The sequence below is a fragment of the uncultured Eubacterium sp. genome, from assembly GCF_937958975.1.
Taxonomy (GTDB): domain Bacteria; phylum Bacillota; class Clostridia; order Lachnospirales; family Lachnospiraceae; genus Eubacterium_G.
Genome location: NZ_CALGRE010000002.1, coordinates 1 through 57,671, shown reverse-complemented (window position 1 = coordinate 57,671; position 57,671 = coordinate 1). Strand labels below are relative to the sequence as shown.

The 57,671-nt window shown below is 34.2% G+C and carries 65 protein-coding genes (1 of these 65 running past the window's edge); 60 read left to right on the top strand and 5 right to left on the bottom strand.

Annotation, left to right across the window (positions count from 1 at the left end; genetic code table 11):
* On the bottom strand, positions 1 to 158 hold the start of the coding sequence (locus Q5O86_RS00360; protein ID WP_302625169.1) for a hypothetical protein. Its footprint begins 442 nt before the window's first position; the window shows 158 of its 600 coding nt (coding positions 1–158); its start codon is at positions 156 to 158; its stop codon lies off the left edge, out of view.
* A 196-nt stretch (positions 159 to 354) separates the two neighbouring features.
* Here Q5O86_RS00360 and Q5O86_RS10870 point away from each other — a divergent pair, with 196 nt between their 5' ends.
* The 11 genes from Q5O86_RS10870 to Q5O86_RS00300 all read left to right on the top strand — a co-directional run bounded on the left by Q5O86_RS10870 (position 355) and on the right by Q5O86_RS00300 (position 8,219).
* Entirely contained in the window at positions 355 to 1,155 is an 801-nt protein-coding gene (locus tag Q5O86_RS10870) for a transporter substrate-binding domain-containing protein (RefSeq protein WP_368074708.1), read from the top strand.
* Positions 1,156 to 1,244: 89 nt separating this feature from the next.
* Positions 1,245 to 1,901, top strand: coding sequence for an amino acid ABC transporter permease (locus Q5O86_RS00345; protein ID WP_302625168.1), 657 nt, complete (start codon positions 1,245 to 1,247; stop codon positions 1,899 to 1,901).
* Positions 1,902 to 1,915: 14 nt separating this feature from the next.
* The gene (locus tag Q5O86_RS00340; RefSeq protein WP_302625167.1) at positions 1,916 to 2,701 is read left to right on the top strand and encodes an amino acid ABC transporter ATP-binding protein; all 786 of its coding nucleotides are present in this window, start codon (positions 1,916 to 1,918) and stop codon (positions 2,699 to 2,701) included.
* 96 nt (positions 2,702 to 2,797) lie between these two features.
* Positions 2,798 to 3,184, top strand: a complete 387-nt coding sequence (locus Q5O86_RS00335) for a hypothetical protein (RefSeq protein ID WP_302625166.1) — start codon at positions 2,798 to 2,800, stop codon at positions 3,182 to 3,184.
* A complete protein-coding gene (locus Q5O86_RS00330; protein WP_302625165.1) occupies positions 3,150 to 3,584 on the top strand; it encodes a hypothetical protein in 435 nt (144 codons plus the stop codon). The genes Q5O86_RS00335 and Q5O86_RS00330 overlap by 35 nt, the downstream gene beginning before the upstream one ends.
* A gap of 52 nt (positions 3,585 to 3,636) precedes the next feature.
* Positions 3,637 to 4,116, top strand: a complete 480-nt coding sequence (rlmH, locus tag Q5O86_RS00325) for a 23S rRNA (pseudouridine(1915)-N(3))-methyltransferase RlmH (RefSeq protein WP_302625164.1) — start codon at positions 3,637 to 3,639, stop codon at positions 4,114 to 4,116.
* A gap of 258 nt (positions 4,117 to 4,374) precedes the next feature.
* A complete protein-coding gene (locus Q5O86_RS00320; protein ID WP_302625163.1) occupies positions 4,375 to 5,046 on the top strand; it encodes a DUF3990 domain-containing protein in 672 nt (223 codons plus the stop codon).
* Entirely contained in the window at positions 5,027 to 5,668 is a 642-nt protein-coding gene (locus Q5O86_RS00315; protein WP_302625162.1) for a helix-turn-helix domain-containing protein, read from the top strand. The genes Q5O86_RS00320 and Q5O86_RS00315 overlap by 20 nt, the downstream gene beginning before the upstream one ends.
* Before the next feature lie 208 nt (positions 5,669 to 5,876).
* A complete protein-coding gene (locus tag Q5O86_RS00310; protein WP_302625161.1) occupies positions 5,877 to 6,647 on the top strand; it encodes a transporter substrate-binding domain-containing protein in 771 nt (256 codons plus the stop codon).
* 101 nt (positions 6,648 to 6,748) lie between these two features.
* On the top strand, positions 6,749 to 7,480 hold the full coding sequence (locus tag Q5O86_RS00305) for an amino acid ABC transporter permease (RefSeq protein ID WP_368074710.1): 732 nt from the start codon (positions 6,749 to 6,751) through the stop codon (positions 7,478 to 7,480).
* Entirely contained in the window at positions 7,470 to 8,219 is a 750-nt protein-coding gene (locus Q5O86_RS00300) for an amino acid ABC transporter ATP-binding protein (RefSeq protein WP_302625189.1), read from the top strand. Before Q5O86_RS00305 ends, Q5O86_RS00300 begins: the two co-directional genes overlap by 11 nt.
* A 70-nt stretch (positions 8,220 to 8,289) precedes the next feature.
* On the opposite strand, the gene Q5O86_RS00295 is transcribed toward Q5O86_RS00300, so the two are convergent.
* On the bottom strand, positions 8,290 to 9,588 hold the full coding sequence (locus Q5O86_RS00295; protein WP_302625159.1) for a polysaccharide deacetylase family protein: 1,299 nt from the start codon (positions 9,586 to 9,588) through the stop codon (positions 8,290 to 8,292).
* 112 nt (positions 9,589 to 9,700) lie between these two features.
* On the opposite strand from Q5O86_RS00295, the gene Q5O86_RS00290 reads away from it, so the two are divergent.
* The 8 genes from Q5O86_RS00290 to Q5O86_RS00255 are packed head-to-tail and all read left to right on the top strand — an operon-like array spanning position 9,701 to position 14,349.
* Positions 9,701 to 10,546, top strand: coding sequence for an ATPase, T2SS/T4P/T4SS family (locus tag Q5O86_RS00290; protein WP_302625158.1), 846 nt, complete (start codon positions 9,701 to 9,703; stop codon positions 10,544 to 10,546).
* On the top strand, positions 10,537 to 11,058 hold the full coding sequence (locus tag Q5O86_RS00285) for a stage III sporulation protein AB (RefSeq protein ID WP_302625157.1): 522 nt from the start codon (positions 10,537 to 10,539) through the stop codon (positions 11,056 to 11,058). The genes Q5O86_RS00290 and Q5O86_RS00285 overlap by 10 nt, the downstream gene beginning before the upstream one ends.
* A gap of 24 nt (positions 11,059 to 11,082) precedes the next feature.
* Positions 11,083 to 11,277 carry a stage III sporulation protein AC gene (gene spoIIIAC / locus Q5O86_RS00280; RefSeq protein ID WP_302625156.1) on the top strand — a complete coding sequence of 65 codons (195 nt, stop codon included), beginning with the start codon at positions 11,083 to 11,085 and terminating at the stop codon, positions 11,275 to 11,277.
* Positions 11,278 to 11,297: 20 nt separating this feature from the next.
* Positions 11,298 to 11,678, top strand: coding sequence for a SpoIIIAC/SpoIIIAD family protein (locus tag Q5O86_RS00275; RefSeq protein ID WP_302625155.1), 381 nt, complete (start codon positions 11,298 to 11,300; stop codon positions 11,676 to 11,678).
* Between the two features lie 17 nt (positions 11,679 to 11,695).
* Entirely contained in the window at positions 11,696 to 12,841 is a 1,146-nt protein-coding gene (locus Q5O86_RS00270; protein WP_302625154.1) for a stage III sporulation protein AE, read from the top strand.
* Between the two features lie 16 nt (positions 12,842 to 12,857).
* Entirely contained in the window at positions 12,858 to 13,181 is a 324-nt protein-coding gene (locus Q5O86_RS00265) for a stage III sporulation protein AF (protein ID WP_302625153.1), read from the top strand.
* Positions 13,138 to 13,692: a hypothetical protein gene (locus Q5O86_RS00260; RefSeq protein ID WP_302625152.1), complete on the top strand. Its 555-nt coding sequence runs from the start codon at positions 13,138 to 13,140 to the stop codon at positions 13,690 to 13,692. The genes Q5O86_RS00265 and Q5O86_RS00260 overlap by 44 nt, the downstream gene beginning before the upstream one ends.
* A 15-nt stretch (positions 13,693 to 13,707) precedes the next feature.
* The gene (locus Q5O86_RS00255) at positions 13,708 to 14,349 is read left to right on the top strand and encodes a SpoIIIAH-like family protein (RefSeq protein ID WP_302625151.1); all 642 of its coding nucleotides are present in this window, start codon (positions 13,708 to 13,710) and stop codon (positions 14,347 to 14,349) included.
* A gap of 35 nt (positions 14,350 to 14,384) precedes the next feature.
* Here the strand turns inward: Q5O86_RS00255 and Q5O86_RS00250 are convergent, their stop codons facing one another.
* Positions 14,385 to 14,747 (bottom strand): metal-dependent transcriptional regulator, encoded by a 363-nt coding sequence (locus tag Q5O86_RS00250; protein WP_302625150.1) that lies wholly within the window; start codon positions 14,745 to 14,747, stop codon positions 14,385 to 14,387.
* Positions 14,748 to 14,979: 232 nt separating this feature from the next.
* Between Q5O86_RS00250 and Q5O86_RS00245 the strand changes: the two genes are divergently transcribed.
* The 6 genes from Q5O86_RS00245 to Q5O86_RS00220 all read left to right on the top strand — a co-directional run bounded on the left by Q5O86_RS00245 (position 14,980) and on the right by Q5O86_RS00220 (position 21,043).
* Entirely contained in the window at positions 14,980 to 15,192 is a 213-nt protein-coding gene (locus tag Q5O86_RS00245; RefSeq protein ID WP_302625149.1) for a FeoA family protein, read from the top strand.
* Between the two features lie 18 nt (positions 15,193 to 15,210).
* Positions 15,211 to 15,432 (top strand): ferrous iron transport protein A, encoded by a 222-nt coding sequence (locus Q5O86_RS00240; protein ID WP_302625188.1) that lies wholly within the window; start codon positions 15,211 to 15,213, stop codon positions 15,430 to 15,432.
* 88 nt (positions 15,433 to 15,520) lie between these two features.
* Positions 15,521 to 17,680: a ferrous iron transport protein B gene (feoB, locus tag Q5O86_RS00235; RefSeq protein WP_302625148.1), complete on the top strand. Its 2,160-nt coding sequence runs from the start codon at positions 15,521 to 15,523 to the stop codon at positions 17,678 to 17,680.
* 106 nt (positions 17,681 to 17,786) lie between these two features.
* Positions 17,787 to 17,936 (top strand): FeoB-associated Cys-rich membrane protein, encoded by a 150-nt coding sequence (locus Q5O86_RS00230; protein ID WP_368074707.1) that lies wholly within the window; start codon positions 17,787 to 17,789, stop codon positions 17,934 to 17,936.
* A gap of 142 nt (positions 17,937 to 18,078) precedes the next feature.
* The gene (locus Q5O86_RS00225) at positions 18,079 to 18,777 is read left to right on the top strand and encodes an ABC transporter ATP-binding protein (protein ID WP_302625147.1); all 699 of its coding nucleotides are present in this window, start codon (positions 18,079 to 18,081) and stop codon (positions 18,775 to 18,777) included.
* A gap of 13 nt (positions 18,778 to 18,790) precedes the next feature.
* Positions 18,791 to 21,043: an ABC transporter permease gene (locus tag Q5O86_RS00220; RefSeq protein ID WP_302625146.1), complete on the top strand. Its 2,253-nt coding sequence runs from the start codon at positions 18,791 to 18,793 to the stop codon at positions 21,041 to 21,043.
* 65 nt (positions 21,044 to 21,108) lie between these two features.
* On the opposite strand, the gene Q5O86_RS00215 is transcribed toward Q5O86_RS00220, so the two are convergent.
* Positions 21,109 to 22,701, bottom strand: coding sequence for an Ig-like domain-containing protein (locus Q5O86_RS00215; RefSeq protein WP_302625145.1), 1,593 nt, complete (start codon positions 22,699 to 22,701; stop codon positions 21,109 to 21,111).
* Between the two features lie 159 nt (positions 22,702 to 22,860).
* On the opposite strand from Q5O86_RS00215, the gene Q5O86_RS00210 reads away from it, so the two are divergent.
* The 21 genes from Q5O86_RS00210 (at position 22,861) to glgA (ending at position 43,693) form a co-directional block, all read left to right on the top strand.
* Positions 22,861 to 23,841, top strand: coding sequence for an ABC transporter substrate-binding protein (locus Q5O86_RS00210; protein WP_302625144.1), 981 nt, complete (start codon positions 22,861 to 22,863; stop codon positions 23,839 to 23,841).
* A gap of 17 nt (positions 23,842 to 23,858) precedes the next feature.
* Positions 23,859 to 24,635, top strand: coding sequence for an ABC transporter permease (locus tag Q5O86_RS00205; protein WP_302625143.1), 777 nt, complete (start codon positions 23,859 to 23,861; stop codon positions 24,633 to 24,635).
* Entirely contained in the window at positions 24,632 to 25,435 is an 804-nt protein-coding gene (locus tag Q5O86_RS00200) for an ABC transporter ATP-binding protein (RefSeq protein ID WP_302625142.1), read from the top strand. Before Q5O86_RS00205 ends, Q5O86_RS00200 begins: the two co-directional genes overlap by 4 nt.
* Positions 25,416 to 26,486 carry a hypothetical protein gene (locus Q5O86_RS00195; protein ID WP_302625141.1) on the top strand — a complete coding sequence of 357 codons (1,071 nt, stop codon included), beginning with the start codon at positions 25,416 to 25,418 and terminating at the stop codon, positions 26,484 to 26,486. Before Q5O86_RS00200 ends, Q5O86_RS00195 begins: the two co-directional genes overlap by 20 nt.
* Before the next feature lie 20 nt (positions 26,487 to 26,506).
* Positions 26,507 to 28,102, top strand: a complete 1,596-nt coding sequence (locus Q5O86_RS00190; protein ID WP_302625140.1) for an MBOAT family protein — start codon at positions 26,507 to 26,509, stop codon at positions 28,100 to 28,102.
* Between the two features lie 55 nt (positions 28,103 to 28,157).
* Entirely contained in the window at positions 28,158 to 29,648 is a 1,491-nt protein-coding gene (locus tag Q5O86_RS00185; RefSeq protein ID WP_302625139.1) for a class I adenylate-forming enzyme family protein, read from the top strand.
* Positions 29,649 to 29,740: 92 nt separating this feature from the next.
* Complete coding sequence (locus Q5O86_RS00180; RefSeq protein WP_302625138.1) at positions 29,741 to 29,962, top strand: acyl carrier protein; 222 nt, start codon at positions 29,741 to 29,743, stop codon at positions 29,960 to 29,962.
* Positions 29,963 to 30,028: 66 nt separating this feature from the next.
* Entirely contained in the window at positions 30,029 to 30,400 is a 372-nt protein-coding gene (locus Q5O86_RS00175; RefSeq protein WP_302625137.1) for an Asp23/Gls24 family envelope stress response protein, read from the top strand.
* Positions 30,401 to 30,496: 96 nt separating this feature from the next.
* Positions 30,497 to 30,883 carry a transcription antitermination factor NusB gene (gene nusB, locus Q5O86_RS00170; protein ID WP_368074706.1) on the top strand — a complete coding sequence of 129 codons (387 nt, stop codon included), beginning with the start codon at positions 30,497 to 30,499 and terminating at the stop codon, positions 30,881 to 30,883.
* Between the two features lie 23 nt (positions 30,884 to 30,906).
* Positions 30,907 to 32,118 (top strand): exodeoxyribonuclease VII large subunit, encoded by a 1,212-nt coding sequence (gene xseA, locus Q5O86_RS00165; RefSeq protein WP_302625135.1) that lies wholly within the window; start codon positions 30,907 to 30,909, stop codon positions 32,116 to 32,118.
* Positions 32,118 to 32,333 (top strand): exodeoxyribonuclease VII small subunit, encoded by a 216-nt coding sequence (gene xseB / locus Q5O86_RS00160; RefSeq protein WP_302625134.1) that lies wholly within the window; start codon positions 32,118 to 32,120, stop codon positions 32,331 to 32,333. The genes xseA and xseB overlap by 1 nt, the downstream gene beginning before the upstream one ends.
* Positions 32,326 to 33,216, top strand: coding sequence for a polyprenyl synthetase family protein (locus Q5O86_RS00155; RefSeq protein WP_302625133.1), 891 nt, complete (start codon positions 32,326 to 32,328; stop codon positions 33,214 to 33,216). Before xseB ends, Q5O86_RS00155 begins: the two co-directional genes overlap by 8 nt.
* A gap of 26 nt (positions 33,217 to 33,242) precedes the next feature.
* Entirely contained in the window at positions 33,243 to 35,117 is a 1,875-nt protein-coding gene (dxs, locus tag Q5O86_RS00150; protein ID WP_302625132.1) for a 1-deoxy-D-xylulose-5-phosphate synthase, read from the top strand.
* Positions 35,114 to 35,923: a TlyA family RNA methyltransferase gene (locus Q5O86_RS00145; RefSeq protein ID WP_302625131.1), complete on the top strand. Its 810-nt coding sequence runs from the start codon at positions 35,114 to 35,116 to the stop codon at positions 35,921 to 35,923. Before dxs ends, Q5O86_RS00145 begins: the two co-directional genes overlap by 4 nt.
* A gap of 11 nt (positions 35,924 to 35,934) precedes the next feature.
* A complete protein-coding gene (locus Q5O86_RS00140) occupies positions 35,935 to 36,789 on the top strand; it encodes an NAD(+)/NADH kinase (RefSeq protein WP_302625130.1) in 855 nt (284 codons plus the stop codon).
* Positions 36,790 to 36,799: 10 nt separating this feature from the next.
* On the top strand, positions 36,800 to 37,249 hold the full coding sequence (gene argR / locus Q5O86_RS00135; protein WP_302625129.1) for an arginine repressor: 450 nt from the start codon (positions 36,800 to 36,802) through the stop codon (positions 37,247 to 37,249).
* Between the two features lie 33 nt (positions 37,250 to 37,282).
* Positions 37,283 to 38,971, top strand: coding sequence for a DNA repair protein RecN (recN, locus tag Q5O86_RS00130; protein WP_302625128.1), 1,689 nt, complete (start codon positions 37,283 to 37,285; stop codon positions 38,969 to 38,971).
* Positions 38,972 to 39,068: 97 nt separating this feature from the next.
* The gene (gene spoIVB / locus Q5O86_RS00125; protein WP_302625127.1) at positions 39,069 to 40,289 is read left to right on the top strand and encodes a SpoIVB peptidase; all 1,221 of its coding nucleotides are present in this window, start codon (positions 39,069 to 39,071) and stop codon (positions 40,287 to 40,289) included.
* 66 nt (positions 40,290 to 40,355) lie between these two features.
* The gene (locus tag Q5O86_RS00120; RefSeq protein WP_302625126.1) at positions 40,356 to 41,099 is read left to right on the top strand and encodes an FHA domain-containing protein; all 744 of its coding nucleotides are present in this window, start codon (positions 40,356 to 40,358) and stop codon (positions 41,097 to 41,099) included.
* 220 nt (positions 41,100 to 41,319) lie between these two features.
* Positions 41,320 to 42,183, top strand: a complete 864-nt coding sequence (gene spo0A, locus Q5O86_RS00115; protein WP_302625125.1) for a sporulation transcription factor Spo0A — start codon at positions 41,320 to 41,322, stop codon at positions 42,181 to 42,183.
* Between the two features lie 70 nt (positions 42,184 to 42,253).
* On the top strand, positions 42,254 to 43,693 hold the full coding sequence (gene glgA / locus Q5O86_RS00110) for a glycogen synthase GlgA (RefSeq protein ID WP_302625124.1): 1,440 nt from the start codon (positions 42,254 to 42,256) through the stop codon (positions 43,691 to 43,693).
* A gap of 61 nt (positions 43,694 to 43,754) precedes the next feature.
* On the opposite strand, the gene Q5O86_RS00105 is transcribed toward glgA, so the two are convergent.
* Complete coding sequence (locus tag Q5O86_RS00105) at positions 43,755 to 45,503, bottom strand: NFACT family protein (protein ID WP_302625123.1); 1,749 nt, start codon at positions 45,501 to 45,503, stop codon at positions 43,755 to 43,757.
* 139 nt (positions 45,504 to 45,642) lie between these two features.
* Between Q5O86_RS00105 and Q5O86_RS00100 the strand changes: the two genes are divergently transcribed.
* From Q5O86_RS00100 to Q5O86_RS00035, 14 genes are all read left to right on the top strand, one after another.
* Positions 45,643 to 46,521 carry a YicC/YloC family endoribonuclease gene (locus Q5O86_RS00100; RefSeq protein WP_302625122.1) on the top strand — a complete coding sequence of 293 codons (879 nt, stop codon included), beginning with the start codon at positions 45,643 to 45,645 and terminating at the stop codon, positions 46,519 to 46,521.
* 12 nt (positions 46,522 to 46,533) lie between these two features.
* Complete coding sequence (gene gmk, locus Q5O86_RS00095) at positions 46,534 to 47,160, top strand: guanylate kinase (RefSeq protein ID WP_302625121.1); 627 nt, start codon at positions 46,534 to 46,536, stop codon at positions 47,158 to 47,160.
* A gap of 1 nt (position 47,161) precedes the next feature.
* Entirely contained in the window at positions 47,162 to 47,407 is a 246-nt protein-coding gene (rpoZ, locus tag Q5O86_RS00090; protein ID WP_302625120.1) for a DNA-directed RNA polymerase subunit omega, read from the top strand.
* A 45-nt stretch (positions 47,408 to 47,452) separates the two neighbouring features.
* Positions 47,453 to 48,781 (top strand): 30S ribosomal protein S12 methylthiotransferase RimO, encoded by a 1,329-nt coding sequence (gene rimO, locus Q5O86_RS00085; RefSeq protein WP_302625119.1) that lies wholly within the window; start codon positions 47,453 to 47,455, stop codon positions 48,779 to 48,781.
* 19 nt (positions 48,782 to 48,800) lie between these two features.
* Positions 48,801 to 49,331, top strand: coding sequence for a CDP-diacylglycerol--glycerol-3-phosphate 3-phosphatidyltransferase (gene pgsA / locus Q5O86_RS00080; RefSeq protein ID WP_302625118.1), 531 nt, complete (start codon positions 48,801 to 48,803; stop codon positions 49,329 to 49,331).
* Positions 49,332 to 49,364: 33 nt separating this feature from the next.
* The gene (locus tag Q5O86_RS00075; protein WP_302625117.1) at positions 49,365 to 50,654 is read left to right on the top strand and encodes an aminotransferase class I/II-fold pyridoxal phosphate-dependent enzyme; all 1,290 of its coding nucleotides are present in this window, start codon (positions 49,365 to 49,367) and stop codon (positions 50,652 to 50,654) included.
* A 227-nt stretch (positions 50,655 to 50,881) separates the two neighbouring features.
* Positions 50,882 to 51,925 carry a recombinase RecA gene (recA, locus tag Q5O86_RS00070; RefSeq protein WP_302625116.1) on the top strand — a complete coding sequence of 348 codons (1,044 nt, stop codon included), beginning with the start codon at positions 50,882 to 50,884 and terminating at the stop codon, positions 51,923 to 51,925.
* 1 nt (position 51,926) lies between these two features.
* Positions 51,927 to 52,535: a regulatory protein RecX gene (locus tag Q5O86_RS00065; protein ID WP_302625115.1), complete on the top strand. Its 609-nt coding sequence runs from the start codon at positions 51,927 to 51,929 to the stop codon at positions 52,533 to 52,535.
* Positions 52,536 to 52,687: 152 nt separating this feature from the next.
* Positions 52,688 to 54,241, top strand: a complete 1,554-nt coding sequence (rny, locus tag Q5O86_RS00060; protein ID WP_302625114.1) for a ribonuclease Y — start codon at positions 52,688 to 52,690, stop codon at positions 54,239 to 54,241.
* Between the two features lie 136 nt (positions 54,242 to 54,377).
* Positions 54,378 to 55,115: a hypothetical protein gene (locus Q5O86_RS00055; RefSeq protein WP_302625113.1), complete on the top strand. Its 738-nt coding sequence runs from the start codon at positions 54,378 to 54,380 to the stop codon at positions 55,113 to 55,115.
* Between the two features lie 45 nt (positions 55,116 to 55,160).
* Positions 55,161 to 55,955 (top strand): pyrroline-5-carboxylate reductase, encoded by a 795-nt coding sequence (proC, locus tag Q5O86_RS00050; protein WP_302625112.1) that lies wholly within the window; start codon positions 55,161 to 55,163, stop codon positions 55,953 to 55,955.
* Between the two features lie 16 nt (positions 55,956 to 55,971).
* The gene (locus Q5O86_RS00045; protein WP_302625111.1) at positions 55,972 to 56,508 is read left to right on the top strand and encodes an NUDIX domain-containing protein; all 537 of its coding nucleotides are present in this window, start codon (positions 55,972 to 55,974) and stop codon (positions 56,506 to 56,508) included.
* 72 nt (positions 56,509 to 56,580) lie between these two features.
* Complete coding sequence (locus Q5O86_RS00040) at positions 56,581 to 57,036, top strand: hypothetical protein (protein WP_302625110.1); 456 nt, start codon at positions 56,581 to 56,583, stop codon at positions 57,034 to 57,036.
* A 172-nt stretch (positions 57,037 to 57,208) separates the two neighbouring features.
* Positions 57,209 to 57,671 (top strand): site-specific integrase (locus Q5O86_RS00035; RefSeq protein ID WP_302625109.1); only part of this gene is annotated, 463 nt, incomplete at its 3' end.

The following is a 57,671-nucleotide window of genomic DNA, read 5'->3' as shown; positions in this document are numbered from 1 at the left end:
TATTTATCAGATAAACGTACAAAAGATGGAACGTCATTGTCTATGAAATCATATAAATGGTCTGTAGAAGTTTTTTCGTCCATTTCTTCCACCTCAATATTATTTGTCATAGCATTTTCGGGTGATGTGTCGGTTTTAACATTTGTGTTTTCTTCCATAAGCATACTCCTTTCAATATACTATTTTATATAATTATATAACAATAAGCACGTTATCACAAGTAACTTCTCGTTTTAAAACGGTATAGCAGATTCCTTCGAGAGTTTGACATTGTGGTGTGATTATGGTATATTTTGCTTAGTTTAGTGTGGTAAAGTGGCAGTACACTATATTTAATAAAAAAGGAGAGAAAAAATGAAGAAGAAAATTGCTTTATTGTTATCAGTTGCTATGGCAGCAACTTTATGCTTAGCCGGATGCGGAAGTAAATCAGGAGATGCATCTAAGGAAGAAAAGAAAGTTTATGCTGTAGAGTCGGGTTCAGCCGGAGAAAAAGTTGCTAAGGAAAAGAAATGGAAGATTAATTCTGTGACTTCACAGGCAGATGCTCTGATGGAAGTAAAATCCGGTACATCAGATGCGGCTATTATTGATTTACTTATGGCTGGAGCTATGATTGGGGAAGGAACAAGTTATCCTGACCTGAAATATACGGACCAGCTTACAACAGAGGAATATGGTATTGGATGTAGAAAAGGTTCAGATTTAGTATCATATATTAATGCTTTTTTGGCAGATACATATAGTACCGGAGAAATGAAAAAGGTTGCAGAAAAGTATGGAGTACAGGAAGCATTAGTGGAGCAGAAGGAATGTCAGTATGAGGCAGCAAAAAGTGACAGTGATGTAGAGTATATCAAAGAAAAAGGTGATTTAGTTGTAGGTATTACAGAATTTGAGCCAATGGATTATCAGGACAAAGATAAGAATTGGATTGGATTTGATGCAGATATGGCTTCACTTCTAGCAGAAAAGTTAGGAGTAAAAGTTAAATTTGTAGTAATTGATTGGGATACAAAGGCAATGGAATTAGATTCCAAGAATCTTGATGTTGTCTGGAATGGTATGACATTAACGGATGAAGTAAAGAATGCAATGGATTGTACAAATGCTTATTGTAACAATGCACAGGTTGTCGTTGTTCCATCTAAGTAATAATAAAAGAATTAAATAGTAAGTAAAGGCAGAGGGTTCAAAGCTCTCTGCCTTATGTTGCTAAAAAGAACTGGTAAGGGAGAAATCATATGTTTTGGGAAGTAACGCAGTTACTATTAAGTGGACTTGGGACGACGATAGAAATTTTTGTCCTGACTCTTTTGTTCGCATTGCCGCTTGGTTTATTGATTGCCTTTGGTGCGATGAGCAAACTGAAAGTAATAAGATATTTTGTACAGGTGTTTGTATGGATTATCAGAGGAACACCGCTTATGTTACAGCTCATTATTATTTTTTATGGACCGGGACTCTGGCTTGGACATAATATATGGAGTGGAGATGAGTCAGGGCGAATTATGGCTACTGTTGTAGCATTCGCAATAAATTATTCCTGTTATTTTTCAGTAATCTATAGAGGCGGAATTGAAGGGGTTCCGGCTGGTCAGAGAGAAGCTGGGCAGGTGCTTGGAATGACGAAAACACAGATATTCTTTAAAATAACACTCTTACAGATGATTAAAAGAATTGTTCCACCGATGTCAAATGAAATCATCACTTTAGTTAAGGACACTTCTCTTGCAAGAATTATAGCAGCTTATGAACTAACATTTACCGGATTTGCTTTTATGAAATCGGATGGAATCACATGGCCTCTGTTCTATACAGGTGTATTTTATTTGGTATTTGTAGGAATACTTACGTTATTATTTAGTTACATAGAAAAAAGATTGGATTATTTTAAATAAGGAGGTGCTTAGAAATGGCAGTTTTAGAAGTGAAAAATATTGAAAAACATTTTGGCAGCACCAAAGTATTGAAAGATATTAGTTTTGACCTTGAGGAAGGACAGACGTTAGCTATTATTGGTTCGTCAGGTTCGGGAAAAACGACATTGCTGAGATGTCTGAATTTTTTAGAGACACCGAATGGAGGAACAATTGATGTAAAAGGTGAAAAACTGTTTGATGCAAGTTTTAAAAGTTCGAAAAAAGATAAAGATTTGCGAAAGAAACGTTTGCATTTCGGAATGGTATTTCAGTCATTCAATCTTTTTCCACAGTATACGGCGCTCGAAAATGTGATGCTTGCCGAAAGATTACTTGCCCAGGAGAGGGAAGATTTTAAACAGAACAAAAAAGAAATTTTAGTACAGATTGAGGAGCATGGTAAAGAACTTTTAGCGAGAATGGGACTGGCAGACCGTATGGATCATTATCCACATCAGCTATCAGGTGGTCAGCAGCAACGCGTGGCTATCGCAAGAGCATTGGCGCTTCAGCCGGATATTCTTTGTTTTGATGAACCTACGTCTGCATTGGACCCTGAGCTTACAGGGGAAGTGCTAAAGGTAATCAGAGGGCTTGCCGAAGAAAATACGACGATGATTATTGTTACCCATGAAATGGCGTTTGCCAGAGATGTAGCTGATACTGTGATTTTTATGGACCAGGGCGTCATTGTCGAGCAGGGAGAAGCAAAACAGGTCATTAATTCTCCGAAAGAAGAGAGAACGAAACAGTTTTTGAATCGATATAATCAGGGATAAGAGACTATAATAAAAAATGGACACTTTCACCGTATATTTTTTATGATAAAATATAATAAAACAGTATTGATTTACAAATGTGAAGGGAGATTTTTTATGAGATTAAAAAAAGGTTTGGCACTTTTATTGAGTACAAGTATGGTATTTGCAAGTGTTACAAATATTGCATTTGCAGAAGAAAATACGAATGAAGAAAATGCTTCGGTTTATTCATTGACAGTAAATGGGGAACAATTTTCTGAAGAAAAGAGTGAAATTCAGTGCGGAAAGGGAACCGCAAAGTTTGACAATGACACGTCAACTTTGACCTTGAATAATGCGGAAATTACTGAAATTTTAGGTTATTCCGGAGGATGTATATCATTTCAGCTTGATGAATTAAAAATAGTTCTTGTAGGAGAAAATACAGTTACAAATAAATATAATACCGGAATTAGTGCTACAGGTAATGTCACAATTATGTGGCATTTCTTATGGAAATAAAGTAAAACCAGTGGAAACTACAAAAGAACCGGAGAATGAAGAAACGACAACTGAGAAACTGAATAAACCGGTAAAACCTGTTGAAACATCGGCAAGAACGGTTAAAGTAGCAAAAACAAGGTGTAAAAAAGCGACTAAAAAATATAGAAATACTAAGATAAAGATTTCTTTGAAAAAGATATCCGGAGTGAGTAAATATCAGATTCAGATATCAAAATCAAAAAAATTTAAAAAAGTTTTGGTAAGAAAGACAGTTAAAAAGGCAAAGTTTACGATAAAGAGTAAAAAAATAAAAAATAAGAAAAAACTCTATGTAAGAGCGAGAGCAATAAAAATTGTGAATAAAAAAGAATATCGAGGAAAATGGTCAAATGCCAAACGAGTGAAAGTGAAAAAATAGTATAGGCATTTCATCGATAAATCATCACATAATTTTATGGAACAGTTTTAATATGAAAATTACAGTATTGTGCGTTGGAAAAATTAAAGAAAAGTTTTATATACAGGCAATTGAAGAATATGCGAAAAGACTGTCTAGGTATTGTAAATTGGAAATCATCCAGGTTGCGGACGAAAAAACGACAGAAAACAGTACAGAAACAGAGATGAATCTGATAAAACAAAAGGAATCAGAGAGAATCTTAAAGCATATTACTGGAGAGGAATATGTAATTACTCTTGAAATACAGGGAAAGATGTTGGATTCAGTAGAATTGGCAAAAAAGATTGATTCTTTGGGAATTGGTGGAACGAGCCATATTGTCTTTGTGATTGGAGGTTCTTTAGGGCTTCATAAGAATGTATCGGATAGGGCAGATTTAAAACTGAGTTTTTCCAAAATGACGTTTCCACATCAGTTAATGCGTGTAATATTATTAGAACAGATATATAGAAGTTATAGAATTATACATCATGAGCCGTATCATAAGTAAATGAGGTTTTTTGGCAGATATATATAATGACTGATAGAGTTGGAGTAAATAAGGATAGTTTTTTTAAAAGAATATATGAAAAAATATAGAGGGTATCTCTTAGATGTATAGGTTGTTTGACCTATCGTTTTAGAGATACTCTCATATTATTTTGCTGTTTTATTGATTTTATAAGGGATAATCAAATATAATGTTGACATTATACTCCCAAAGGAGTATACATAAGATATAACAGTAATATTTTTAAGGAGAATATGGATGAAACTATATCATGGTTCCCAAAATATAATAAAGTGTCCTCAATATGGTTATGGAAAAAAATATAATGATTATGGTTATGGATTTTACTGCACAGAAAATATAGATATGGCAAAAGAGTGGGCTGTTTCGTTAGATAAAGACGGATATGCTAATATTTATGAACTAAATATAGATTCTTTGGATATTTTAAATTTAAATGATGAAAAATATTGTATGTTGCATTGGCTTGCAATTTTATTAGAGAATAGAGAGTTTGAAGTCAATTCTCCTTTGGGGTTTGAGGCGAAAGAATACATAAGAAATAATTTCTTAGTTGAATATCGAAACAAAGACATCATAATAGGATATCGGGCAGATGATAGTTATTTTTCCTTTGCACAGGACTTTATAAATGGTGTGATATCATATCGTCAATTATGTAATGCAATGTATTTAGGAAAATTAGGAGAACAGATTGTTCTAAAAAGTAAAAAAGCGTTTAATAAAATTAAATTTTTAGATTATGAAATAGCTTTTAGTAATGAATGGTTTTTAAAGAGGAATAGTCGTGATAAAGAAGCGAGAAGAGAATATTTTAATATTGAAAGAAATAAGCGTAAAAAAGGGGATATTTATATAATAAACATAATTGATGAGGAGATGAAAAGTAATGATGAACGCTTACGATAAAATATATTTGGAGAGTGCAAGAAAATCATTAGCCCGAATGTGTGATTATGCCGTTTATGATTTAAAGTATGATTTAGAAGAATTTTTTGATATGTTTATAAAATCTTCTTATGCAAAGCGGTTTGAGCATGGAGAATCTAACGTAGTAGCAGGACATTCAGGAGTTGAACTCGCATATGATATTCTGGATGAAACAGGAAAACTTTCGTTGAGAATTGAACCGCAGTATACCATGAATAAAAGCAAGGAATATTGGCTTGGTTGGGCACTAGCGTATTATCAATGGTATACGGGTTTATCGTTTGCAGAAATAATAAAATATGTTCCGATTAAAAAAATATTGAAATTATATTCTCCATATCATGAAATGGATGTCAGACATTTTGTAGATAAAATGAATGAATTATATTGGGAGACAAAGAAAGAAACAAATCTAAAAATTAGAAGAAAAAAATTGGGAATAAGTCAGAGTAAGTTGGCGGAATTGACAGGAATAGCAGTAAGAACGATTCAACAGTATGAGCAAAGACAGAGGGATATAAATAAAGCAAAGGCTGAATATTTGGTTATATTAGCACGTGTACTTTACTGTAATGTGGAAGATTTGATGGAAAAAGTGTAGCATTTATAAGTATTATCCATATCATAATAGTTGCTACTTAGCAGAGGTGCAAAAAAAAATTCTTACGAATTTGTGCTTTACGAGAGGGTTCGCTTGCGAACTCTTTGTTTTTATGTTGAAATAATATTCAAAATTATGTATAATTATGAAAGTGTTATTTTATAGAAAACCAATGAAAACACAGAATAAAAATAAGAGGAGGCATGAAATGAAGAAAATTATTTCATTAGCAATGGCGCTTGTTCTTTGCACATCTTTATTATGCGCATGTGGCAGTGCCGGTTCAGAAGAAAAGAAACCAAAACTTACTATGGCAACAAACGCAGAGTTTCCACCATATGAATATATGGAAGGAGAGAAAGTTATAGGTATCGATGTTGACATTGCTCAGGCGATAGCAGATAAGCTTGATATGGAACTTGTGATTAGTAATATCAATTTTGATTCAATTATACCATCTATCACAGCCGGAAAAGCTGATATCGGAATTGCAGGAATGACAGTGACACCGGAAAGACAGGAAAGTGTTGATTTTACTGATTCTTATGCAACAGGAGTACAGGTTATCATTGTAAAAGAAGGTTCAGATATTAAGACAGCAGATGATTTATTCAAAAAGGGTGCAAAAAATAAAATAGGTGTTCAGATGGGAACTACCGGAGATATTTACTGTACAGATGACATTCAGAGCAAGGGACTTGGAACAGTTGAGCAGTACAATAAAGGAGCAGATGCGGTTCAGGCATTGGTTAGTGGAAAGATTGATTGTGTTGTAATCGACAATGAGCCTGCAAAAGAGTTTGTTAAGGCAAATGAGGGGCTTAAGATTCTTGATACAGAATATGTAACAGAAGATTATGCTATTGCAATTGCAAAGGATAATACAGAATTAAAGGACAAGATTAATAATGCATTAAAGGAACTTATCGATAGTGGAGAAGTTCAGAAGATTCTTGATAAATATATCACAGCAGAATAATACATAGAATATTAAAGGCTGCCGTTAAATAAAATAACGGCAGCCTTTAAAAAGAGGTAGAAATGCACAATTTTATTAGTAATTTATTTTTGAAAATGGATATGATTCCGGCTATTAGTTTAAAAAGACAGTTTGAGTTGGCATTTTTAGAAAAAGATAGATGGAAGTTATATATTACCGGACTGGAAAATACATTAATTATAACATTTGGGGCTCTCTTAGTAGGGGTATTAATCGGAGCCTTGATTGCTGTTGTCAGAACAACATATGATAGAACATATACAGAAATGAATAAAGGAGCCGGAAAAGCATTTTTGGCAATTTTTAATTTGCTTTGTAAAATTTACCTGACGGTTATAAGAGGAACACCGGTAGTAGTTCAGATAATGATTATATTTTTTATCGTATTTGCAGGTGCCAGTACAGACGCCAATTTGGCAATAGCAATTTTAGCTTTTGGAATTAATTCCGGTGCCTATGTTGCAGAAATATTCAGAAGTGGAATTATGTCTATCGATATCGGTCAGACAGAGGCAGGAAGGAGTCTGGGATTTAATTATACGCAGACAATGTTATTTGTCATTATCCCTCAGGCTTTTAAAAATGTTCTTCCAACTCTGGGAAATGAATTTATCGTTTTGTTAAAAGAAACATCTGTATGTGGATATATAGGTTTAATGGATTTGACAAGGGCAGGAGATTCTGTCAGAGCAGCAACTTATTTAGCTTTTGTACCTTTGATTGTGGTGGCAATTGTCTATTTAGTTATGGTTATGTTCTCTACCTGGCTTCTTGGAAAATTGGAAAGGAGGCTGAGAAATGATGAACGATAGTTTGAAGTCTCTAATAAAAGCAGAGGGAATAAAAAAATACTATAAAGGCGGAAAAATCAAGGCTCTTGATGGTGTGAATCTGGAAATAAATAAAGGGGAAGTGGTAGTTATTATCGGGCCTTCCGGTTCCGGAAAGTCGACGATGCTTCGCACCTTAAATCTGTTGGAGGTTCCAACAGAAGGAAAGATTATTTTCGAAGATGTGGATGTTACAGATAAAAAAATAAATATTAACAAGCATCGTCAAAAGATGGGAATGGTATTCCAACATTTTAATCTGTTTCCTCATATGACGGTTTTGAAAAATATGACGATTGCACCTATGAAATTATTGAAAAAATCTAAAGAGGAAGCGACAGCTAAAGCGATGAGTCTTTTAAAGACTGTTAACTTGGAAAACAGGGCAGGGGCATATCCGGCACAGTTATCAGGTGGACAAAAGCAGAGAGTTGCAATTGCAAGAGCTTTATGTATGGAGCCGGACGTTATGTTATTTGACGAGCCGACATCAGCGCTTGACCCGGAGATGGTAGGAGAGGTATTAGCAATTATGAAAGATTTGGCAAGTCAGGGAATGACGATGGTTGTTGTCACTCATGAGATGGGATTTGCCAGAGAAGTGGCATCCAGAGTTATTTTTATGGATGAAGGAAGAATTATTGAAGAGGGAACTCCTTCGCAGATTTTTGATAATCCAAGAAGCGAGAGAACAAAGACTTTCCTATCTAAAGTATTGTAGATAAAGAGTGATTATAAAAAATGTCTATTGCATTCTAAGAAGAAATGCAATAGACATTTTTTATAGATTTTTATTTGTCATAACGCGGTCCATAGTACATTACGCCATTTTTCATTTTCTTTCCTTTTACAGCGTATAATTCGCTGATTGTTACCATTTCATAACCTTTTTTTCTAAGCTTTGGCAATGCCTTGATAAAGCCCTGTACAGACGTCTCATGGATATCATGTAATAGTATAATTTCTCCGTCACCGGCTTTATTTAAAATGGTTTTCTTTACATAGTTTGCATTTTTATATTTCCAGTCTTCCGTGTCAACAGACCAGTAAATCATTGGAACACCGGCATTTTTGCTTACGGTTTCGTTATAATTTCCGTACGGAGGTCGGAGAACTGTAGGGTTCTTGCCGGTTATTTTTTTTACGGCTTTGTTTGTCTTAGAAATTTCACTGATAATTTCTTTTTTTGAAAGTGTTTTTAAATTTTTGTGAGCATATGTATGACTGCCAACTTCCATACCGAGTTCATATTCACGTTTCAGCTGACTACTGTAGGAATCAACACGGTTTCCGAGAACAAAGAATGTAGCTTTACTATGATATTTTTGGAGAGCATCTAATAAAGTATCGGTATATTCTCCCGGACCATCATCAAAGGTAATTGCAATATACTTTGTTTTTTGCACAATAACTTTACATTTGACAGATTTGTTGGAGTATTTTGATGTGAGCTTAATATATGTTGTTCCGTTTGATTTTCCGGTAACTACACCCTTTTGATTTACCGTGGCAATTTTATCATTATTACTACTCCAAATAACAGGCTCAGAAGCGTAATTTTTGCGATTTTTCCTGCTATATGTAATTGTAGGTTTCAGTGTTCTTTTATCGCTTTTATTGAGCCTCATTTGGTCTTTATCAAGTTTAAGGCTTTTAATAGCATTATATGGTTCCCGCACGATAACTTTGCATCGTGCTTTCACTGCTCCGCTTTCGCTTCTGCATATTATGTAAGTTTTTCCGGCTTTTATTGCCTTTACTTTTCCTTTGGAAGTGACGGTGGCAATAGAAGGGTTTTTACTGGTCCATACATAAGATTCGTTTTTTAAAGAGGTATTTTTTCCGTATTTCACTGTAGCTTTTATAACACTCTTTTTGCCTTCTTTTATTGTAATCGAAGTGTGGTTTAATTTGATTTTTGTTATCGGGTTATATGCGAAAGCTGTTGAAGCTTCTGTTGTTTCTACAGCTTCCTCAGCATTTAAGCTGTGATTCGATGAAATGCCTATGAATACCATAGACGCTGATAAAACAATGATTGTAAAGCATAAAATCAAAACCTTATACAAATAAGTCTTTTGTTTATTCATTCTCATTCCTTCTTTCTTTTGTTATTTTATTTTAATTTTACAGTAGATAAATTTAAAAGTAAATAGAATAATCTATTTATTTGTTCATATATTTTTGATAAGGAGAATGAAAATGAGAGAGATATCAAATTATTTTAATGAAAAAATTCGAGGCTGTATTCAATCTTTGTGTCATAAGAACAGTATTACAGAAATAAGAATGAGGATTGGAAAACCTTTGATTATTAATTTTATTAATAATGAAGTTGTCTTAGAGCATGTAATTGTCACAGAAGGTGATATTAAAGATACATTTAATATTGCAACAGAGTATTCTGCATATGCGTATGAAGATAATATTAAAAACGGTTTTTTATCTGTTCCCGGAGGACATAGAATTGGTTTTGGAGGCGTAGCAGTGACCGACAATGGAAGTATAACAGGATTAAAAAATATTATGTTTTTAAATATAAGAGTGTGTCACCAGATTGAAAATTGTTCATTTGATGTATATAAAAAAATTCATTTAAATGAGAGATTGAGACATACTTTAATTATTTCGCCACCGGGATTGGGAAAGACTACTTTATTAAGAGATTTAATCAAAAACATTAGTAATAATAAAAGAGGGACAAGTATTTGTGTCATAGATGAAAGAAATGAGATTGCGGGAACCTTTAGAGGAATCCCAACAATAGATTTAGGAAAAAGAACCGACATTATTAGTAACTGTAATAAGAAAGATGGAATTTTAATGGCAGTGAGAGCAATGGGACCACAAGTTATTGCTGTAGATGAAATTGGTGGTACTGAGGATATGACTGCGTTAAGGTATGCGAGTGTGAGTGGAGTGGTTGTAATTGCAACCTTGCATGGGGAAAGTGTTGAAGATGCAAAAAATAAAATGGGACAAGACCTTTTAACATTTTTTAAAAATATAGTTGTAATTAAAGAAAAGGGTGAATACATATGTTATTAAAAATATGTGGATGCATAATGATAGTCTGCGGCTGTAGTGCAATTGGGTTTTCATTGGGAAACGATTACGTTTTAAGGATAAAACATTTAGAGAGAATGAAAAAAAATCTGTTACTGTTAGAAGGCGAAATTAAATATTGCAATTCAGGAATCGTCGAGGCATTATCTAAAATATCCAGACAATCGGGTGGTATTTTTTCGATTTTTTTTGAAACAATTGTCGATGATTTGACACAGAATAATAAGACGTTAAAGGAGGCGTGGGATGCCTCGGTACAAAAAAATATAAAAAATCATACCAAATTGACAAATCAGGATATTCGTATCATAGGTGAATTGGGGGAATGTCTGGGAATTACTGACAGAGAAACTCAGATTCATAATATAGAAAATACAAAAAATCAGATTGACAGTATTATTGGTGAACTTAATAAAATCAAGACAGAAAAATGTAAAATATACAGAACATTGGGTGTTGTTGCCGGAATGTTTATAGCGATAGTTTTACTATAAATATATGAAAGGCAGAAAATGATTATGGAAATAAGTTTAATATTTAAAATTGCGGCAGTAGGAATTATAGTTTCGGTAGTGAGTCAGATTTTAAAACACAGTGGTAGAGAGGAACAGGCATTTCTTACCAGTCTGGCAGGTTTAATTCTTGTATTGATGTGGATTGTACCGTACATATATGATTTATTTAAAACAATTCAAAAACTTTTTGATTTATAGATAAGAGAGCGGGTAAAGATATGTTGACAATTGGGATTATAGGAATGGTTGCGGTTCTTCTTGCCATTCAGTTTAAATCAATAAAACCTGAATACGGTATTATGATTTCTGTGATAGCCTGTATATTTATCTTTTTATATTCTCTGTCGAGGGTCTCGGATATCGTAGAAGTTGTGGACAGGCTTTCGGGACTTACATCAATTAGCAAAGAATATATTAAAATTCTATTGAAAATTACAGGAATTACGTTTATCTCAGAGATATCATCTGATATTTCAAAAGATTGCGGTTATACAGCTGTAGCAAATCAGATACAGATTTTTGGAAAATTAACAGTGTTAGTGATTAGTCTGCCGGTCTTTGTAGAATTGATTTCGGCTGTCAGCAATCTGTTGACATAATAGTAGTTGGGAAGAGTATGGGAAAAAAAGTATTTATAGTTTTTGTTTTGATATTTATATATAGCGGATTACTTGTACCAGTGCAGATTCATGCTGAGGATATTTTGGATGAAACAGAAACATATATTTCTATAGAGGATTTTGATATAAAAGAAAGCAGTAAAGCCCTAAAAAAGAATGGGTATGAAGACTTAAATATTAAAAAGATGCTGGATGAAATTATGAATGGTAACATTTTAGAAGTAATGAAAAGCTGTGCAGAAACCATATATCAAAAAACAATTGGGGATATCAGTCTGGTGGAGAAAACGTTGGGAAATCTTTTGTTAATTGTAATTATATCTGCTTTTTTTACTAACTTTGCAAATGTTTTTTCCAGTGAAAGTATATCCGGAACCGGATTTTATATCTGTTATTTGTTAATTATAACGCTAATGATAACATTATTTGACAGTTTTTGTATCCTGGCATCAGATTTTGTAAAGCTGTTATTAGATTTTATGTGTGGAATTATTCCGGCATATTTTATTTCGATAGCAATAACAGGACAAGTTTCTGCTGCGGGTTTTTACCAGCTGACACTTGTTATTATAGGCGTTGTAGAGTTTATCTTTATCAATATTTTGATTCCTTTAATAAAGGTATATGTATCAGTAAGCCTTGTAAATAATATTTCTAAAGAAGACTTTTTGTCCAAAACAACAGACATTATAAAAAATTTTGTGAATTTTATTAATAAAACGATTGTGGGAATTGTTGCTGGATTAAATATAATTCAGGCATTAATACTGCCGGCTGTTGACGGGGCAAAAAATACAGCGGTAAGAAAAGTGTTAGGCGCTTTGCCGGTTGTGGGAGATAGTACAGATGCTATGACAGGAATCGTTTTAGGTTCCGTAAATTTAATAAAAAATACAATCGGGGGATTTACAATTATTATGATAATCGTATTTTGTGCAGTTCCCTATCTAAAAATACAACTATATTCAATATCGATGCAGATTGGAGCCGCAGTGGTACAACCAATTGCAGACAGAAGAATTATAGGCAGTATGGGATGTGTACAGGAGGGAATTAAAATGTTGACTAAAGTGATTGTAGGAGCAGCACTTTTATTTATTATCAGCATTGCAATTATTTGTTTGGTGACGGGAAAGGAATAAGAGGGGAGAGAAGAGAATGGAATTTGTTTATGGATATATTAAAAATATTTGTATATTTATGCTTGTTATTACATTAATTTTAAATATATTTCCGGAAAAAAGTTGTAAAAAGTATATTAAACTATTTGCCGGCTTGCTGCTTTTATTAATTATTTTTAATCCCATTATTCATATAAAAAATTCTAAATTGGACATTGGTAAAATGATTGAAAAATACTATAAAGTAAATATTGATTTCAATACAAATTACGAGGGGGATATGGAAGAAATTCAGACCAAAATGTTTGAGAGGATTAGTGAAAAATATGAAGAGCAATCTGAAGAAAATAAAGGAAATTAAAAATATTGGAAAAGAAAAATTAATTCTTTTAGTTGTGGCAGGAATATTGTTGATAGGAGCTTCATATTTTGAAAGTGAGAGGAATGTAGGGAAGACAGAAGAAGTTACAACAATTGGCAAAGAGAGAGAAGAAAATTATCAGAGCGGCTTGGAATCAAAAGTTACCAATCTCATTGGAAGCATAAAAGGAGTATCTAATGTTTCGGTTATGATTACTTTGAAATCAGGTAATGAAAAGGTACTAAAGGAAGATAGTGAAAATTCAGTATCAAACAGTAAACAGGAGAATAATAATGAAAACAGTAGCAGTCAAAAGAGAAGTACAGTAATTTTTGAAAATGAAAATGGAGAAAATCCTTATGTGGTGAAAGAGATTTATCCTGAAGTTGAGGGAATTGCTGTAATGGGAAAAGGAATATCAAATTCATCAAAAAAAGAAGAGATAATAAATATGTTATCAGCATTGTTTGACATTCCGGTACATAAAATATCTGTAATAGAAATTGGTTAATGACGAGGGGGTAACATGAAAAAAATATTTAAAAAGAACCAGTTTATAGTAACATTTCTTGCAGTTCTAATTGCTGTAGCAGGATACCTAAATTATGCGGACAATAACGATAAGAAAAAAGAAGCTGCCCAGGCAAATGGTGATACATATGAGTCAATTTATTCCGAAGACAGTCTTTTGACTGGAAAAGGTGATATCGACAGTTTAGATGGCGAAAGTGAAACGGAAGCAGAGGATAAGAAAAATGAGGAGGATACAACACAGGAGCCGGGTGCAGCGGTGCTCACAAATGGTATGTCAATGAATTCGTACATGGCACAGGCAAGACTTGACAGAGAACAGATACGTTCAAAGAATAAAGAAACATTATTAGAGGTTATTAACAATAATGATGTCAGCGAAAGTGAAAAGAAGAAGGCTGTAAAATCTATGGTTAAGCTGACAGAAGTGAATGAGAAAGAAAATACAATTGAAAGCTTATTGAAAGCCAAGGGATTTACTGATGTAGTTGTGACAATCAGTGATAAACAGGCAGATGTTATAATTAGTGATGCAGAAGTTGATGACACGAAAAGAGCTCAAATAGAGGATGTTATAAAAAGAAAAGCAGGAGTGACAGTAGACAATATAACGATTACACCAACACAGAAACAGTAATCATAGTGACTCTAAAAGCACGGTTTGCCGTGCTTTTAGAATTTTACATGTTTTTTTATTGCTTCAAAACTTTCTTTACTGATAACGTGTTCAATACGGCATGCATCCTGAGCTGCGATTTCTTTGGAGACACCAAGATGTTCCAGGCATGATGAGAGAAGTTCATGTCTCTCGTAAATCATTTCCGCAATTTCCTTTCCCTCATCGGTTAAGTAGATAAAACCGGCATCAGTAACAGTTATTTGATGTTTTTCTCTTAAGTTTTTCATAGCGATGCTTACACTGGATTTTTTATAGCCGAGCTCATTGGCGATATCCACTGAACGTACGACCGGAAGTTTTTTGCTTAAAATAAGTATTGTTTCTAAATAGTTTTCCGCCGATTCATTACTTTTCATAATTGTCTCCTAAATATTAAAGATAAAGAAATTATAACACGTTATAATTTTAAATTCAAATTTTGTAAACTTATACGAAAGTAGAAAATAGTTTTTCAGCAATAATTGACAAAATAAACAAAAATTAGAAAAAGCTAAAATAAATTATTGACATCTAATATGAGTTAGCATATACTAACTTAGAAAAGAAAATAAGATGTATTTATTACAAAGATGAAAAAGAGAGGGTGGTATGATGCCTTTGACAATGGCCAAAGAGGGTGAATCAAATATTATCAAAAGAGTATCGGGAAAAACGGAAACAAAAAAATTTTTAGAGAGTCTTGGTTTTGTGGTTGGCAGTGCAGTTACTGTTATTACGCAGATGGGAGGAAATGTTATTGTTAATATCAAAGACTCCAGAGTTGCCATAGGGAAAGATATGGCAAATAAAATAATGATATAATATGGAGAGGAGTACCTTATAATGACGTTAAGAGAAGTAAAGGTGGGTCAGACAGTCAGAGTGAAAAAACTGATAGGTGATGGTCCTGTAAAAAGGAGAATTATGGATATGGGAATTACAAAGGGCGTCAATGTTTTTGTGAGAAAAGTCGCACCTCTTGGTGACCCGGTTGAGGTTACGGTGAGAGGATATGAACTATCGCTCAGAAAAGCGGATGCCGGGATGATTGAAGTGGAATAATTTTTTTTACTCATTAGTTAGTTGAAACTAATTAAAAATAGAAACAACAAACAAGTTTATTCTTATAATATTTAGAAAGGAAGTAAATATGTCAACGAAAATTGCATTAGCTGGAAATCCAAACAGCGGTAAAACGACATTGTTTAACGCATTGACAGGCTCCAATCAGTTTGTTGGAAACTGGCCAGGTGTCACAGTGGAAAAGAAAGAAGGAAAACTTAAGGGATATAAAAATGTAACCTTGATGGATTTACCTGGAATTTATTCATTGTCTCCATATACATTGGAGGAGGTTGTTGCAAGAAATTATCTGATACATGAGAAACCGGATGCGATTATCAATATAGTTGATGGTACAAATATTGAGAGAAACCTGTACCTTTCGACTCAAATTATGGAGTTGGGAATACCGGTTATTATGGCGGTTAATATGGCGGATGTCATCGAAAAAAAAGGTGATAAAATACATATGAAACAATTGAGCGAAAAGTTAGGCTGCGAAGTTGTTGAAATATCGGCATTAAAAGGAAAAGGAATAAAAGAACTTGCAGCAAAAGCTGTAAAACTTGCAGAAAATGGAAATGCAAATAAAATCGCTCACCGATTTTCGGAGAGTGTCGAAAAAGTTATCAAAGAGACAGAGTCGCTTTTAGGAAACGACGTTTTGGATGAACAAAAAAGATTTTTTGCTATAAAACTTTTAGAGAGAGATGACAAAATTGCGGATAATATGACAATGATTCCGAATGTTGAAAAACAGATAAAGGAATTGGAAGATGATTTTGATGATGATACAGAGAGTATTATCACAAATGAGAGATATGTATATATATCATCTATTATCAAAGACTGTTGTACAAAAAATAGTGATAAGAAAATGACAACATCGGATAAAATTGATCGTATTGTCACGAACAGATGGCTGGCACTCCCAATATTTGCAGTTGTTATGTTTATTGTATATTATGTTTCTGTAACAACGGTAGGAACTATTGTTACAGATTGGACCAATGATGTATTGTTTGGTGAAATTATTCCACCGGCTATAGAGAAAGGCTTAGAAGCTATTAATTGCGCAGGTTGGTTACAGGGACTGATTCTTGATGGTATTGTTGCCGGTGTGGGAGCGGTGCTGGGTTTTGTTCCGCAGATGCTTGTATTATTCATATTCCTGGCTTTTTTAGAAAGTTGTGGGTATATGGCAAGAGTAGCTTTTATAATGGATAGAATTTTTAGAAAATTTGGACTTTCCGGAAAATCTTTTATTCCTATGCTGATTGGAAGCGGATGTGGAGTACCGGGAGTGATGGCGTCAAGAACGATAGAAAATGACAGAGATAGAAAAATGACAATTATGACAACAACATTTATACCTTGTGGAGCAAAGCTTCCAATTATTGCTTTGATTGCAGGAGCGTTGTTTGACGGTGCGTGGTGGGTATCACCGAGTGCTTATTTTGTTGGTGTTGCAGCAATTATTATTTCTGGTATTATATTAAAGAAAACAAAAATGTTTGCGGGAGAGCCTGCTCCGTTTGTAATGGAACTTCCGGCATACCATTTGCCTACAGTGGGAAATGTACTGAGAAGTATGTGGGAAAGAGGATGGTCATTCATCAAAAAGGCAGGTACAATTATCTTACTCTCAACTATTTTACTCTGGTTCTTAATGAACTTTGGCTGGGTCAATGGAAGCTTTGCAATGCTTGATATGGAAACACAGCTTGACAATAGTATTCTTGCAAAGATTGGCGGAGTTATTGCTCCAATATTTGCACCACTTGGCTGGGGAGATTGGAAGATGGCAGTGGCAGCGGTGACAGGTCTTATCGCAAAAGAAAATGTAGTCAGCACATTTGGTATGTTGTTTGGGTTTGGCTCAGAAATTGCAGAAGATGGTCAGGAAGTATGGGGAAGCCTTGCAGGAAGTCTTTCGGCATTGGCGGCTTATTCATTCTTAGTTTTCAACCTTTTGTGTGCTCCATGTTTTGCAGCCATGGGGGCGATTAAGAGAGAGATGAATAATAAAAAATGGTTTTGGTTTGCTATCGGTTATCAATGTGTTCTGGCTTATTTGGTAGGACTTTGTGTATATCAGATTGGTATGTTGGTAACAGGAGCGGCATTTGGTATTTGGACTGTAGTAGCTTTTATCATTCTATTATGCTTTTTATATCTATTGTTCAGGCCATATAAAGAGAGTAAATCATTTCAAATAAATATTAAAAATACAGCAAAAGCAAGATAGTTTTTGTGAAAAAAGCCATTTTGAATAAATTATAAAGTATGTAAGACAGAAACCTGACTGGGCATCTGCGTTTCTGTTTTGCAGACACTATTGCAAGGAGGTTCATATGAACGGTACTATAGGTACATTTATTGTTTTAATTCTATTAGTTTTAATCATATGTTTGGTTATAAGAAGTATGATTCGTGATAAAAAGAAGGGAAAATCTCTCCAATGCGGTGGTGATTGTAAACATTGCGGCGGACATTGCCATTAAAATACGATGTTTGATTCAAAGAGGAGGCAGCTAAAGTATATGGATTCTTATACATTAGCTGAATCCTCTTTCTTGTTCTGTAGAAATATGTTTTGTTATTTGTTAATATTGTACATAATTTAATATTTGAGGAGGAAAAAGTATGTTCTTGCAAATCAGTAATATAAGAAAAAGTTTTGGAATTGGTGAAAATCAGATGGAAGTGCTGAATGGAGTAAGTTTTGAGCTGGAAAAAGGCGAAATGTGTGTGCTTCTTGGTCCATCCGGTTCAGGAAAATCAACGCTACTAAATATTATTGGGGGAATAGATGAGGCTGATAGTGGATACATCAGTATTGATGGGGAAAAGATGGTTGATATGAAAGAAAAAGAATTGACCAGGTATAGGAGAAAGCATTTAGGGTATGTTTTTCAGCTTTATAATTTGATTCCGAATCTAAATGTGAAAGAAAATATAGAGATTGGCGCTTATTTAAGTGACAATCCACTTGAGATAAATGATTTGCTAAAGACACTTGGACTTTATGAGCATAGATATAAATTACCGAATCAATTGTCGGGAGGACAGCAGCAAAGAACAGCTATTGGACGGGCAATTGTGAAAAATCCCGATATACTTTTATGTGATGAACCAACAGGAGCGTTAGATTATAAATCATCAAAAGATATTTTAAAGCTAATTGAAGAGGTAAATAAAAAATATGGAAACACAGTAATTATAGTAACACATAATGATGCAATAAAAAATATGGCTGATAAAGTTATTCAATTAAGGGATGGAAAAATAAGAAATATTTGTGTAAATAATAATAAAATGTCTGCAAAAGATTTGGAATGGTAAGGCGGTGATGTTGATGAAAAATCCGTTAAATAAAAGAATATTGAGAGAATTGAAAGAGGATTTTGGAAAGTATCTTGTAATATTTTTATTTATGACTTTGACAATCGGATTTGTTTCAGGGTTTCTTGTGGCGGGAGGAAGCATGAAAACTTCGTATGAGGAGAGCTTTGAAAAATATAATATTGAATATGGACATTTTGCTTTAGGTGATAAAGCGGATGACAGGTTAATAGAAATTTTAGAAAAAAAAGGAGTAAAGATATATGAAAATTTTTATAAAGATACGCAATGTGATACAAATTTAGATGGAGATAATAATAGTACGCTTAGAGTCTTTGTAAATAGGAAAAAAGTAAATAAAGTATGCCTTATGAAAGGGAGTATGCCAAAGAAGAAGAGTGAGATTGCCGTTGATAGGATGTTTGCAGATAATAATAAAGTAAAAATCGGTGACAAAATAAAAGTGGCAGATAGAAAATTAACAGTAACAGGAATGGTTGCCCTGTCAGATTATAGTGCGTTATTTTCTAATAATACTGACATGATGTTTGATTCAGTAAAATTTGGTGTTTCCGTTATGACAAAAGAAGGTTTTACATTTGTTAATAATAATACGAAATATAATTATAGTTTTTTATATAAAAATGTACCGAAAGACGAGATAGAACAGAAGGAAATGTCAGATAACTTTTTGAAAGAGCTGGCAAAAGTGGCAGTGATAGATGATTATGTACCCAGGTATTTGAATAGTGCGGTAAATTTTACGGGGAATGACCTTGGCAGTGATAAAACTATGATGATAGTAATATTGTACATATTAATGGTTATATTAGCATTTGTTTTTACAGTGACAATCAGTCATACAATAGTGAAAGAATCAGCGGTTATTGGAACGCTTCGTGCATCGGGATATGATAAGTCTGAAATTCTAAGTCATTATATCAGGCTTCCAATGCTTGTATCTTTTCTTTCCGCTATAACAGGAAATATATTGGGGTATACAGTTTTTAAATATATGGTAGTGGGTATGTATTATGGCAGTTATAGTCTTCCAACATATAAAACAATATGGAATACAGAAGCTTTTGTTTTAACAACGGTGGTTCCAATGTTTATAATGTTGATTACAAATTTTATAGCATTAAGTACAAAATTGTCATTATCACCTCTTAATTTTCTAAGAAGAGATTTAAGGAAAAGACAGAAAATGAAAACTGTAAGACTCCCTGACATTAAGTTTTTCAGCAGATTTAGAATACGCATTATATTACAAAATAAAGTAGGATATCTAACGCTGTTTGTTGGAATTGTTTTTGCAAATGTTTTATTATTATTCGGAATGATGATGTCGCCTCTGCTCGAGCATTATAAGACTGAGATTGTAGAAAACATGATTGCTAAATATCAATATATTTTAAAATCACAAGTGGAAATAGAAGATAGAAGTGCTGAAAAGTATAGTGTTACAAATTTAAAAATGAATATGTCTGATGATGGAGAGGAAATAAATATATATGGAGTTGCTGATAACAGTAAATATTTTAAGCAGAATATAGAAGATGGATATTATGTATCGGAAGGATTTGCTGATAAATATAAAGTAAAAGAGGGAGATTTCCTTAAGTTAAGGGAAAGTTATGGGGAAAGGGAGTATAAATTTAAGATTCAGGGATTTGTAAAATATCCGGCTGCATTAGCTGTCTTTATGTCTCAAGATGAATATAACCATGTGTTTGAAAAAGAGGATGGATATTTTAATGGTTATTTTTCAAATAGCAAAATAGATATCGATGACAATTATGTTGCTACATGTATTACAAAAGACGATTTAACGAAAACATCAAGACAGTTAGATGTCTCTATGGGAAAAATGTTCTATTTGGTCAATGTATTTGCTGTTGTGATGTTTACAATATTAATCTATCTCTTAACAAAACTAATTATAGAAAAAAATACAATATCTATCTCCATGGTAAAGATTTTAGGGTATACGAATGGAGAAATTGGCAGACTCTATCTGGTTGCTACTACTGGAATCATTATTTTATCAATGATTATAAGCTATTTGATTGCGATGGCAGTTATAGACACTATATATTTTCAAATGATGAAAGATTATAGCGGATGGCTTACATTGTATTATGAACCGGTAATTTTTGTACAAATGTTCTTTATGGGGATGGTGGCATATGGCATTGTGGCATGGATGCAGTTTAAAAAAATAAAAAACATACCAATGAGTCAGGCATTAAAGGTGACGGAATAAGTGATTAAATCAAAAATACCGATATAAAACCAATAGAGAACTATGGGTTTTATATCGGTATTTGATTATGAAACTTTTATTTTATACCCTTTTGTGCGGTAACTGTTGCATTTAGTATTAGAATATATAGAACGGATTTTATAGTAAAATGTTTTTCCTTTTTTCTTGTTTTTATCTGTATATGATGCTGTAGTTGTTGTCGCAATCTTTTTATATCCAGAGCCTTTTTTTGTTGAACGGTAAATATAATACTTTACAGCATTTGTATTCTTTTTCCAGGATATTTTTATATTAGCGTACTTTTTACTTTTTGCATTGGTTGATAGCTTTTTTACTTTAACCTTTGTTGGAGTAACTAATTTAACGCGCACACTTCTCTTTAGCTTGATTCCGCTGTCTGTGGTGGCGGTAATTGTTGCTGTTCCAATTTTTTTTGCGGTAATTTTGCCGTTGGCATCTACAGATACAATAGTGGGTTTACTGCTTATCCAGGAGATGGCATCTGTGGTGTCTGATGGGGACAGGCTGGTTGTATAAGTTTGCGTGTCCTTTCTGTGTAAATAGGTGGTTCCTTCTGCAATTGTAAACGCAATAGAAGGTTGTTTTATGCTCACGGAACACATTGACATTAAACCACTGTCTGTTGTAGCCATAATCATTGTATCTCCGGTTCTAAGACCTGTTACGTTACCCGTATTTCTGTTGACGGCTGCTTTTTCACCATCTAAGCTGTAATATTCAATTTTGTTTGTAAACAGATGCATGAGTGGATTTTCGGGGGTGTATTGAAGGAAAGCACTAAGATTTTGAGACTTTCCTTTATTTACAGTTATTGTAGTAGATGACAGTTTTAAAGTATCATCAGATATTGCCTGTAATTTTTTTGCAGTATCATATTCTAATTTTGTAAGCAATTCATCGGTGTCAAATTCACTGCCGGGAAGGAAGTGATTATTATAAGCTGACTTTGAAAAGATACTCTGGTAGAGTGTGCATGCCGCAAGGTAACTTCCCTCAATAGAAGGATGGTGCAAGTCCGAATGATACAAGTTAATTTCAGGATATAAAGTCATACATCTTGTATAATTAACTCCGGCAGTAGATACCGTACAGTTGAAAAGGTTTCCGATAAAATAATAGTTTTTTGTCATATAATACTGTAATGTTGTATGGTCTAAAAAAGTAAGTGTTCCATCGATGGTAAAATCTTTTCCGGTGTAGTCTGCCTGGGTTTCATAAAGAATAGTTTCGGCACCATATTGTTGTATCAGCTCTTTTAGAACAGAGACAGCATCTTTGGAAGTTTCCATGTTTTCTATTATAGAGGCCCTGTGGTCTTGTAAAATAACATAATCAAATTTTTTTTCTGATAATAACTGTTTTATTTTTGTATTGTAAAGATTACCGTCTGCTGCAAACTGGGATAATTTGTAATTGGATGCAGTTACAGTCTCGACTTCAACCTCTATCCCATCGGCATTGGCAAGTCCCTTTATCATAAGCGGCATATTATTATAATAAGTAGAACTGTTTCCAATAAAAAGTATTCTGACAGGTGAAACGCTCAGGGGAGATGCTTTTATGCTGTTAAAAGACATCGAATATACTGCAGTAAATAATAATAAAAATAAGATGTTTTTTTGTAAACTATGTTTCATATATTTTTTCCTCCGCACTTTATCAAAATCATAAAATATTAATTTGATGAAAATGAGATTATTAAATCAAGTCCAGTTATCAATTTTATATCATTTTTATTTTTTAATGTAATAAATGAAATAATTTTGTAAAAAAACAAAGAAAGAAGGAACGAATGAATGAAAATTTGGAAAAAAGTTACAGGGATTATTGTTACCGTTTCATTGATTGCAGGCTTGACTGCATGTAGTGGAGGAGATAAAGAAACAAAAAATGAGGCAGAAAACCTAGTAATCGCTTATCAGTCGAGCATTGCGTATGCACCTCTTGTTGTTATGAAAGAGCAGAAACTGATTGAAAAATATTATGGGAAAGATTTGTCCGTAGACTGGAAAATTATGGCAAATGGTTCAGCAATTAATGATGGCATTACTGCCGGTTCCGTTGATGTTGGCGCTATGGGAGTGGCTCCGGCTATCACAGGAATGAAAGCGGGAATCCCGTATAAGATTTTTGCAGGTATGTCCTCACAGCCTTATGGTATTCTCACAAACAAAAAAGAAATCAACAGTTTGAAAGATATTACATCAGATGACCAGATAGCAATCACGAACATTAACAGTCAGCCTCACATTTTATTGGCAATGGCAGCAAAAGCAGAACTTGGTAATGCGAGAGCGTTGGATGGAAATTTGACAGTTTTGGCAAATGCGGATGGTTATTCTTCAATTTTGTCGGGTGCGGTTTCGTGCCATATGGTAATTTCTCCATATAATTTTATGGAGCTTGAAAATGAAAAAGTACATGAAATAGAAGTTGGCGAAGATGTATGGCCAAATGGAAATACATTTATCGTTGGTGTGGCATCTACAAAATTAAAAGAAGAAAAACCAGAATTATATGATGCTCTTTGTAAAGCGATGGAAGAGGCAGTGACATATATTGATAACAATCAGGAAGCAACTGCGAAACTGATTGCACAGGATTATGATGCATCAGAAAAAGAGATTCTCTCATGGATGCAGGATGAGGGTTCAAATTATACGACAAAACTTCAGGGAGTAATGGAACTTTCCAATTTTATGGTTGAGGAAGGATTTCTGGAAAATGGACCAAAGGATATTCGTGAAATTGCATTTGATAATGTTCAGGGAGAATAGGAAACGAGGAGTAAACAGTGAATAAGAAGATAAGAAATATTCTGGCACAGGTTATTTTTATTTTAGCAGTTTTAGTGTTATGGCAGGTTCTGTATTCTATGGAAATTTGGCCGAAGTTACTGTTTCCATCATTAAAATCCATAGGACAGGCATTTATAACAGCGTTTGCAGAAAAAGAGCTGGCGGTCATGGTATTACATTCTCTTTCCCTGATATTAAAGGGACTTGTAATAGGAATTTTGCTGGCACTTATATTTTCAAGTCTTTCTGTTATCAGTGAAACCTTTTATGCGATTTATAACATGATTGTCTCAATGTTTGATTTGATACCGGGTATCGCATTGATACCCGTGGCAATACTATGGCTTGGTGTCGGTGATAATTCAATTATTTTTATGGTGATTCATTCTGTTGTGTGGCCGATGTCAAGGAGTATTATTGATGGCTTTAATGCTGTACCGAAACTTTATCTGGAAGTTGGACAAAATATAGGACTAAATCCGGTCAGACTGGTGTTTGGTGTTTTCCTTCCGGCAGCTCTGCCGAGAATTTTCTCGGGGATAAAAGTCGGCTGGGCAAGAGCGTGGAGAGGTCTTATCAGTGCAGAGATGATTTTCGGTGGTGGTGGAGCCTTAGGAATTGGATATTTTATTCAGGACAGACGAACCCAGACCGATATTTCAGGTGTTTTTGCGACAATTATCGTAATTGTTATAATCGGGCTGATTGTTGAGTACGGTATATTTAGAACCATTGAGAATAAGACATTTAAGAAATGGGGTATGACACGATGAGCAATCAAAAGAATACTATTTTAAAAATACAGAATCTTACAAAGAAGTATGATAATTCGAGCAGGGTAATTTTAAATAACATAGATTTAACAGTTAATGAAGAAGATTTTTTATGTGTTCTCGGTCCGTCGGGATGCGGAAAATCTACATTAATTCGATGTATTGCAGGTTTTGAGGAATATAAAGGTTCTATTGAAGTAAACGGAAAACGTGTAACGAAACCCGGTGCAGACAGAATAATGGTTTTTCAGGATTTTAACCAGTTGTTTCCATGGAAAACAGTTCTTGGAAATTTGACATATCCATTAAAGGCCGGAGGTATGAAGAATAAACAGGAGCGTAAAAAAAGAGCCATGGAATATCTTGATAAAGTAAATCTTCTGCCATATAAAGATTATTATCCACATCAGTTAAGTGGAGGAATGAAGCAGAGAGTGGCAATCGCAAAAGGAATGGTGCTAGGTTCAAAAATAATTATGATGGACGAACCCTTTGCAGCATTGGATGCAATGACAAGAAACCAAATGCAGGCTGAGTTAATGCAGATAAAAGAAAAGGAAAAAATGACAGTGTTATTTATCACTCACAATATTCAGGAGGCAATTGCCCTTGGAAACAGAATTATGGTCATGTCAAAAGATGGAGTGATAAGGGAGCATTTGTATAATCCGATTGAAAAACCTGTGACACCGGCAAGCGAGGGCTATGGTGAGCTTTGGGAGCACTTAAATGGATTATTGACTGAGGAGAATACGGAAAAAAATAAAACCGGAGAATTACATGAAAACAAAAATATTTAGATTTTTTAAAATCATTTCATTTTGTATGGTTGTTATTTTGATGGTGCATTGTATATCAGACCTTTTTAAACCAAAATGGTTGGAGAACAGATGGCAGTCATCAAAGACCAACAATAGTTTTTACGAGTTAGAAAAGAACAGTACAGATGTTTTGTTTTTGGGTTCCAGTGTTATTGCCGCTGCGCTTGACCCATTTCAGTTGTATGAAGAATATGGAATTTCATCATATAATCTCGGTGTTATGCAACAACCGATGATAGGGACTTTTTTCTGGATGAAAGAAGCGTTAAAAACACAATCACCGAAACTTATAGTTGTAGAAATAAAGACCGCAGGTCGAGTTTCAGATAAAGATGAGGCGGATTCAAGAAAATCATATGAGTATATGCGGTGGGGAAAAAATAAATTGCAGTATGCATTGGAATATACAAATACCAATGAACAGGCAGATATTTTTGAGTATCTTTTTCCTCTTTCCCTCTATCATACGAGGTGGTCTGAACTTTCCCGTGATGACTATAATTTTGTTTTGGGAGAAGATAAAAGTTATACCAGAGGTTTTGCAACGCTTACAACCAGATATGAGAACAAAGAAACATATAAAGAATATAACGGTATCAGAGAAGATGACAAAAAACAAAAAGATTATAATGAGACAAATACGAAGTATTTGAGACGAATTATAGATTTAGCAAAGGAAAATAATATTGAGCTTTTATTTGTAAAAACACCGGATAGTGCGTGGAACACTTATAAACACAATTATGTTGTAAAAATAACAGAAAAGTATAAGGCTTCGTTTATTGATTTTAACACAAAAGATAAGATGAAAGAACTTGATATTAATTTTGGAAGAGATGGTGCTGATTCGAATCATTTGAATATGGATGGGGCAATAAAATTTACATCATATATTGGAAAGTATATATCTGAACATTATGATTTTACAGAAGATTCTCTCAGTAAAAAGAAAAAAGCAGATATGTATAATAGGGAAATGACAAATTATAAAAAAGTGTATGAAGATGCGTTTGCTGTCATGGAAAAATAGAATAATCCGGAGGAGAAAAAATGAATTTTACAAGTATAATGTTTTTGCCCTTTGTTATTTTTGTGGTTTTTTTGTATTTTACGCTGTTTCGTAAATGTCAGTGGATACTTTTACTTGTGGCAAGCATCGCGTTCTACCTGTTTTCGGGTCCGAAGTATATTATATATATTTTAATTACGGCGGTGTCTACTTATCTGCTTGCAAGACGGATACAGTATCTTCATGATAAAGAAAAAAGGATAGTACAAGAGAAACAATTAGATAAAGAACAAAAGAAAAAAATAAAGAAGAAATATACATCCAAAAGAAAAAGATATCTGTTGCTGGATTTTGCAATTAATATCGGATTGTTATGTGTTGTGAAATATATGGATTTTGCACTTACAGGTGTTACATCTGTATTAAGCCATTATGGAATTGAATGGAGCAAACATTTTGGTTTTGTTTTGCCTCTGGGCATATCATTTTATACATTTATGTCAGTAGGATATATCCTGGATATCTACTGGAAACGATACAGAGCAGAGACAAATTTATTTAAATATACCTTATTCACAACATATTTCCCTCATATTATTCAGGGACCTATTGCCAGATATAACAAATTGGCACCACAGTTTACTGAAAAACACAGGTTTGACTATGATAGGGTGACAAAGGGAATACAGCTTATGCTGTGGGGATATTTTGAAAAAATGGTTATCGCAGACCGACTTGCGATTTTTGCAAATGGAGTATATGCAAAATGGGATGAAGTGACAGGGCTCCCTTTAATTTTGGCAATTATATTCTTTTCCATACAGCTTTATATGGATTTTCAGGGATGTATGGATATCGCAAGAGGTATTTCCCAGGTTTTTGGAATTGAATTAGAAAGAAATTTCTGGCATCCGTATTTCTCAAAAAACATGCCGGAATTTTGGAGAAGATGGCACATTACTCTTGGTGCATGGTTTAAGGATTATTTGCTGTATCCGGTGTCAATGTCAAAACTTTGCAAATCTATTAATAGGTTTACGAGAAAGAAATGGGGGAATACGGTATCCAGGACCTGTGCGACAATTATTCCGGCTGCCTGTGTATGGCTTATCACGGGGGCATGGCATGGTGCGGCAATGTGTTATATTTTATGGGGAATTTACCATGGAATATTAATTATACTCGGCGCCATTTTTGAGATACCATTACAGAAATTCTCTACTCTTTTACATATTAAGACAGATACATGGAGTTTTAATTTATTTAGAATGATTCGGACCTTTGTATTATCGGCAGTGGGAAGAATATTTTTTGTGGCATCTGCCGGTTTTGGACAGGCAATTGAAATTATTCAGAGAACTTTTGATTTCAAAAATTTGAGTTTGTATACAATGTGGGATGAGAGTTTATACACATATGGACTGGACAGACACGGATTTACGCTTGCATTGTTATTGATTGTATTGGTATGGATTGTAGGCATGTTACAGGAAAAAATGTGTATCAGAGATTTTATCGGAAAACAGAATCTCGTTTTTCGATGGATTATGTATCTGGGACTGATTGCATCTATCTTAATATTTGGGATTTATGGTTCCGGTTATGATGCAGGGGCATTTGTATATGGACAATTTTAGGGTTGAATGAAATCGAATCATGTGATGAATAAAACAAGATGATTGGAGGCAGGAAATGAGTGATAAAGTGTTTTCCATTGTGGAGGCTTTAAAAGTAAATGCAGAACTTACACCAGATAAGCTTTGTTTGGGAGATAAAAAAAAGCAGTTAACATATGCTGAGTTTTGGGAAATTGTGAAAAAGACAGCATTTTACTTAAAAAACAGGGGAGTGAAACAGGGAGATATCGTTGTTATCAGAGGCGCCCAGAAAGTGGAGTTTCTAGCTGCTGTATTTGGAGTTCATTTATTGGGAGGTGCAGTATGTGCGCTGGAGAAATCCATAAAAGATGACAGAATCCTGGAAATCATGAATTTTGTGGATGCAAAAAATTATATAGCAGACAGAGCGGTAAAGAAGGATACGATAAATAATATAAGTATGAAAGAAATGTATAAGTCTGCTTTGGAAGAATCTGAAGGACTAAAGAATATACAATTTCCAAAAGCAGAGGATTTGTCTGAAATATTATTTACAACCGGAACAACAGGAAAATCCAAGGGTATAGAAGTGACATTTGGATGTGATATTGCGATAGCAGAAAATGTAATGGATAGTGTGGAAATGGGAAATGATGAGGTAGAACTTATCACTACACCGATAAATCATTCCCTTGGTATTCGAAGAGCGTACGGAGCAATTTATAATGGAAGTTCAGTTGTTTTAACGGATGGTATTGTTTTTGTGGAAGACTTTTTTAAATTACTAGACCATTATAAAATAACTGCAATTACATTTGTTCCCGCAATTTTAGAACAGGTTTTAAAGTTTGCGAAAGACAGGTTTTCCGGTTATGCAAAACAGCTTAATTATATTCAGCTTGGCTCGGCACCTCTCTCGGAAACCAATAAAGAACTTCTGACAGAAATGTTTCCCGGGGTAAGATTATACAATACATATGGAGCTACGGAATCGGGATGTACTGTTATCCTAGAATTTAATAAGTATGCGGATAAGAAAAAATGTATTGGAAGGACAACTGTAAATACGCATATCTTTTTTGTGGATGATAATAAGAATGAGATAAGTGCGACAGTTGAACATCCTGGTATTATGGCTTTTTCCGGAGCAATGAATATGAGAGGATATTACAAAGAACCGGATATTACAAAAGAAGTATTAATTGATGGAAATATATATACAAATGATTTAGGATATAAAGGCGAGGATGGACTTATCTATTTATTGGGGCGTCAGGGAGACGTTATTAATATGGGAGGAATTAAAATTGCTCCGACAGAAGTTGAAGAGGTTGTTATGCTAAATGATAAAGTTAAGGATTGTGCATGTATACCGGTATATGATGAGATTACAGGAGAGGCGCCAAAGTTATTTGTAGTAATGAACGAGGGATGTATGTTTGACCAAAAGGAACTTTCAAAATATATGCTTGATAAGTTAGAGGCTGTAAAAGTTCCTAAAAAATTTCAAGTGATAGATGAGATACCGAGAACCTTTAATGGAAAAATAATACGAAAGAAATTAAAAGAATTGAATTGTAAATAATTATATGGTAAATATATAAATATTAACAAGGATTCAGTTGTGGAGGTTTGTTTTTTAAACTGAATTAGAAGAACAGAAATGAGGCGAAAATTATGCATGAAGAAGTAAAAGAAATTTTAGAAGAAATATGTCCGGCATTTGATGTGGAAGACGAGGACATGAATATTGCTGAAGATTTAGATTCTATGGATTTAATTGCTTTAATAGCAGAATTGGAAGATAAATTTGATATTGAAATTACAATGGAAGAAAAAACAGAGGAGAATTTTGAAAATATTGATACATTAGTTGTTATGATTGAACGTCTTCAATAGTTGTAAAAAATATGTTTTGATGGTATACTTGCAAAGATAGAATGTCTTTTAATCAGGAGGTATTAAATGGAAACTGTAAGAAATACTTATAAGATATATGATAATTCAGAATTGGGAGAAGTTCAGATTAGTGACGATGTTCTGGCCGTAATTTCGGCGATGGCGGCAATGGAAGTAGATGGTGTTGTTGCCATGGCGGGAAATGTTACAACAGAAATCGTAGCAAAACTTGGGATGAAAAAATTGTCTAAGGGTGTCAGAGTTGATGTAGATGAAAATACAGTGATGCTCGACCTCTCTATTGTATTGAGAATGAATGAGAATATTATTCAGATTTCTAAAAAAGTACAGGATAAAGTTAAGACAACAGTTGAAAATATGACAGGCATGAAAGTTGCTAATGTAAACGTAAATATTTCTAATGTTTTATCAAACTAATTAAGACGAAATTAAGGGTGTCTGTAAAGACACCCTTTTTGAGCGTTAATAAGTTATGAAAAAAGAAAGGCCGGTAAAAATATGAACAGGATTAAAATGAGAGAATATACTTTTAAATTACTTTTTTGCAATGAATTTCATGAAAAAAGTGAGATGCCAAAACAATATGATTTGTTTCTTGACAATTTGGAAAATACAGTATTGAACGAAGAGGACAGGGATTATATTACAAAAAAAGTTACAGATATTATAAATCATAAGGCAGAGATAGATGGGGCTTTGGATAGAGTTTCTGTTGGCTGGACAACACAGAGAATGGCAAAAGTAGACCTCACGATATTAAGATTGGCATACTATGAGATGAAAATGGAGGAAGATATTCCACAAAAGGTCGCTATAGACCAGGCGGTGGAACTTGCTAAAAAGTTTGGCAGTGACGATTCTCCATCATTTGTTAATGGGATTTTGGCGAAAATATTTTAATTAAGTTGATTTAGGAGTGAAACATGGCATCTGTATATTCTGTCGGGCAGGTAAATGCATATATAAAAAATATGTTCAATGCCGATTTTGCTTTGAATAATATCTATATAAAAGGTGAAATCAGTAACTGCAAATATCATACGTCGGGACATATTTATTTTACGCTCAAGGATAACACCGGTGTAATCTCTGCGGTTATGTTTGCCGGAAACAGACAGGGATTAAAGTTCCGGCTTGAAGAAGGACAAAAAGTGGTTGCCCTGGGAAGTGTCAGTGTGTATGAGAGAGATGGAAAATACCAGCTCTATGCAAAACAAATTATTTTAGAGGGTGCAGGTCTTTTATATCAGAGATTTGAACAACTGAAAAACGAACTGGAAGAAATGGGACTTTTTGATGCAATGTACAAGAAGAAAATTCCGTCATATGCTACAAAAATAGGAATCTGTACGGCAAAAACGGGTGCAGCCATTCAAGATATTATTAACATATCAAAAAGAAGAAATCCATTTGTTCAATTATATTTGTATCCATGTCTTGTTCAGGGACAGGAGGCGGCAAAGGATATCGTGAACGGAATACGATGCCTTGATACGATGGATTTAGATATTATTATTATCGGAAGAGGCGGCGGTTCTATTGAAGATTTGTGGGCGTTTAATGAAGAAATTGTGGCAAAAGCGATATTTGACTGTAATACACCGATTATATCGGCTGTAGGACATGAGACAGATACAACAATTGCTGACTATGTGGCGGATATGAGAGCGCCAACACCATCTGCTGCTGCTGAACTTGCGGTATTTGATTATAATGAGTTTATAGAGAGGCAGATAAATTATCGAAAATTGCTTTTTTCAAATGTGAGTAATAAAATAAAATTGTGTAGAATTAATTTAAAGAATTATGAGACAAGCATTCAGCTTTACAGTCCTGCAAATCAACTTAGGAGCAGGCGTCAGTATTGTGACGATATACAGACAAAATTATTAGACAATATTTACGGATTGTTAGAAGAAAGAAAACATCAGTTGCAAATATACGCTGAGCGGTTACAGGGAATGTCACCGCTGAAACGAATTTCCAAGGGATTTGCATATGTGGCGGATAGTAATGCAAAACCACTAAATACTATTAACCAGATAAAAAAAGATGATGAGATAACTTTAATTATTAGAGATGGTAAAATAAAAGCGAAGGTAACAGATGCTTTGATAGAGAGAAGGAGTCAGTGATGTCTGAAAAAAAATTGAAAGAGCAGAAGTCAGTAGAAGAAAATTTTAATGAGATTGAGGAGATTATAGTTGAGATGCAGAAAGAGGATGTAACTTTGGATACTGCATTTGATTTATATAATAAAGGATTAAAATTAATAAAGGATTGCAATGGACAGTTAGATTCTATTGAGAAGCAGATTAAAATATTAGAAGAGGAAAATATCAATGAATAATTTGGAATTTATTTTTCAGGAAAAGAAAGATTATATACAGAAAATAATATACGATTTTTGTCCAAAAGAAGATGGATTACAAAAGACAATTTTTGATGCAGTAAATTATAGTGTGAGAGCAGGAGGAAAACGTTTACGGCCTATGCTTATGCTGGAGACATTGCGACTGTTTGGGGGAAAAGAAGAGGAAGTGTACCCGTTTATGGCTGCAATAGAAATGATACACACATACTCCCTTGTTCATGATGACCTTCCGGCAATGGATAATGATGCATTTCGCAGAGGAAAGATGACAACGCATACAAAGTTTGGGGAGGATATTGGTGTATTAGCCGGTGACGGACTTTTAAATCTCGCATATGAAATCATGTCAGAAGCATTATTAAATAGCGACCGGATGGACAGGGCTGCCCGTGCAATGCAGGTCATTGCAAAAAAAGCAGGAATATATGGAATGGTCGGGGGACAGACAGTGGATGTTGAAAACGAGGGAAAAGAAATGACAATTGACACTGTAATGTATATTCATAATCTTAAAACGGCTGCACTGATTGAGGCATCCATGATGGCAGGAGCTATTTTAGCAGGAGCTACGGCAGAGCAGATAGATACGGTAGAAAAAATGGCAAACAAAGTCGGAATTGCTTTTCAGATACAGGATGATATTTTAGATGTCACAAGCACTACAGAGCAGCTCGGAAAACCGGCTCTCAGTGATGAAAAGAACAAAAAAACTACTTATGTTTCTCTTTTAGGTATAGATATTTCTAAGGAACATGTAAAGAGATATTCCCGAGAGGCAATAGAATTATTAGAAAGCCTGGGGGGAAATAACAAATTCCTTAAATTTTTATTTATTAAATTAATTAACAGAGAGAAATAAAATTCGTTTTATTTGGTGAGAAAACAATGGGAAAAATATTAGATAATATTAATAAACCAAATGATATAAAAAAGATATCCAGAAGGGAATACCCTGAATTAGCAGAAGAAATACGGCAATTTTTAATTCAGTCGGTCAGCAGGACAGGAGGGCATTTGGCTTCTAATCTTGGAACAGTAGATTTAACAATTGCGCTGCATGCGGTTTTAAATCTTCCGGAAGATAAGATTGTATGGGATGTGGGGCATCAGGCTTACACTCATAAAATTTTAACCGGAAGAAAAGAGTGTTTTGGGAAGCTAAGGAAATTAGATGGTCTGAGTGGTTTTCCAAAAAGACATGAGAGCGAGTGTGACAGTTTTGATACAGGACACAGTTCTACGTCTATATCAGCTGCTCTGGGTATGGCAGTCGCGAATCAGTTAAATGGAATTGATAACAGGGTCGTTGCAGTGATTGGTGATGGCGCATTGACGGGTGGTATGGCACTGGAGGCATTGAATAATGTAGCAGCGTTGAATAAAAATTTTGTGATTGTTTTAAATGACAATAACATGTCTATCTCTGAAAATGTAGGAAGCATGTCCAAGTATCTCAATAAGCTCAGAGTTGGTGAACATTACAATGATTTTAAAGTGGATGTGGAAAATTCCCTGAGTAAGATTCCTAAAATTGGTGGAAGACTGGTCAGAAGAGTCAAGAGAACAAAGGATAGTATAAAAAATCTGATTATTTCCGGAGGCTTGTTTGATGATTTGGGAATTACTTATATTGGACCGGTAGATGGGCATGATATTAATGCAATGATTGACATTTTTAATGATGCATTAAAAATAGAACATCCTATTGTAATTCATGTAAAAACAATAAAAGGAAAAGGTTACAAATTTGCAGAGGACAGTCCGTCAAAATTTCATGGAATCAATTGTTTTGACATAGAGACAGGAACAGAAATCGGAATACAAAAAAATAAGAAGCTAATGACTTATACGGATGTTTTTTCGAGAACTATAATAAAACTGGCAAAAGAAAATAAAAAAATTGTTGCAATAACAGCGGCTATGCCGGATGGAACAGGGTTGACTGACTTTGCCAAAGAATATCCGGATAGATTTTTTGATGTGGGTATTGCCGAGGAACATGCGGTTACATTTGCTGCAGGATTGGCAGCATCAGGTTATAAACCGGTGGTATCGATATACTCCTCCTTTTATCAGAGAGCATATGACCAGATTTTACATGATGTATGTCTACAAAATCTTCCGGTTACATTTATTGTGGACAGGGCAGGTTTAGTAGGAAGAGATGGGGAGACACATCAGGGAATTTTTGATATATCCTTCATGTCAGCAATTCCGAACATGGCGATTATAGCACCAAAGGACACAAGAGAGTTAGTTAGTTCATTGAAGTTTGCGATGACTTATAACGGACCGATTGCTGTCAGATTTTCCAGAGGAACAGCATATGTAGGATTAGGACATGCAGAAGAGAAGATTGTTTTTGGAAAAAGTCAGATAATAGAAAAGGGAAAAGATGTTGCACTGATTGCTGTCGGAAATATGGTGGAAGAGACACAGCGGGCAGTAGATGTCTTGAAAGAAAAAGGAGTCTATCCGACTTTTGTAAATGCAAGATTTTTAAAGCCTTTGGATGAAAAATTGATTTTACAGCTTGCGAAATCCCACAGATGTTTGATTATTATCGAAGAAGGAATTAAAAAAGGCGGATATGGTGAAGGAATTGAATCATTGATATCGGAAAATCAAATCAATACGAGAACTCTAGTTATGGCAATTGATAATCAATTTATTGAACAGGGGGCTGTGGAAGAATTGAGAGAAAAAATTGGAATTGATTATAAAAATATTTGTGAAAAGGTACTTGAAATAATAAAATGAAAGAAAGATTAGATGTTTTACTTGTGAAAAGAGGACTTGCCCCGTCAAGGGAAAAAGCGAAAGCAATTATAATGAGCGGTATTGTATTTGTGGATAATGTGAGAGAAGACAAGGCAGGGACGTCTTTTGATGAAAAAGTTCAAATTGAAGTGAGGGGAAAAACACTCAGATATGTGAGTCGTGGGGGGCTTAAGCTGGAAAAGGCAATGGACAAATTCGGCGTAGAGATTCATGGAAAAGTATGTATGGATGTAGGCGCCTCCACAGGTGGATTTACAGATTGTATGCTTCAAAATGGTGCTGTTAAAGTATATTCTGTGGATGTGGGCCATGGTCAGTTGGCATGGAAACTGGTACAGGATGAGAGAGTCGTATGTATGGATAGAACCAATATACGCTATGTTACATCTGAAGATATTGAGGATGTAATTGATTTTGCTTCTATTGATGTATCCTTTATTTCGCTTACAAAGGTTCTTTTACCCGTAAAAAACTTATTAAAGAAAGACGGGCAGATTGTCTGTCTGATAAAGCCACAGTTTGAGGCCGGAAGAGAAAATGTGGGAAAAAAAGGTGTTGTTAGAGACAAAAAAATACATACACAGGTGATTGAGAAAGTTATTGAATATGCAGAAAGTATCGGTTTATGTGTTTTAAATCTGGATTTTTCACCGGTGAAAGGCCCGGAAGGAAATATTGAGTATTTATTATATTTGCAGAATGTCCTGAAAAGTAAAAATGAAAAAGAGCATGAAGTCTTTCCAAAAGATGTGGTGGAACAGTCACACTTGGAATTGGATAAATAGAGGTGATTGTATTGAAGAATTTTTGTATTGTTTCAAACAGTTATAAAGATGAAGAGTTGAAACTGGCAAATTCTATTTCCCAATATATTAGAGATTTAGGAGGGGAATGTTTTGTTGTAGATAACGTAGACGTATCTACAGGAGAATTTAAAATATTAGATTATAGTGAATTTCCGGATTCTCTGGAGTGTGTTATCAGCATTGGTGGAGATGGGACGCTATTACATGCGGCAAAAGATTTGAGTACATTAGATGTGGTTTTTGTTGGCGTAAACAAAGGAACTCTCGGATTTTTAGCAGAAATCTCACCGGATAATGTAAAAGAAGCAGTGGATAAGTTGTTGAGCGAGCGGTTTAATGTGGAATCCAGAATGATGTTAAAAGGTGAAATTATAAGAGATAATCGGGTTGTTTTTGTATCTACCGTGTTAAATGATATTGTGATACATAGAGGGGGAGATATGGCAATTACAAGTTATGATGTTTTTGTTAATGGTCAACGTCTCGGAACTTTTGAGGCAGATGGACTGATTCTGTCTACACCGACAGGTTCTACAGCATACAATCTCTCGGCGGGGGGACCGGTGGCAAGACCGGATTCGCATATTATTATGCTGACACCGATTTGCCCACATACGTTAACAAACCGCAGTATTATTTTTTCACAGGATGATGAAATCGAAGTGAAAATCGGAAAGAGCAGAACGCCTAATGAGGAGAAGAGAAAAGCAGCATTTGATGGTGATGGTATTTTTAATATTATTACAGATGATATTATAAGAATCAGTAAGGCGAGAGAGACAACTGAGGTTGCAAAATTGGATGAGGGAAGTTTTCTTCAGGCAATAAAAGATAAATTAAGATAGGAAGAATAAAGTGAAGGCGAAGAGGCAGAGAAAAATTATAGAATTAATATCCGAATATAATATTGAGACGCAGGAGGAATTGGCTTCTTTATTGGAAAGAGAAGGTTTTCCTGTTACACAGGCAACAATTTCAAGAGATATTAGAGAGTTGAATTTAACCAAAATAGCTGTTACAGGGGGAGGACAGAAATATATTGTGCCGGTAAGCACAACAATTGATATCAATAACAAATATTTGAGAGTTATTAATGATGGAATTGTTAAGATAGATATTGCCGAAAATATCCTGGTAATAAAAACAGTGTCCGGGATGGCTATGGCGGTGGCTGCTGCTGTGGACGCCATGAATATAAAAGAAATATTGGGATGCATTGCAGGTGATGATACGATTATGTGTGTGATAAAAACAAAAGAAAATGCGCCAGAGGTAAAAAATTATTTAGAAAAGATGATAGGCTGATGAGAATTGGAGAGAGGCACAAAAGGAGGGAATATGTTAATTAATTTACATGTGAAAAATCTGGCATTGATTAAAGAAATTGATGTAGATTTTAGCAATGGACTTATTGTGCTTACAGGAGAGACCGGAGCAGGAAAATCACTGCTGCTTGGTTCTGTAAATATTGCTCTGGGAAATAAAGTTTCTAGGGATATGATTCGCACAGGAGCAGAATTTGCATTAGTTGAAATGACTTTTCTTGCAGACAGCGATTGTATCTCAAGGTTAAAAGAGATGGATATTTTTGTAGATGATGACAATCAGGTAACGGTAACCAGAAAAATATCTGAGGGACGAAGTATTTCAAAAATTAATGGAGAAACTGTCAATATAAATATTTTAAAAAAAGTAATGGGAATGCTTGTGGATATTCATGGGCAGCATGAACACCAGTCTTTGCTTTATAGTGCAAATCATTTGATGATTTTGGATAAATTTGCTAAGGGTGAGATGAATGATTTGCCTGCGCAGTTAAAACAGGAATATCGTCATTTTTTGGATTTAAAATCAAAACTTGCAGAATATGATATGGATGAAAGTCAGAGAGCCAGAGAAATGGAATTTGCCTTATATGAAGTAAATGAAATTGACTCAGCGAATTTGAAGTCCGGTGAAGATGTTTTGCTTGAAGAACAATTTCATAAATTATCTAACAGTGAAAATATAGTAAATGCTCTGTCAGGCATATATAATTTTTTATGTTATGATAATAGTGGAAGTGCAGGTGATTTGATTACAAGAGCAGTTCAGGAAATAAATAATATAAATGATTTTGATGAAAGAATCCATCAGTTTCGGGATACACTATATGATATAGATACAATGTGCCGGGAACTAACAAGTGAAATTTATGATTATAACAGTGAATTAGAGTATCATCCGGAATCTATCAAAGAAGTAGAAGAACGATTAGATATTATTAATCATCTAAAGTTAAAATATGGAAAAAGCATTGAGGAGATTCTTTCATACCGGGATAAGAAACAAGAGTACATTGACAGTCTTAATCATTATGGACAGGAAATAGAAAAAATAAATGCCGAAATTTCAGATTGTGAAATAAAAATAAACAATTTATGTGAGAAAATTTCAAAAAAGCGTGCAGCCGCATCGGGAATACTAGAAAAAAAAGTCCGCGAAGCTTTGACAGAATTAAATTTTTTATCTGTTAATTTTAAAATAGATATTACAAAAAAGGATAAAATAACAGAAAACGGGTTTGATAATGTAGAATTTATGATTTCTACAAATCCGGGTGAACCATTGAAGCCATTAGTTAAAGTGGCTTCGGGAGGTGAATTGTCACGAATTATGCTTGCCATAAAATCGATTCTTGCCACAGAAGATGAAATTGATACGTTAATATTTGATGAGATAGATACAGGTATTAGTGGAAAGACAGCACAGATGGTGGCAGAAAAGTTAGCGAAGATTAGTAAAAACCATCAGGTTATCTGTATTTCACATCTTTCTCAGATTGCGGCGATGGCAGACAATCATTATCTCATTAAAAAAGATATGGAAAATAATAGTACATCTACCACAATTTTAAAATTAGACCGGGAGCAATCGATTCAAGAGATTGTAAGGATAAATGGTGGAGGAACAATGACGGATGCGGCAATTGCCCATGCAGTGGAAATGAAAGATATGGCAGACAGAACAAAAAGTGACTTGGTTTAAAGATAAGTTTTTTGGAATATTAAGAAGGAGAATAAAAATCTTTAAAAGATTGGAATTTTCCTTCTTTTTATTTAAAAAAATCTGGGGGTATGGATAAATGATAAAGATATATAGAAAGTGTATTATAATTTCAATTTTTGCGGCTTTAATGGTCATTATAATGTCAGGTGTAGTATATGTAAATAATAACTTGCCTGATACTATTTTTGTTGGGACCAATAAGGTGACAAAATACAATTTTTCTATGCCCGTATCCTTAGATATGAGCAATAAAAACGAAATTAAATTATCCGGTAAAAATAATATATATTCAGGTGAAAAAGGAGATTATACAGGAAAATATAAACTTTTTGGTATATTTTCGTTAAAAAATACTAATGTAAAAGTGGTAGAAAAATCTTATGCTTATCCGGTCGGACTTCCGGTAGGATTATATTTGAAGACGCAGGGGGTTATGATTATCGGAACAGGAGAGTTAGAAAATGAAGCAGGAAATATAGTATCTCCTGCAAAAGATAAAGTGAAAGAAGGAGAATATATTGTAAAGTTTAATGAACAGAATGTCAGTAATAAATCACAGTTATCTTATCTAATTAATGAGAATGGTAATAAAGATATACTTCTTACGGTAAGAGGAGAAAATGGTATTAGAACACTTCGGTTAAAACCTGTGAAAAGCAAGGAGGGAGAGTATATGCTTGGAATTTGGGTTCGTGATGACTCACAAGGCATTGGAACAATGACTTACATTACAGAAAATAATAAATTTGCAGCACTGGGTCATGGTATCAGTGATATTGACACCGGAAAATTATTATCATCTCACAATGGAACTATTTACAATGCAAATATATGGGGAGTGAAAAAAGGAGAAAAAGGGAAACCGGGAGGACTTTGTGGAACAATATCTTACAATGAAAAAAATATAATTGGTGCAATAGAAGATAATAAGTATTGCGGTTTGTTTGGAACTATCGACGCAGATATTATTTCTACTTATCATTTACAGAAAAAAGAAATTGCATTTCATAATGAAATAGAAAAGGGAAAAGCACAAATCCAGTTTATTTCTGAAGGAAAAATAAACTATTATGATATAGAAATTATAGAAATAAATGAAAATAATAAAGAAAAAAATATGGTTTTAAAAATTGTTGACAAAAATTTACTGAAAAAGACAAATGGTATTGTACAGGGGATGAGTGGAAGTCCTATCCTGCAAAATGGAAAAATTGTTGGTGCGGTTACTCATGTCATGGTGAATGACCCGACAAAAGGATATGGTATTTTTGCAGAGCAGATGATTTGGCAAAATTAAAAAAAATAGAGAATTATATCGGGAAATGTTGTATAATATTTATAATAGATAAGAAAGGGGCAGTTTATGGCAAAGAATAATATTGAACGCGTTTATGAAATAGAAGACTTGATTAAAAAATATAATAAAAAACCTGAGAAAAAAGTTAAGAAAAAAGATATTGTAAAATTACTCCAAAATGCTGAGATTATTATGGCAGCAAAGGCAGTGTTTGAGGATTGTCAGGTATATGAAGAAATGTTAGATGGAATTTCTTTACATCCGGATATCGTAAAAGATGGGGCGAGAGCCAGATTACTGCCTGTATTTACATCTTATGAGCAGATTCCGGTTGATTATATGAATTCATTTTCGCTCATAAGAATACAGGCGATGGATGCATATACTTTTATGAATGAATGTGATGATTTAGATGGTATGGTTTTGAATCCATTTACGGAAGCTCATTTGGAATTAAAAAAGAAAAAAGATTTTAGTAAAAAAACAATTACAAAACATTACAAAAAAGATATTGTTTCCAATCAGCCTGAAGCAATGATTATTCATAACAATAAAAAATATTTGATTAACAAGTCCCCTTTTACGATTGGAAGAGAAAATGCCAATATAGTGATTCCGCAGACGTATATATCTCAAATACATGTGGTAATCTCTTTTAAAGACGGAAAATACAGGGTGGCAGATTATGATTCTACCAATGGAACAAGGGTAAATGGGACATTATTGAAACCAAAAATATATTATGAATTGAGAGACGGTTACATTATCGAACTATCAGAAAAAGAAAAGATGGTTGTTTATATCAATTAATTTTTTGTCGACAGAAAAGTAAAAAAATCGACTTTTATTTTGGGTATTATTGAAAGATTTCATCTGTTTGTGTTACATAATTTTTTCTATGTAAACCGGTTTGTCGAAATTTAGAGTTTTATGCGATTTCTTTAAGTTGAACTACACCGAAATACAATCTATAATCATCTTTGTCAAAAGAATTCAAACAGTACTGTATTTTGACAAAACAGGAGGAAAGATGATATTAAATAATACCAGAAATAGTAGTATAAATAGAGTGATTAATTCAAATTATGTGAAAAAAACAGAAAAAATTAACGTTGCTGTGGTAGATGATAATGAAAAAGTAATTAGCAATATTTGTGATACTTTATCAAACGATGACGATATTGTTGTTGTGGGAAAAGCTTCTAATGGTGAGGAAGCATATGATGTTATCAAAAAAAGTAATCCAGATGTGGTGGTGTTGGATTTGATTATGCCAAAGATGGATGGATTATCTCTGATGAATAAAATACATAATGATGGAAGTATCATAAAATTGCCGTTTTTTATTATTACATCTGCAATATGTAATGAGACAGTAATACAGGATGCTTTTGGGATGGGAGCAGGGTATTATATGCTGAAACCATTTGAGACAGATATGATTGTAGACAGAATCAAAAGTGTAAAATCTTATAATAAACGTATTCCTGAAAATAAGAAGCTCATTGCACCATATGAGGATAAACAGCAGTTTATGGAAAGAAATATTGAGGGGGATGTGACAAATATTATACATGATGTCGGCGTTCCTGCGCATATTAAAGGATATCAGTATTTGAGAGAAGCTATTATTATGTCGGTGAATGACCCGGAGATGTTAAACTCAATCACAAAAATTTTATATCCAACCATTGCGAAAAAGTTTCAGACAACTTCGAGCAGGGTGGAAAGAGCGATACGTCATGCTATAGAAGTTGCATGGAACAGAGGCAGGATGGATACTATTGATGAACTTTTTGGTTATACCATTAACGCAGAAAAAGGGAAACCGACAAATTCAGAATTTATTGCTTTAATTGCTGATAAAATCAGATTAGAGTATAAATGCAGATAAATAGTTCTTTTCATTATTCTGTATTTTTAGTATGATATACTTAAGAAAAAAATAGTCTGGAGGAAAAGATATGAAGAAAATATTATTCGCTGCGTCAGAGTGTGTACCATTTATCAAGACCGGTGGTTTGGCAGACGTTGTTGGTTCATTGCCAAAATGTTTTGATAAAGAAAATTATGATGTCAGAGTGATGATTCCTAAATATATGTGTATCAATCAAAAATGGCAGGAAAAAATGACATATGTAAATCATTTTTATATGGATTTATGTTGGAGAAGACAATATGTTGGAATTATGGAAATGGAATATGAAGGTGTAAAATTCTATTTCATTGACAATGAATATTATTTTGCGGGACCAAAGCCGTACAGTGATGTGAGATATGACCTTGAAAAATTTGCGTTTTTTTCCAGAGCTGTATTGTCGGCGCTTCCTGTAATTGATTTCAGACCTGATATTATTCACTGTCATGACTGGCAGACGGGACTGATACCGGTTTATTTGAAAGACAGTTTTTCTTATGGAGATTTTTATCAGGGAATAAAGTCAATTATGACAATTCATAATCTTAAATTCCAGGGAGTGTGGGATGTAGATACGATTAAGGATATTGCAGGATTGTCTGATTACTATTTCACATCAGACAAACTGAAAGATTATGATGATGGAAATTATTTAAAAGGTGGCATTGTCTATGCAGATATGATTACTACCGTGAGTGACACATATGCAGAAGAAATTAAGACACCTTTTTATGGAGAAGGATTAGACGGACTTATGAGAGCCAGAGCAAACTGTTTACGAGGAATTGTAAACGGTATAGACTATGACGAATATAATCCGGCAACAGATAAAATGATTGCAAAGAATTTCTCAAAGGAGAATTTTAGAAAAGAAAAAGTAAAGAATAAGACAGCTTTACAAAAAGAGTTAGGATTGGAAGTAAATCCTAAGAAAATGATGATTGGACTTGTCAGCAGGCTTACAGACCAGAAGGGTCTTGATTTGATTGCATGTGTTATGGATGAATTGTGCCAGGATGCGGTACAGTTCGTTATTCTCGGTACAGGTGAGGAGAGATATGAGAATATGTTCAGACATTTCGATTGGAAATATGGAAAGGATGTATCTGCAAATATATTCTATTCAGAAGAGCTTTCCCACAAAATTTATGCAGCATGTGATGCATTTATAATGCCGTCTTTATTTGAACCGTGCGGTCTCAGCCAGCTCATGAGTTTAAGGTATGGAACGCTTCCTATTGTCCGCGAAACCGGTGGATTAAAGGATACAGTAGAACCATATAATGAATATGAGAATACGGGTACAGGTTTCTCATTCTGTAATTATAATGCCCATGAGATGATGGGGACAGTCAGATATGCAGAACATGTATTTTATGATAAGAAACGTGACTGGAATAAGATGGTTGACAGAGCTATGGCGGCTGATTTCTCATGGAAGGCATCCGCTGAAAAATACGAAAAATTATATGAAGAATTATTATAGTAAATAGACTGATATAAAAAACAAGGCTGATATTAAAAATATCAGCCTTGTTTTTTATACTTTAAATTATTTCTTGTATTCCTGAAATGTCAGGAGCAATCGACATAGAATAATTTGTATGATAAATTACAAATCCCGGCATTGCTCCGGCAACTTTTTTTACATGTTTTTTCTGAATATAATCAATTTCTACTTTATCCTGATTTACTCCTTTTGAGTAATATGCAGCAAGTCTTGCAGCTTCCTCAAATGTATTGTCCGGTAATTCTTTATTATTACATTTTACGATGACATGTGAGCCGGGAAAAGTCTTACTGTGAAACCACCAGTCATTTCCGGTAGCAACTTTGAACGTTAATTCTTCATTTTGGATATTATTTTTTCCAACATACATATCAAATCCGTCTGAGGAAATATAATGAAGCGGTTTACTTTTCACTTTATCTTTTTTGTTTTTTGAATTTCCATGATGTTTTTGTTTTATATATCCGGTCTGCGATAGTTCTTTAGAGATGGCTTTTAAATCATCTTCGTTGACTGCCATATCAAGTGCCACATGTATGGATTCCAAATAGTCGATAGAAATTTTTGTTTCTTTAATAATATCGTTTAAAGCTTCAAATGTTCTTTTTAGTTTCGCATATTTTTCAAAGAATTTTTTGGCATTTTCGATAGGAGTAATCGTAGGGTCCAAAGTGATTTTGACAGGTTCTCCGGTATAAAAATCAATAGTATCAAAAGTTTTGGTTCCCGGTTCTATGGAGTAGCCATAGGTGGTGAGCAATTCACCATAAACCTTATATCTATCTTTTTTTTCGGTATCTTTTAATTGCCTGAGCTGCAAATTATATTTTTTATGTTCCCGCTCAAGAGAATTAGACACAATTTTTCTTAAATCAACGGATTTTTGTCTCATCCGTGTGTATAAATTTTTTCTGGCATAGTAAACTTCCAGAAGGTGGCTCATACTGTCAAATTGTACGTTGCTGCAATCGGGAAATGTAGAAAGAGGAATAGCGCTAAACTCTTCCGGTTTCTCATCCTTTTCGTATATGACAGGGGAAAAGTCCTGATTTTTAATTTTATTTATTATTTGATAAAAACTCATCCAAATAAGATTTTGGTCTCCGGGAACAAATGTATTTGCAGGAAGTGAGGAATCCAGTTTGTTTTCGAAACAGATACTTTCAGCAATTGCAGGACTGATTCCTGTAAATGAAATATAAATAGCTTTTGATAAAGGCATCGGTTTGGAAAAAACAGTTTGGAAAAAATCTTCTTTTGAGATTTTTAACGGATTGGATTTATCCATTGTTTCCGGAATAAAATATGGTTTGCCGGGTAGTACCTGCCTTACGGAACTCATTACAGAGGTGACATGTTTAATACTGTCGATAATGTTGTTTTGGTCATCTACAAAAATAATATTACTGTGTTTTCCCATCAGTTCAACAATCAAATGCTTTGTACGCACATCGCCCAGCTCATCTAAATGCTGAATTTCAAAGTCTATAATACGTTCCAACCCCGGTTGTGTAATGCTCATAATTCGACCATTGTTAATATGTTTTCTTAAAAGCATGCAAAAATTGGGAGCAGTAAGCGGAGCCTGTTTACTGGATTCTGTAAAGTAAATGAGAGGAAGACTGGCATTTGCACTGATAAGCATTTTATATTGGGTTTTATTTGCCTTAAAAGTCAACATAAGTTCGTCTGCTTCGGTTTGTGCAATTTTATAGATTCTTCCATCGGTTAATTTTTTATTAAATTCTGATATTAAAGCTGATACTGCGATTCCGTCAAATGCCATAAATTTTTCTCCTTCTTTTAATCTAAGATAGATTTTAGTATTAAATATCTGGTAAGTCAAGGGAAGTGCAACTTGACGGTAAGCCATCTATGAATTATAATAAAGTGAATTATGGGCAAACAGTTCATTAGGAGGCAAAATGCTAAAAAGTATGACAGGATTTGGCAGGTTTGAGGTATCTGAGGGTGACAGAAAAGTTACTGTGGAGATGAAATCTGTAAATCATAGATATTTAGAATTGGGGATTAAGTTACCGCGAAAACTTAATTTTTTGGAAAATAATGTACGAAAAGAAATGAAAAAATACGTTGAACGTGGAAAAGTTGATGTTTTCATTACATATGAAAATATGGGCGAGGGAAACGAAAGCGTAAGATATAACCCATCGTTGGCAAAAGAATATTTTGATTGTTTTGCACGCATTAGTGATGAGTTGGGAATAGAGAATGATATCAAGACAAGTTATATCATGAAAAGTCCTGATGTCATAACAATTGAAAGCGGTCAGGATGATGAGGAATTAATCCAGACATTGGTGTTACAGGCCGTGGACGGCGCCGCAGAAAAACTCGTGAAAGCGAGAGCTGAAGAAGGAGAACGTTTAAAGACGGACTTGCTGGCTAAACTTGATGGAATGCTTCAATATGTTCAGATAATCACAGAAAAGTCACCGATTATTATTGCAGAATATCGGGAAAAGATAACAAATAGAATCAATGAACTGTTGGAAGAAACACAGATTGATGAAGCAAGGATTGCACAGGAGGTGACTATTTTTGCGGATAAGATTTGTGTTGACGAGGAATTGGTGCGGCTAGACAGCCATATTAAAGCAATGAGAGAAGCGCTGGTCTCTGGAGGAATTGTGGGAAGAAGATTAGATTTTATCGCACAGGAGATGAATCGGGAAGCAAATACTACACTATCGAAAACAACAGATGCTGAAATATCTGATATTGCGATTGAGTTAAAGACAGATATCGAGAAAGTCAGGGAACAGATTCAAAATATAGAATAGAGGAAACAAATAATGAAAAAGGGTAAATTACTTATCATATCAGGATTTTCCGGTGTGGGTAAAGGTACGGTTGTCAAGTATTTGCGGGAGCACTATGAAAATTACGAGTTTTCAGTTTCTGTTACGACCAGACAGCCGAGAGAAAACGAAGTAAACGGGGTTCATTATCATTTCATTTCAAATAATTTGTTTGAAGAAATGGTGAAGAGTGACAGACTTCTTGAGCATGCGGGATATGTTGACCATTATTATGGCACTCCCCGTGAGTTCGTGGAAGAAAATATAAACAAAGGAAAAGATGTTATTTTAGAAATTGAGACCAAAGGTGCATTGCAGGTGAAGGAAAAAATGCCGGAAGCACTGATGGTATTTATTTTGCCGCCAAGTGCCGGAGAATTAAAAGCCAGACTTGTGAATAGAAATACAGAGAGCAGTGAAGTGATAAGAGAGAGGCTGGCAAAAGCGGCAGAAGAAACACATAATGTTGACAAATATGACTATTTTGTAGTAAATGATATTGTTGAAAGTTGTGCTGAGCGCATAAATGATATTAGAAATGACAATAATCCTGAATTAGCAGATAGGGATTTTGTAAAAAAAATAAAAAAAGAAATTTTGGTTTTTGTGGAAGGAGAATAAAATGTTACATCCATCATATTCAGATTTAATGTTAGTTGCAAACAGTGAGGTTGAAGACGGTGAGCAGCCGGTTGTCCAGAGCCGGTATTCTATTGTTATGGCAACATCGAGAAGAGCGAGACAGATTATTGCAGGAGACGAGCCTTTAGTGGAGAAAGCAGCCGGAAAAAAGCCTTTATCCGTTGCAGTAGACGAATTGTGCAATTCTAAAATTAGAATTTTAGGAGAAGACGAAGAAGAGGAATAAAGAATCTACAGATACTTTTTTCTGATATTTTAAAGGAGAAACAAATTGAAGATACTTTTGATATCACTGGGCTGCGATAAAAATTTAGTTGACTCTGAGCATATGTCGGGAATACTGGAAAAAGCAGGCTATGAATTTACAGATAATGAAGCGGAGGCTGATATTATCATTATCAATAGCTGTTGTTTCATCAATGATGCAAAAGAGGAAAGCATTGACACTATTTTTGAGATGGCGAGATACAAAGAAGAGGGAAAATGTAAGGCGCTTGTTTTGGCGGGCTGTTTGGCGCAGCGATATTTTAGCCAGATAAAAGAAGAGATTCCTGAAATAGATATTTGTATCGGAACAACGGCAATTGACAGTGTTGCGAAAGCGATTGATAATTTTTTTACAGAAAAGAAAAAAGTATTATGTTTGGAAAATATAGATAAACTGGCAGGTGAAAATGCTCCTAGAAATTTATCAACTTCCGGTAGTTATGCATATCTTAAAATAGCAGAAGGCTGCGATAAGCATTGCACTTATTGTATTATTCCTAAAATAAGAGGAAATTACAGAAGTGTAAAAATGGAAAATATACTAAAGGAAGCAAAAGAGCTGGCGGAGCGTGGTGTGAGAGAGTTGATTCTTGTAGCACAGGAAACAACGATGTATGGAAAAGATATTTATGGTAAAAAATCTTTGCATGTTCTTCTTGAAAAACTCACAAAAATCTCTGGAATATATTGGATTCGGGTATTATACTGTTATCCGGAAGAGATTTATGATGAGTTGATTGAGGTGATGGCGAGGGAAAGCAAAATATGTAATTATCTTGATATTCCGATACAGCATGCCAGTGATAATGTCCTTAAAAGAATGGGGCGGAAAACAAATAATAAACAGTTAAAAAGTATTATTCAAAAATTAAGAGATAAAATTCCTGATATTGTTTTGAGAACAACACTTATTACAGGATTTCCGGGTGAAACCGACGAAGACCATCAAAAAATGATGGAGTTTGTAGATGAAATGGAATTTGACAGACTGGGGGTTTTCACATATTCTGCAGAAGAAAATACACCTGCGGCAGAGATGGATAATCAAATTGATGAGTCTCTCAAGGTTGCAAGGCGAAATGAAATTATGGAATTGCAACAGGAAATCGTATTTGAAAAATCAGAACAGTTTATTGGCAGGAAATTGGTTGCAATGATTGAGGGACACATATCAGGAGAACATGCATATTTAGGCAGAACATACATGGATATACCAGGAGTTGACAGTAATATTTTTATCGTTACGGATGAAGAATTGATGACCGGTGACTTTGTGAAAGTAAAGGTTACAGGGACAAACGATTATGATTTCATTGGAGAACTGGTTCAATAATTAAGTTTTAGGAGGATATATGAATTTACCAAACAAATTGACAATATTCAGAGTTTTATGTATCCCTTTTTTTGTGGTTTTTATGTTGGTTGATAAAGTGCCATTTAACAATTATATTGCTGTTGGGATTTTTATAGTGGCGAGCCTTACAGATTTTCTTGATGGGAAGATAGCCAGACGATATAATCTTGTAACGAATTTTGGTAAATTTATTGACCCCTTGGCAGATAAACTGCTGGTTTGTGCGGCACTTATATGTCTGACTCCGGCAAAGATTCCGGCATGGGTTGTTATTATAATTATTAGTAGAGAATTATTTATCAGTGGTTTTAGAATTTTAGCCGCAGACCAGGGAACGGTTTTAGCAGCCGGCTGGTGGGGCAAATTTAAAACAGCATTTCAGATGGTTATGATTATAGTTTTAATCATTGATATACCACATACCGTATTTGATATAGCGGGGTGGGTACTTATTTGGATATCTCTTGCACTGACAATCATTTCTATGATTGATTATGTAGTAAAGAATATAGATGTACTGAAAAATTAAAAGGTAGTTTTAATAATATTTAGGAGGAAGAAAATGGCAGGGTACAATACTTTATCAAAGGAAGAATTAAACGAAGAACTTAATAATTTAAAGGCGGAATACGCTAAAATTTGCGAGACAGAAATTAATCTTGATATGTCAAGAGGAAAGCCGGGGCCGGATCAGCTTGAGCTTACAATGGGAATGTTCGATATCTTGAATAGTTCTTCAGAGCTGATAGCGTCAAACGGATTGGATTGTAGAAACTATGGTTTGTTAGACGGAATACCGGAAGCAAAAAAAATGATGGCAGACATTATGGAAGTATCGCCGGAAAATGTTATTGTGTACGGAAATGCAAGCTTAAATATAATGTATGATTCGGTATCGAGAGCGTTTACACATGGTATTATGGGAGAGACACCTTGGTGTAAGTTAGATAAAGTAAAATGGTTATGTCCTGTTCCTGGATACGACAGACATTTTGCCATTACAGAGTATTTTGGAATTGAAATGATTAATATTCCAATGTCAGAGGAAGGTCCTGACATGGATATGGTTGAAAAATTGGTGTCCGAAGATGCTGCAATTAAGGGTATCTGGTGTGTTCCAAAGTATGCAAATCCTACAGGTATATCGTATTCAGATGAAGTTGTAAAGAGAATGGCAGCATTAAAACCGGCAGCGAAGGATTTTAGAATTTTCTGGGATAATGCTTATGCAATTCATCATTTATATGAAGATGAAAATAGACAGGATAAAATATTAAACATATTAGAAGAGTGTGAGAAGGCAGGAAATCCGGATATGGTTTATGAATTTGCTTCAACATCTAAAATTTCATTTTCAGGTTCCGGTGTTGCTGCACTGGCTTCTTCTAAGGCAAATCTTGAAGAAATAAAGACACAGTTGGCAATTCAGACAATTGGTTTTGATAAAATAAATCAGTTAAGACATGCGAGATATTTTAAAGATTTTGAAGGAATGAAAGCGCATATGATGAAACATGCGGATAAGATGAGACCAAAGTTTCAGGCAGTTCTGAAAATGTTTGAAGAAGAGTTGAAAGGTGCAGATATTGCCACATGGACGAATCCAAATGGTGGATATTTTATCTCTCTGGATGTCATGAATGGATGTGCAAAGAAAATAGTAAAAATGTGTAAGGATGCAGGAATGGTTCTTACAGGTGCAGGTGCAACATATCCATATGGAAAAGACCCGGAAGATAAAAATATTAGAATTGCTCCATCGTATGCAACTCCGGAAGAATTGATTGAGGCAAGTAAAATTCTTATTTGTTGTACTAAGATTGCAACTATTGAAAAAATGTTAGAAGTTTAATCGTAATAAGCATAAATAGTGCTGTCATGTTTGTAAAAATTACTGATATGACAGCATTTTTATATAATAAAATGTTGCTTAATAAATGAATAAGGAATATAATTGTATCAATGGAAAATCCATTATTAAGGCAAAAAAATAATATTGACATTAACAGAATATTGTATTATCATAATAACGAACATAAGTTCGAATAAAAGCGATTAATAATTGAAATGAGGAAGAATATGAATAAAGAAGATAAGTTAAAAGCATTAGATGCAGCCATATCACAGATTGAAAAACAGCACGGAAAAGGTGCGATTATGAAATTGGGAGATTCGGGGAATAAAATAAATGTTGAGACTATTCCTACAGGTTCCCTAAGTTTAGACCTTGCATTAGGTCTTGGAGGTATTCCAAAGGGACGTGTAATTGAGATTTATGGTCCGGAATCCAGTGGTAAAACTACAGTGGCCTTACATATGATAGCTGAGACACAAAAAAGAGGTGGTGTGGCAGGCTTTATTGATGCCGAACATGCCCTTGACCCGGTATATGCAAAAGCAATCGGTGTTGATATTGACAATTTATATATTTCACAGCCTGATTATGGCGAACAGGCACTTGAAATTACTGAGACGATGGTTAGGTCAGGCGCCGTAGATATTATTATTGTAGACTCAGTTGCAGCGTTGGTGCCGAAAGCAGAAATCGATGGAGATATGGGAGATTCTCACATGGGGCAGCATGCCAGATTGATGTCGCAGGCATTGAGAAAACTTACCGGTATTATGAATAAAACCGGATGTGCAGTTGTTTTTATTAATCAGTTGAGAGAAAAGATTGGTGTTATGTTTGGAAATCCGGAGACAACGACCGGTGGACGCGCATTAAAGTTTTATGCGTCTGTAAGACTTGATGTCAGAAGGATTGAAACATTAAAGGTTGGCGGCGAAATGGTTGGTAACCGGGCAAGAGTTAAGGTTGTAAAAAATAAGATTGCTCCACCGTTTAAGGAAGCAGAATTTGATATTATGTTTGGCAAAGGTATTTCCAGAGAAGGTGATATTCTGGATTTGGCTGCGAATTGCGGTGTTGTGATAAAGAGTGGTTCATGGTATGCATACAATACTGAAAAAATTGGTCAGGGACGTGAAAATGCAAAAAAATACTTTGTAGAGCATCCTGAGATTATGGACGAAGTGGAGGCTAAAGTACGCGAATATTATGCATTAGAGGGCAGTGAGGAGGAAGTTAAGGATAGTTCTGCCACATCAGCCGGAGAATAATATGTACAGCGTATTAAAAATAGAACCGAAGGGGAACAGAATACTGGTCACTCTTGATAATGATATATCTTTTATGCTTTATAAGGGGGAAATCAGAAAATATCATATCGCAGAAAATTCCGTGATAGATGAAGGAACGTATTTAGAAATTTTTGATATTTTATATAAAAGAGCCCGGGAGAGGGCTCTTTATATTCTTGATGATAATTATAAAACAGTAAAACAGATTCGTGAAAAATTGCAGAACGGATATTATCCGGAGAGTATAATAAACCGTGTCATCTCATATTTGGAGGAATATGGTCTGATAGATGATTTTAGATATGCATTGCTTTATATTGACTATAAATCGGCTGTTAAAAGCAAAAAGCAGCTGATTCAGGAGCTGTATGTTAAAGGAATAGAGAAAGAAATTATTGTAAGGGCTTTAGAAGAAAGCGGATATGAGGAAGAAGATTCATTAAGTAAAGTGATAGAAAAGAAAATATCGAAATATGATTTGAGAGAACAAAAAGATATACAGAAATTTTATAGGTATCTGGTGAGTAAGGGCTACTATTATAGCGATATAAAAAAAGTTTTGTCAAAGTACATAGAAGAGATGTATTGATTACAATATATACCGTAAAATTATATAAAAAAGTACAATATCTTGTTATAAATATCGTTAATATGACATACCTTTACTTGACATAACTATGTTTATAAAGTAAAATAGATATGTTGTATTGTACAATGAAAACTAAATAAGGAGGTGCTCCTGTGAGTGATACTACTTGGTTAATCATATGTATTGTAATTGCCATCGTAGTTGCTTTAATTTCTGCTTTTGTAGCAACACAAATTAGAAAAAATGTTGTTGAAAAGAAGATTGGCTCGGCAGAGGACAAGGCTCGTGAAATTATAGACGAAGCTATTAAGACTGCGGAGGCAAAGAAAAAAGAGGCACTTTTGGAAGCTAAGGAAGAAAACCTTAAAACCAAAAATGAACTCGACAAAGAAATTAAAGAGCGAAGAGCGGAAGTACAGCGATATGAGAAGCGTGTTCTTAACAAGGAAGAGTCTGTGGAGAGAAAAGCAGACGCACTTGAAAAGAAAGAGAATAGTCTGAAAAATCAGGAAAATGAGCTGATTGAGACGAAAGCTAAAGTAGATAAATTAAGCGAACAACGCGTACAGGAACTTGAAAGAATCTCTGGATTAACCTCCGAACAGGCAAAAGAATATTTATTAAAAACTGTTGAAGAAGAAATTAAAATTGAGACTGCTAAATTAGTTAAGGAATTAGAAACGCAGGCAAAAGAAGATGCTGATAAGCGTGCGAAAGAGTTGGTAGTAAATGCGATTCAAAAGTGTGCTACAGATCATGTTTCTGAGACTACAATTTCAGTAGTTTCACTTCCTAATGATGAAATGAAGGGTAGAATAATTGGTAGAGAGGGAAGAAATATAAGAACTCTTGAATCACTGACTGGTGTTGATTTGATTATTGATGATACACCGGAAGCAGTTGTTTTATCAGGATTTGACCCGATTAGGAGAGAAGTGGCTAGAATAGCCCTGGAGAAGCTTGTTGTAGATGGCAGAATACAACCTACAAGAATTGAAGAAATGGTCAATAAAGCTCAAAAAGAGGTAGAGACTATGATTCGTGAAGAAGGAGAGTCTGCTACACTTGAAGTGGGAGTACATGGTATACATCCTGAGCTGGTAAAACTTCTCGGAAAGATGAAGTTTAGAACCAGTTATGGTCAGAATGCTTTGAAACATTCTATTGAAGTTGCGCATTTATCTGGGTTGCTTGCAGCTGAATTAGGATTGGATGTCAGAATTGCAAAGAGAGCTGGTTTATTGCATGACATTGGAAAAGCAGTTGACCATGAAATGGAAGGAACTCATATACAGTTAGGTGTTGATTTGTGTAGAAAATACAAAGAATCGGCTACAGTGATTAATGCTGTTGAAGCACATCATGGTGATGTGGAGCCGGAAACACTTATAGCTTGTATTGTGCAGGCCGCGGATGCGATTTCTGCTGCCAGACCAGGTGCAAGACGTGAAACACTTGAAACATATACAAACAGATTAAAACAGTTAGAAGATATTACGAACTCATATGAAGGAGTTGACAAATCTTTTGCCATTCAGGCAGGTAGAGAGGTTCGTGTTATGGTTATCCCTGAAAAGATATCAGATGCTGATATGGTTATCATGGCTAGAAATATTTCTAAGCAGATTGAAGATGAATTAGAATATCCTGGACAGATAAAAGTTAACGTTGTAAGGGAATCGAGAGCCATAGATTACGCAAAATAAATAATCTACGTTATTAAGCCATCATACTTATGTATGATGGCTGTTTTTATACAAAAATGTAACATTTATATATTAACTTTATATACAGATTGCTTTTATAATTTAATTTATTAAAAAGATATAAAAGGAGAGAAAAATGGCAAATGATAATGTAATTAATTTTTTATTCTATGATGTCCATATGGCGATTATTTTAGATATTGTTAGTTTTGTTTTGGGTTTCGTGTTAGTTTTTTTTACTTACAAAATAAATATGAAGATTAGAAGTGGGATAATAGGAACCTATTTTGGAATGTTGATAGGTGGAATGATAGGATGTATTATCAGAGATAACTTGTCATGTATTATTATAGGAGCGGTTTTGGGTATGACGATATTCTATTTCATACAAAGATATTGGAGACAGGGGAGTAAATTTATTATTGGGTATATATTCTTTATGAAAATAATTTATGTTATTGTAACAATTCTGGTAAATCTATATATTGAGTATATAGAGGAAATTTTTCCGGAATCGGAAAAAATACATTATAGCATTCATTCGTTAAATGAATGTGGAGAAAGCGTAGATGTTGCAATATATTCTGCATTAACATTGGCAATTATAATTGCTTTTATTTATATAAAAAGGTTTGGCAGTGAGAAAATGATAGTATTTCAGTGTACTTTTATTGGAGCATCACAATTGTTATGTTTTATAACATCTCACCCTTATAATAGTCTTTTTTATTCCGGTATGGATTGGCGGGGATTTTTTGTTCCATATATGGGAATGGATTATCATGAAGATGTAATTCCGTTTATAATCATGATATTAATGGTGACTGCAATATTTTATTGTATACAGATATTATTTAAAAAAGAAAACACATAGGAATAAAACTGTGCTATACTTACTTGGAAAAATAGGAGGTGTAATATGGCAATATTAGGATTTATTGGTATGGGAAACATGGGAACAGCAATGCTTTCTGGAGTGAAAGACATCTTTGGCAAAGATAATATTATTTTTCATAGAAGCTCCAAAGAAAAGATGGAGGAATTTTCGATACATGAAGGAATTGCATTTAAGGACAATAATATTGGTGTTGTACAGGAAGCAAAATATATTATATTAGCAGTAAAACCTCAAATGTTTGAGAGAGTGGCAAAGGAGATATCAGAGTATATCACGGATAATAATATACTTATATCTTTAGCACCGGGATTTACAGTAAAACAGTTGGCAGAAATATTCAAGACGGACAGAATTGTGAGGTCTATGCCGAATACACCTGCAATGGTTGGAGAAGGAATGACAGGAGTGTGCTTTGATGGAGATATATTTTCCGGAGAAGAAATAGAAGATATTCATAAGATTTTTGAATCTGTAGGGAAAATACAGGTGGTGGATGAAAAAATGATGAATAGTGTTGTATGTGCCAGTGGAAGTTCGCCGGCATATGTTTTTATGTTTATGGAGGCATTGGCAGATAGTGCTGTGAAATGTGGAATGGCAAGAAAAGATGCATATACATTTGTTGCACAGACGGTTTTAGGTTCTGCGAAACTGATGTTAGAAACAGGAAAACATCCCGCTGAGTTGAAGGATATGGTTTGTTCACCGGGAGGAACTACAATTGCGGGGGTGGAACAATTAGAAAAAAACGGATTTAGAAAGGCAGTTTTTGCGGCGACAGAAGCATGTTTTGACAAATGTAACAATATAAAATAATAGAGGTAAACGTGAAATGGAAAAGTTTAAAAGAATCAATCGGGAGATTGTGTATCAGGGGGCTATTTTAGATTTTTGCAAAGATGAAATTTTAACTCCCAAAGGAAATCTTGTGAAATGGGATTATTTGGAACATAAAGGGGCGGCTGCGGTGATTCCTGTTTTAGAAGATGGGAGAATTATCATGGTGCGTCAATGGAGAAATGCAATTGATAAGTTTACATTAGAGATACCGGCAGGCGGCAAAGATGGAGTAGGTGAACCTACGGTAGAATGTGCATTGCGGGAATTAGAAGAAGAAACCGGATACAGGTCAGCAAAAATTGAATTTTTACAGACAATAGTTCCAGCTGTCGCATATTCGGGAGAAAAAATAGATATTTATGTGGCTTTCGATTTAGAGAAAACCGAACAAAATTTTGATGAGGATGAGGATATTTCTTTGGAAATATATACCATACAAGCGTTATTGGATAAGATTCTGTCTAATGAAATAAATGATTCAAAGACGATAGCAGCGTTATTGACATATTATAATAAATATGTTCGCTAAAAAAGAAAATAAATTATTGGTATGATATAGTTTTATTGGAATATATTATACAAACAGGTGATTGGATAATATATGAATTTTAAGGCTATATGGACAAACTATAAAATCTATGCCTTTTTTTTGGGAGTTATATTAGGAACTTTGATATATAATTTTCTTGGCATAGATTTTTCTTTTGAGAATGTACAGAGAATTGAATTGATAAATTATTTTGACAGTTATATTTATATCTTGTCGCATAATTTGAGATTCTGGGTTTTGATTTTTGTCTTATCATTTTTTAAGATGAAAGATAAAATACTATTATTAATAATATTTTATTATTCTTTTTTAATTGCCGGAATCATAACCGTATCGCTGAATAGTCATACGACATTACTGATACATGGAAGCATTATTGCAGTGGTAAAAATTTTCGGTGCAGTTTTTATGTTTGATGACACAAAAAGAGTGAGGGGAAGAATTATAAGTTTCGCAATGTTGATTGTAGGCAGTTTTTTAGAAATTTTTTTCGTTCAATTATTTTAAAATTATTTACAAGATATTGTTGTTCATAAATTGTCTTTTGGCATATGTGGTGTCTTTTTTATGTAACCCTAAAATCCAGGCATTTTTGTGTTGAAAAATGTGTTTGATTTTATTTCAAAAGGCTTATATAATAGGATTTATCACTCTAGAAAAAGAGTATAGCGAGGAAAAAATGCAAAAATTAATTGAAGAATTCATTTTAAAACTACATAGTGAAAAGAATACTTCAAGCAACACAGAGGTCTCGTATAAAAGGGACCTTAAAAAACTTTTTACATATCTGGAAGATAATCAGATAGATAATCTTAAGAAGGTCTCAGCAGAGACTTTAGAGAGTTATATTTCATCATTAAGCGCTATCGGCAGAGCGCCAACAACTATATCAAGAAGCATTGCATCAATGAAAGCTTTTTTTGGATTTTTGTGTGATGAGGGATATTTGGAACAGAATCCCGCATCTCAATTAAAATCGCCTAAAATTATAAAAAAATCGCCAGAGATTTTGACGATAAATGAGATTGATGCACTGTTACAGCAGCCTTCAAAAAATACACCGAAGGAATTAAGAGACAGGTCTATGCTTGAGTTGTTATATGCTACCGGTATGCGTGTTACGGAGCTGATTACGTTGAAGG

Coding starts and splice junctions, on each gene's coding strand:
- Q5O86_RS10870 (WP_368074708.1), top strand. CDS start 355: ATGAAGAAGAAAATTGCTTTATTGTTATCAGTTGCTATGGCAGCAACT.
- Q5O86_RS00345 (WP_302625168.1), top strand. CDS start 1,245: ATGTTTTGGGAAGTAACGCAGTTACTATTAAGTGGACTTGGGACGACG.
- Q5O86_RS00340 (WP_302625167.1), top strand. CDS start 1,916: ATGGCAGTTTTAGAAGTGAAAAATATTGAAAAACATTTTGGCAGCACC.
- Q5O86_RS00335 (WP_302625166.1), top strand. CDS start 2,798: ATGAGATTAAAAAAAGGTTTGGCACTTTTATTGAGTACAAGTATGGTA.
- Q5O86_RS00330 (WP_302625165.1), top strand. CDS start 3,150: ATGTCACAATTATGTGGCATTTCTTATGGAAATAAAGTAAAACCAGTG.
- rlmH (WP_302625164.1), top strand. CDS start 3,637: ATGAAAATTACAGTATTGTGCGTTGGAAAAATTAAAGAAAAGTTTTAT.
- Q5O86_RS00320 (WP_302625163.1), top strand. CDS start 4,375: ATGAAACTATATCATGGTTCCCAAAATATAATAAAGTGTCCTCAATAT.
- Q5O86_RS00315 (WP_302625162.1), top strand. CDS start 5,027: ATGATGAACGCTTACGATAAAATATATTTGGAGAGTGCAAGAAAATCA.
- Q5O86_RS00310 (WP_302625161.1), top strand. CDS start 5,877: ATGAAGAAAATTATTTCATTAGCAATGGCGCTTGTTCTTTGCACATCT.
- Q5O86_RS00305 (WP_368074710.1), top strand. CDS start 6,749: ATGATTCCGGCTATTAGTTTAAAAAGACAGTTTGAGTTGGCATTTTTA.
- Q5O86_RS00300 (WP_302625189.1), top strand. CDS start 7,470: ATGAACGATAGTTTGAAGTCTCTAATAAAAGCAGAGGGAATAAAAAAA.
- Q5O86_RS00295 (WP_302625159.1), bottom strand. CDS start 9,588: ATGAATAAACAAAAGACTTATTTGTATAAGGTTTTGATTTTATGCTTT.
- Q5O86_RS00290 (WP_302625158.1), top strand. CDS start 9,701: ATGAGAGAGATATCAAATTATTTTAATGAAAAAATTCGAGGCTGTATT.
- Q5O86_RS00285 (WP_302625157.1), top strand. CDS start 10,537: ATGTTATTAAAAATATGTGGATGCATAATGATAGTCTGCGGCTGTAGT.
- spoIIIAC (WP_302625156.1), top strand. CDS start 11,083: ATGGAAATAAGTTTAATATTTAAAATTGCGGCAGTAGGAATTATAGTT.
- Q5O86_RS00275 (WP_302625155.1), top strand. CDS start 11,298: ATGTTGACAATTGGGATTATAGGAATGGTTGCGGTTCTTCTTGCCATT.
- Q5O86_RS00270 (WP_302625154.1), top strand. CDS start 11,696: ATGGGAAAAAAAGTATTTATAGTTTTTGTTTTGATATTTATATATAGC.
- Q5O86_RS00265 (WP_302625153.1), top strand. CDS start 12,858: ATGGAATTTGTTTATGGATATATTAAAAATATTTGTATATTTATGCTT.
- Q5O86_RS00255 (WP_302625151.1), top strand. CDS start 13,708: ATGAAAAAAATATTTAAAAAGAACCAGTTTATAGTAACATTTCTTGCA.
- Q5O86_RS00250 (WP_302625150.1), bottom strand. CDS start 14,747: ATGAAAAGTAATGAATCGGCGGAAAACTATTTAGAAACAATACTTATT.
- Q5O86_RS00245 (WP_302625149.1), top strand. CDS start 14,980: ATGATGCCTTTGACAATGGCCAAAGAGGGTGAATCAAATATTATCAAA.
- feoB (WP_302625148.1), top strand. CDS start 15,521: ATGTCAACGAAAATTGCATTAGCTGGAAATCCAAACAGCGGTAAAACG.
- Q5O86_RS00230 (WP_368074707.1), top strand. CDS start 17,787: ATGAACGGTACTATAGGTACATTTATTGTTTTAATTCTATTAGTTTTA.
- Q5O86_RS00225 (WP_302625147.1), top strand. CDS start 18,079: ATGTTCTTGCAAATCAGTAATATAAGAAAAAGTTTTGGAATTGGTGAA.
- Q5O86_RS00220 (WP_302625146.1), top strand. CDS start 18,791: ATGAAAAATCCGTTAAATAAAAGAATATTGAGAGAATTGAAAGAGGAT.
- Q5O86_RS00215 (WP_302625145.1), bottom strand. CDS start 22,701: ATGAAACATAGTTTACAAAAAAACATCTTATTTTTATTATTATTTACT.
- Q5O86_RS00210 (WP_302625144.1), top strand. CDS start 22,861: ATGAAAATTTGGAAAAAAGTTACAGGGATTATTGTTACCGTTTCATTG.
- Q5O86_RS00200 (WP_302625142.1), top strand. CDS start 24,632: ATGAGCAATCAAAAGAATACTATTTTAAAAATACAGAATCTTACAAAG.
- Q5O86_RS00195 (WP_302625141.1), top strand. CDS start 25,416: ATGAAAACAAAAATATTTAGATTTTTTAAAATCATTTCATTTTGTATG.
- Q5O86_RS00190 (WP_302625140.1), top strand. CDS start 26,507: ATGAATTTTACAAGTATAATGTTTTTGCCCTTTGTTATTTTTGTGGTT.
- Q5O86_RS00185 (WP_302625139.1), top strand. CDS start 28,158: ATGAGTGATAAAGTGTTTTCCATTGTGGAGGCTTTAAAAGTAAATGCA.
- Q5O86_RS00180 (WP_302625138.1), top strand. CDS start 29,741: ATGCATGAAGAAGTAAAAGAAATTTTAGAAGAAATATGTCCGGCATTT.
- Q5O86_RS00175 (WP_302625137.1), top strand. CDS start 30,029: ATGGAAACTGTAAGAAATACTTATAAGATATATGATAATTCAGAATTG.
- nusB (WP_368074706.1), top strand. CDS start 30,497: ATGAGAGAATATACTTTTAAATTACTTTTTTGCAATGAATTTCATGAA.
- xseA (WP_302625135.1), top strand. CDS start 30,907: ATGGCATCTGTATATTCTGTCGGGCAGGTAAATGCATATATAAAAAAT.
- xseB (WP_302625134.1), top strand. CDS start 32,118: ATGTCTGAAAAAAAATTGAAAGAGCAGAAGTCAGTAGAAGAAAATTTT.
- Q5O86_RS00155 (WP_302625133.1), top strand. CDS start 32,326: ATGAATAATTTGGAATTTATTTTTCAGGAAAAGAAAGATTATATACAG.
- dxs (WP_302625132.1), top strand. CDS start 33,243: ATGGGAAAAATATTAGATAATATTAATAAACCAAATGATATAAAAAAG.
- Q5O86_RS00145 (WP_302625131.1), top strand. CDS start 35,114: ATGAAAGAAAGATTAGATGTTTTACTTGTGAAAAGAGGACTTGCCCCG.
- recN (WP_302625128.1), top strand. CDS start 37,283: ATGTTAATTAATTTACATGTGAAAAATCTGGCATTGATTAAAGAAATT.
- spoIVB (WP_302625127.1), top strand. CDS start 39,069: ATGATAAAGATATATAGAAAGTGTATTATAATTTCAATTTTTGCGGCT.
- Q5O86_RS00120 (WP_302625126.1), top strand. CDS start 40,356: ATGGCAAAGAATAATATTGAACGCGTTTATGAAATAGAAGACTTGATT.
- spo0A (WP_302625125.1), top strand. CDS start 41,320: ATGATATTAAATAATACCAGAAATAGTAGTATAAATAGAGTGATTAAT.
- glgA (WP_302625124.1), top strand. CDS start 42,254: ATGAAGAAAATATTATTCGCTGCGTCAGAGTGTGTACCATTTATCAAG.
- Q5O86_RS00105 (WP_302625123.1), bottom strand. CDS start 45,503: ATGGCATTTGACGGAATCGCAGTATCAGCTTTAATATCAGAATTTAAT.
- Q5O86_RS00100 (WP_302625122.1), top strand. CDS start 45,643: ATGCTAAAAAGTATGACAGGATTTGGCAGGTTTGAGGTATCTGAGGGT.
- gmk (WP_302625121.1), top strand. CDS start 46,534: ATGAAAAAGGGTAAATTACTTATCATATCAGGATTTTCCGGTGTGGGT.
- rpoZ (WP_302625120.1), top strand. CDS start 47,162: ATGTTACATCCATCATATTCAGATTTAATGTTAGTTGCAAACAGTGAG.
- pgsA (WP_302625118.1), top strand. CDS start 48,801: ATGAATTTACCAAACAAATTGACAATATTCAGAGTTTTATGTATCCCT.
- Q5O86_RS00075 (WP_302625117.1), top strand. CDS start 49,365: ATGGCAGGGTACAATACTTTATCAAAGGAAGAATTAAACGAAGAACTT.
- recA (WP_302625116.1), top strand. CDS start 50,882: ATGAATAAAGAAGATAAGTTAAAAGCATTAGATGCAGCCATATCACAG.
- Q5O86_RS00065 (WP_302625115.1), top strand. CDS start 51,927: ATGTACAGCGTATTAAAAATAGAACCGAAGGGGAACAGAATACTGGTC.
- Q5O86_RS00055 (WP_302625113.1), top strand. CDS start 54,378: ATGGCAAATGATAATGTAATTAATTTTTTATTCTATGATGTCCATATG.
- proC (WP_302625112.1), top strand. CDS start 55,161: ATGGCAATATTAGGATTTATTGGTATGGGAAACATGGGAACAGCAATG.
- Q5O86_RS00045 (WP_302625111.1), top strand. CDS start 55,972: ATGGAAAAGTTTAAAAGAATCAATCGGGAGATTGTGTATCAGGGGGCT.
- Q5O86_RS00040 (WP_302625110.1), top strand. CDS start 56,581: ATGAATTTTAAGGCTATATGGACAAACTATAAAATCTATGCCTTTTTT.